General features: G+C 71.4%; 54 protein-coding genes (2 of these 54 running past the window's edge). 24 read left to right on the forward strand and 30 right to left on the reverse strand.

Annotation, left to right across the window (positions count from 1 at the left end):
* The 3 genes in view from Q5425_RS45175 to Q5425_RS45185 are tightly spaced (at most 60 nt apart) and all read right to left on the reverse strand, a layout consistent with a single transcriptional unit that may run on beyond the window.
* A protein-coding gene (locus Q5425_RS45175; protein WP_308678632.1) for an alpha/beta hydrolase fold domain-containing protein crosses the window boundary here: on the reverse strand, positions 1 to 141 show its 5' end (the start). 369 nt of this gene lie to the left of the window's left edge; the window shows 141 of its 510 coding nt (coding positions 1–141); the start codon lies at positions 139 to 141; the stop codon falls past the left edge of the window.
* Positions 141 to 1,901, reverse strand: a complete 1,761-nt coding sequence (locus tag Q5425_RS45180) for a glycoside hydrolase family 3 N-terminal domain-containing protein (RefSeq protein ID WP_308678633.1) — start codon at positions 1,899 to 1,901, stop codon at positions 141 to 143. Before Q5425_RS45180 ends, Q5425_RS45175 begins: the two co-directional genes overlap by 1 nt.
* A 60-nt stretch (positions 1,902 to 1,961) precedes the next feature.
* Positions 1,962 to 2,738 (reverse strand): IclR family transcriptional regulator, encoded by a 777-nt coding sequence (locus Q5425_RS45185; protein ID WP_308678634.1) that lies wholly within the window; start codon positions 2,736 to 2,738, stop codon positions 1,962 to 1,964.
* A 66-nt stretch (positions 2,739 to 2,804) separates the two neighbouring features.
* Between Q5425_RS45185 and Q5425_RS45190 the strand changes: the two genes are divergently transcribed.
* Complete coding sequence (locus tag Q5425_RS45190) at positions 2,805 to 4,070, forward strand: MFS transporter (protein WP_308678635.1); 1,266 nt, start codon at positions 2,805 to 2,807, stop codon at positions 4,068 to 4,070.
* A gap of 76 nt (positions 4,071 to 4,146) precedes the next feature.
* Here Q5425_RS45190 and Q5425_RS45195 read toward each other — a convergent pair whose 3' ends face one another.
* The 3 genes from Q5425_RS45195 to Q5425_RS45205 all read right to left on the reverse strand — a co-directional run bounded on the left by Q5425_RS45195 (position 4,147) and on the right by Q5425_RS45205 (position 6,715).
* A complete protein-coding gene (locus Q5425_RS45195) occupies positions 4,147 to 4,656 on the reverse strand; it encodes a 2'-5' RNA ligase family protein (RefSeq protein WP_308678636.1) in 510 nt (169 codons plus the stop codon).
* Positions 4,657 to 4,748: 92 nt separating this feature from the next.
* Positions 4,749 to 5,693 carry an NADP-dependent oxidoreductase gene (locus tag Q5425_RS45200; RefSeq protein ID WP_308678637.1) on the reverse strand — a complete coding sequence of 315 codons (945 nt, stop codon included), beginning with the start codon at positions 5,691 to 5,693 and terminating at the stop codon, positions 4,749 to 4,751.
* A gap of 170 nt (positions 5,694 to 5,863) precedes the next feature.
* Positions 5,864 to 6,715 carry a helix-turn-helix domain-containing protein gene (locus tag Q5425_RS45205; protein ID WP_308678638.1) on the reverse strand — a complete coding sequence of 284 codons (852 nt, stop codon included), beginning with the start codon at positions 6,713 to 6,715 and terminating at the stop codon, positions 5,864 to 5,866.
* Positions 6,716 to 6,790: 75 nt separating this feature from the next.
* Here Q5425_RS45205 and Q5425_RS45210 point away from each other — a divergent pair, with 75 nt between their 5' ends.
* Positions 6,791 to 7,294 carry a MarR family transcriptional regulator gene (locus tag Q5425_RS45210; RefSeq protein ID WP_308678639.1) on the forward strand — a complete coding sequence of 168 codons (504 nt, stop codon included), beginning with the start codon at positions 6,791 to 6,793 and terminating at the stop codon, positions 7,292 to 7,294.
* Positions 7,295 to 7,316: 22 nt separating this feature from the next.
* Here Q5425_RS45210 and Q5425_RS45215 read toward each other — a convergent pair whose 3' ends face one another.
* Positions 7,317 to 8,024, reverse strand: coding sequence for a helix-turn-helix domain-containing protein (locus Q5425_RS45215; protein WP_396135379.1), 708 nt, complete (start codon positions 8,022 to 8,024; stop codon positions 7,317 to 7,319).
* Positions 8,025 to 8,248: 224 nt separating this feature from the next.
* Between Q5425_RS45215 and Q5425_RS45225 the strand changes: the two genes are divergently transcribed.
* Positions 8,249 to 9,244 carry a hypothetical protein gene (locus Q5425_RS45225; RefSeq protein WP_308678640.1) on the forward strand — a complete coding sequence of 332 codons (996 nt, stop codon included), beginning with the start codon at positions 8,249 to 8,251 and terminating at the stop codon, positions 9,242 to 9,244.
* A 17-nt stretch (positions 9,245 to 9,261) separates the two neighbouring features.
* Here Q5425_RS45225 and Q5425_RS45230 read toward each other — a convergent pair whose 3' ends face one another.
* Positions 9,262 to 9,705, reverse strand: a complete 444-nt coding sequence (locus Q5425_RS45230) for a nuclear transport factor 2 family protein (RefSeq protein WP_308678641.1) — start codon at positions 9,703 to 9,705, stop codon at positions 9,262 to 9,264.
* Between the two features lie 107 nt (positions 9,706 to 9,812).
* Here Q5425_RS45230 and Q5425_RS45235 point away from each other — a divergent pair, with 107 nt between their 5' ends.
* Positions 9,813 to 10,349 (forward strand): GNAT family N-acetyltransferase, encoded by a 537-nt coding sequence (locus tag Q5425_RS45235; RefSeq protein WP_308678642.1) that lies wholly within the window; start codon positions 9,813 to 9,815, stop codon positions 10,347 to 10,349.
* A 100-nt stretch (positions 10,350 to 10,449) separates the two neighbouring features.
* Here the strand turns inward: Q5425_RS45235 and Q5425_RS45240 are convergent, their stop codons facing one another.
* Positions 10,450 to 10,902 carry a nuclear transport factor 2 family protein gene (locus Q5425_RS45240; RefSeq protein WP_308678643.1) on the reverse strand — a complete coding sequence of 151 codons (453 nt, stop codon included), beginning with the start codon at positions 10,900 to 10,902 and terminating at the stop codon, positions 10,450 to 10,452.
* Between the two features lie 110 nt (positions 10,903 to 11,012).
* On the opposite strand from Q5425_RS45240, the gene Q5425_RS45245 reads away from it, so the two are divergent.
* Positions 11,013 to 11,663, forward strand: a complete 651-nt coding sequence (locus tag Q5425_RS45245; RefSeq protein ID WP_308678644.1) for a TetR family transcriptional regulator — start codon at positions 11,013 to 11,015, stop codon at positions 11,661 to 11,663.
* 28 nt (positions 11,664 to 11,691) lie between these two features.
* On the opposite strand, the gene Q5425_RS45250 is transcribed toward Q5425_RS45245, so the two are convergent.
* The 4 genes from Q5425_RS45250 to Q5425_RS45265 form a co-directional block, all read right to left on the reverse strand.
* The gene (locus Q5425_RS45250; RefSeq protein ID WP_308678645.1) at positions 11,692 to 13,962 is read right to left on the reverse strand and encodes a CocE/NonD family hydrolase; all 2,271 of its coding nucleotides are present in this window, start codon (positions 13,960 to 13,962) and stop codon (positions 11,692 to 11,694) included.
* A gap of 139 nt (positions 13,963 to 14,101) precedes the next feature.
* Positions 14,102 to 15,400, reverse strand: coding sequence for an FAD-dependent oxidoreductase (locus Q5425_RS45255; protein ID WP_308678646.1), 1,299 nt, complete (start codon positions 15,398 to 15,400; stop codon positions 14,102 to 14,104).
* Entirely contained in the window at positions 15,390 to 16,244 is an 855-nt protein-coding gene (locus Q5425_RS45260; protein WP_308678647.1) for an alpha/beta hydrolase-fold protein, read from the reverse strand. Before Q5425_RS45260 ends, Q5425_RS45255 begins: the two co-directional genes overlap by 11 nt.
* Positions 16,241 to 17,467: an amidohydrolase family protein gene (locus tag Q5425_RS45265; protein WP_308678648.1), complete on the reverse strand. Its 1,227-nt coding sequence runs from the start codon at positions 17,465 to 17,467 to the stop codon at positions 16,241 to 16,243. The genes Q5425_RS45260 and Q5425_RS45265 overlap by 4 nt, the downstream gene beginning before the upstream one ends.
* A gap of 81 nt (positions 17,468 to 17,548) precedes the next feature.
* Between Q5425_RS45265 and Q5425_RS45270 the strand changes: the two genes are divergently transcribed.
* A complete protein-coding gene (locus Q5425_RS45270; protein ID WP_308678650.1) occupies positions 17,549 to 18,163 on the forward strand; it encodes a TetR/AcrR family transcriptional regulator in 615 nt (204 codons plus the stop codon).
* Between the two features lie 5 nt (positions 18,164 to 18,168).
* Here the strand turns inward: Q5425_RS45270 and Q5425_RS45275 are convergent, their stop codons facing one another.
* Positions 18,169 to 19,170, reverse strand: coding sequence for a YbhB/YbcL family Raf kinase inhibitor-like protein (locus Q5425_RS45275; RefSeq protein ID WP_308678651.1), 1,002 nt, complete (start codon positions 19,168 to 19,170; stop codon positions 18,169 to 18,171).
* Between the two features lie 120 nt (positions 19,171 to 19,290).
* On the opposite strand from Q5425_RS45275, the gene Q5425_RS45280 reads away from it, so the two are divergent.
* On the forward strand, positions 19,291 to 19,977 hold the full coding sequence (locus tag Q5425_RS45280; protein WP_308678740.1) for a GntR family transcriptional regulator: 687 nt from the start codon (positions 19,291 to 19,293) through the stop codon (positions 19,975 to 19,977).
* Here Q5425_RS45280 and Q5425_RS45285 read toward each other — a convergent pair.
* The gene (locus Q5425_RS45285) at positions 19,956 to 21,200 is read right to left on the reverse strand and encodes an MFS transporter (RefSeq protein ID WP_308678652.1); all 1,245 of its coding nucleotides are present in this window, start codon (positions 21,198 to 21,200) and stop codon (positions 19,956 to 19,958) included. The genes Q5425_RS45280 and Q5425_RS45285 overlap by 22 nt on opposite strands.
* A gap of 53 nt (positions 21,201 to 21,253) precedes the next feature.
* Here Q5425_RS45285 and Q5425_RS45290 point away from each other — a divergent pair, with 53 nt between their 5' ends.
* A complete protein-coding gene (locus Q5425_RS45290) occupies positions 21,254 to 22,006 on the forward strand; it encodes a helix-turn-helix transcriptional regulator (protein ID WP_308678653.1) in 753 nt (250 codons plus the stop codon).
* An 11-nt stretch (positions 22,007 to 22,017) separates the two neighbouring features.
* Here Q5425_RS45290 and Q5425_RS45295 read toward each other — a convergent pair whose 3' ends face one another.
* Positions 22,018 to 24,183 (reverse strand): NB-ARC domain-containing protein, encoded by a 2,166-nt coding sequence (locus Q5425_RS45295; protein WP_308678654.1) that lies wholly within the window; start codon positions 24,181 to 24,183, stop codon positions 22,018 to 22,020.
* A 121-nt stretch (positions 24,184 to 24,304) separates the two neighbouring features.
* Positions 24,305 to 25,507, reverse strand: a complete 1,203-nt coding sequence (locus Q5425_RS45300) for an IS110 family transposase (RefSeq protein ID WP_308678656.1) — start codon at positions 25,505 to 25,507, stop codon at positions 24,305 to 24,307.
* 240 nt (positions 25,508 to 25,747) lie between these two features.
* On the opposite strand from Q5425_RS45300, the gene Q5425_RS45305 reads away from it, so the two are divergent.
* The 6 genes from Q5425_RS45305 (at position 25,748) to Q5425_RS45330 (ending at position 32,264) form a co-directional block, all read left to right on the forward strand.
* The gene (locus Q5425_RS45305) at positions 25,748 to 28,429 is read left to right on the forward strand and encodes a tetratricopeptide repeat protein (protein ID WP_308678741.1); all 2,682 of its coding nucleotides are present in this window, start codon (positions 25,748 to 25,750) and stop codon (positions 28,427 to 28,429) included.
* 82 nt (positions 28,430 to 28,511) lie between these two features.
* The gene (locus tag Q5425_RS45310; RefSeq protein ID WP_308678657.1) at positions 28,512 to 28,886 is read left to right on the forward strand and encodes a YciI family protein; all 375 of its coding nucleotides are present in this window, start codon (positions 28,512 to 28,514) and stop codon (positions 28,884 to 28,886) included.
* On the forward strand, positions 28,883 to 30,106 hold the full coding sequence (locus tag Q5425_RS45315) for a DUF6596 domain-containing protein (RefSeq protein ID WP_308678658.1): 1,224 nt from the start codon (positions 28,883 to 28,885) through the stop codon (positions 30,104 to 30,106). The genes Q5425_RS45310 and Q5425_RS45315 overlap by 4 nt, the downstream gene beginning before the upstream one ends.
* Positions 30,103 to 30,972: a hypothetical protein gene (locus Q5425_RS45320; RefSeq protein ID WP_308678659.1), complete on the forward strand. Its 870-nt coding sequence runs from the start codon at positions 30,103 to 30,105 to the stop codon at positions 30,970 to 30,972. The genes Q5425_RS45315 and Q5425_RS45320 overlap by 4 nt, the downstream gene beginning before the upstream one ends.
* Positions 30,973 to 31,050: 78 nt before the next feature.
* Entirely contained in the window at positions 31,051 to 31,392 is a 342-nt protein-coding gene (locus tag Q5425_RS45325; RefSeq protein WP_308678660.1) for a VOC family protein, read from the forward strand.
* An 89-nt stretch (positions 31,393 to 31,481) separates the two neighbouring features.
* Positions 31,482 to 32,264, forward strand: coding sequence for a SigB/SigF/SigG family RNA polymerase sigma factor (locus tag Q5425_RS45330; RefSeq protein ID WP_308678661.1), 783 nt, complete (start codon positions 31,482 to 31,484; stop codon positions 32,262 to 32,264).
* Between the two features lie 15 nt (positions 32,265 to 32,279).
* Here the strand turns inward: Q5425_RS45330 and Q5425_RS45335 are convergent, their stop codons facing one another.
* Positions 32,280 to 32,555 carry a DUF1883 domain-containing protein gene (locus Q5425_RS45335; RefSeq protein WP_308678662.1) on the reverse strand — a complete coding sequence of 92 codons (276 nt, stop codon included), beginning with the start codon at positions 32,553 to 32,555 and terminating at the stop codon, positions 32,280 to 32,282.
* A gap of 229 nt (positions 32,556 to 32,784) precedes the next feature.
* Here Q5425_RS45335 and Q5425_RS45340 point away from each other — a divergent pair, with 229 nt between their 5' ends.
* The gene (locus tag Q5425_RS45340) at positions 32,785 to 33,213 is read left to right on the forward strand and encodes an ATP-binding protein (protein ID WP_308678663.1); all 429 of its coding nucleotides are present in this window, start codon (positions 32,785 to 32,787) and stop codon (positions 33,211 to 33,213) included.
* 27 nt (positions 33,214 to 33,240) lie between these two features.
* On the opposite strand, the gene Q5425_RS45345 is transcribed toward Q5425_RS45340, so the two are convergent.
* The 3 genes from Q5425_RS45345 to Q5425_RS45355 form a co-directional block, all read right to left on the reverse strand.
* Positions 33,241 to 35,991 carry an AAA family ATPase gene (locus Q5425_RS45345; protein ID WP_308678664.1) on the reverse strand — a complete coding sequence of 917 codons (2,751 nt, stop codon included), beginning with the start codon at positions 35,989 to 35,991 and terminating at the stop codon, positions 33,241 to 33,243.
* A 108-nt stretch (positions 35,992 to 36,099) separates the two neighbouring features.
* Positions 36,100 to 36,561: a hypothetical protein gene (locus tag Q5425_RS45350; protein ID WP_308678665.1), complete on the reverse strand. Its 462-nt coding sequence runs from the start codon at positions 36,559 to 36,561 to the stop codon at positions 36,100 to 36,102.
* A 28-nt stretch (positions 36,562 to 36,589) separates the two neighbouring features.
* Positions 36,590 to 37,162 (reverse strand): VOC family protein, encoded by a 573-nt coding sequence (locus tag Q5425_RS45355; protein WP_308678666.1) that lies wholly within the window; start codon positions 37,160 to 37,162, stop codon positions 36,590 to 36,592.
* Between the two features lie 346 nt (positions 37,163 to 37,508).
* Here Q5425_RS45355 and Q5425_RS45360 point away from each other — a divergent pair, with 346 nt between their 5' ends.
* The 5 genes from Q5425_RS45360 to Q5425_RS45380 all read left to right on the forward strand — a co-directional run bounded on the left by Q5425_RS45360 (position 37,509) and on the right by Q5425_RS45380 (position 42,884).
* Positions 37,509 to 39,149, forward strand: a complete 1,641-nt coding sequence (locus Q5425_RS45360; RefSeq protein ID WP_308678667.1) for a beta-1,3-glucanase family protein — start codon at positions 37,509 to 37,511, stop codon at positions 39,147 to 39,149.
* Between the two features lie 343 nt (positions 39,150 to 39,492).
* Positions 39,493 to 40,668 carry an alpha/beta hydrolase fold domain-containing protein gene (locus Q5425_RS45365; protein WP_308678668.1) on the forward strand — a complete coding sequence of 392 codons (1,176 nt, stop codon included), beginning with the start codon at positions 39,493 to 39,495 and terminating at the stop codon, positions 40,666 to 40,668.
* Complete coding sequence (locus Q5425_RS45370) at positions 40,665 to 41,276, forward strand: hypothetical protein (protein ID WP_308678669.1); 612 nt, start codon at positions 40,665 to 40,667, stop codon at positions 41,274 to 41,276. Before Q5425_RS45365 ends, Q5425_RS45370 begins: the two co-directional genes overlap by 4 nt.
* Positions 41,277 to 41,324: 48 nt before the next feature.
* Positions 41,325 to 41,798, forward strand: coding sequence for a MarR family winged helix-turn-helix transcriptional regulator (locus tag Q5425_RS45375; protein WP_308678670.1), 474 nt, complete (start codon positions 41,325 to 41,327; stop codon positions 41,796 to 41,798).
* Between the two features lie 123 nt (positions 41,799 to 41,921).
* Positions 41,922 to 42,884, forward strand: coding sequence for a helix-turn-helix domain-containing protein (locus Q5425_RS45380; protein ID WP_308678671.1), 963 nt, complete (start codon positions 41,922 to 41,924; stop codon positions 42,882 to 42,884).
* A gap of 66 nt (positions 42,885 to 42,950) precedes the next feature.
* Here the strand turns inward: Q5425_RS45380 and Q5425_RS45385 are convergent, their stop codons facing one another.
* From Q5425_RS45385 to Q5425_RS45400, 4 genes are all read right to left on the reverse strand, one after another.
* Positions 42,951 to 43,691, reverse strand: a complete 741-nt coding sequence (locus Q5425_RS45385) for a D-Ala-D-Ala carboxypeptidase family metallohydrolase (RefSeq protein WP_308678672.1) — start codon at positions 43,689 to 43,691, stop codon at positions 42,951 to 42,953.
* 27 nt (positions 43,692 to 43,718) lie between these two features.
* Positions 43,719 to 45,035, reverse strand: coding sequence for a GH25 family lysozyme (locus Q5425_RS45390; protein ID WP_308678673.1), 1,317 nt, complete (start codon positions 45,033 to 45,035; stop codon positions 43,719 to 43,721).
* Positions 45,036 to 45,174: 139 nt separating this feature from the next.
* A complete protein-coding gene (locus Q5425_RS45395; protein ID WP_308678674.1) occupies positions 45,175 to 46,839 on the reverse strand; it encodes a RecQ family ATP-dependent DNA helicase in 1,665 nt (554 codons plus the stop codon).
* Positions 46,840 to 46,901: 62 nt separating this feature from the next.
* Positions 46,902 to 47,423 (reverse strand): DivIVA domain-containing protein, encoded by a 522-nt coding sequence (locus Q5425_RS45400; RefSeq protein WP_308678675.1) that lies wholly within the window; start codon positions 47,421 to 47,423, stop codon positions 46,902 to 46,904.
* 269 nt (positions 47,424 to 47,692) lie between these two features.
* Between Q5425_RS45400 and Q5425_RS45405 the strand changes: the two genes are divergently transcribed.
* Positions 47,693 to 48,268 carry a hypothetical protein gene (locus tag Q5425_RS45405; RefSeq protein ID WP_308678676.1) on the forward strand — a complete coding sequence of 192 codons (576 nt, stop codon included), beginning with the start codon at positions 47,693 to 47,695 and terminating at the stop codon, positions 48,266 to 48,268.
* Between the two features lie 17 nt (positions 48,269 to 48,285).
* Here Q5425_RS45405 and Q5425_RS45410 read toward each other — a convergent pair whose 3' ends face one another.
* Positions 48,286 to 48,900, reverse strand: a complete 615-nt coding sequence (locus Q5425_RS45410) for a TetR/AcrR family transcriptional regulator (protein ID WP_308678677.1) — start codon at positions 48,898 to 48,900, stop codon at positions 48,286 to 48,288.
* Positions 48,901 to 49,016: 116 nt separating this feature from the next.
* Here Q5425_RS45410 and Q5425_RS45415 point away from each other — a divergent pair, with 116 nt between their 5' ends.
* Genes Q5425_RS45415 through Q5425_RS45425 form a run of 3 tightly spaced genes read left to right on the forward strand, consistent with a single transcriptional unit; the run spans position 49,017 to position 52,326 of the window.
* Positions 49,017 to 50,570 (forward strand): long-chain fatty acid--CoA ligase, encoded by a 1,554-nt coding sequence (locus Q5425_RS45415; RefSeq protein ID WP_308678678.1) that lies wholly within the window; start codon positions 49,017 to 49,019, stop codon positions 50,568 to 50,570.
* On the forward strand, positions 50,567 to 51,559 hold the full coding sequence (locus Q5425_RS45420) for an LLM class flavin-dependent oxidoreductase (RefSeq protein ID WP_308678679.1): 993 nt from the start codon (positions 50,567 to 50,569) through the stop codon (positions 51,557 to 51,559). The genes Q5425_RS45415 and Q5425_RS45420 overlap by 4 nt, the downstream gene beginning before the upstream one ends.
* An 11-nt stretch (positions 51,560 to 51,570) precedes the next feature.
* Positions 51,571 to 52,326, forward strand: a complete 756-nt coding sequence (locus tag Q5425_RS45425) for an SDR family oxidoreductase (RefSeq protein WP_308678680.1) — start codon at positions 51,571 to 51,573, stop codon at positions 52,324 to 52,326.
* Positions 52,327 to 52,329: 3 nt separating this feature from the next.
* Here Q5425_RS45425 and Q5425_RS45430 read toward each other — a convergent pair whose 3' ends face one another.
* The 4 genes from Q5425_RS45430 to Q5425_RS45445 form a co-directional block, all read right to left on the reverse strand.
* On the reverse strand, positions 52,330 to 52,878 hold the full coding sequence (locus Q5425_RS45430) for a DM13 domain-containing protein (RefSeq protein WP_308678681.1): 549 nt from the start codon (positions 52,876 to 52,878) through the stop codon (positions 52,330 to 52,332).
* Between the two features lie 170 nt (positions 52,879 to 53,048).
* A complete protein-coding gene (locus tag Q5425_RS45435; RefSeq protein ID WP_308678682.1) occupies positions 53,049 to 54,278 on the reverse strand; it encodes a DUF222 domain-containing protein in 1,230 nt (409 codons plus the stop codon).
* 233 nt (positions 54,279 to 54,511) lie between these two features.
* Positions 54,512 to 55,027, reverse strand: a complete 516-nt coding sequence (locus Q5425_RS45440) for a TetR family transcriptional regulator C-terminal domain-containing protein (protein WP_308678742.1) — start codon at positions 55,025 to 55,027, stop codon at positions 54,512 to 54,514.
* A protein-coding gene (locus Q5425_RS45445; RefSeq protein WP_308678683.1) for a GNAT family N-acetyltransferase crosses the window boundary here: on the reverse strand, positions 54,969 to 55,119 show its end. 404 nt of this gene lie beyond the right edge of the window; the window shows 151 of its 555 coding nt (coding positions 405–555); its start codon lies off the right edge, out of view — the gene reads right to left on this strand; its stop codon occupies positions 54,969 to 54,971. The genes Q5425_RS45440 and Q5425_RS45445 overlap by 59 nt, the downstream gene beginning before the upstream one ends.

The raw sequence follows: 55,119 nt of genomic DNA on the forward strand, positions 1-55,119 counted from the left end.
CCGGAACGCACCGCCGTGCAGCCACACCAGGCACGGGGAGCCGTCGTCCGGGCCGCGCGGCCCCGGCACCTGGACGTCCGTGGTAGACGGGAAACCGTCCAGCAGCGGGAACTTCGCGGCCAGCAGCGGGTGGACGGGCATCAGGCCTGCCTCTCGGAAACGCGGGCGGTGTGCCCGATCGGGAAGAGCGGGTCCGCGGTGCCGCCCGGCCGGTCCTCCGGGTGGGCTTCGACCGCGGCCATCGAGGACGGCAGCTCGATCGGCAGCCGCCCCTCGGCGGTGGCGTGGCCGAACACGACGTCGAGGACGGCGTCGTCGGCCGCACCGAAGTCGGCGAGCAGCGCGGTGGCGTGCGCGGCGAGTTCCGGGACGACGGCGGCCCGGTCGAGGAAGACGTCCACGACCGTGGGCACCGTGGCCGCCAGCGCAAGCAGGTGCTCGCGGAGCTCGTCCGGCAGGTCGAGCCGTCCTTGGTGGAAGAAGGCTTCGGGCAGGCGTGAGCGCGGCTCGTACGGCGCGGCGATCCGCACCAGCGCCGCGTCGGCCTGGTCGGCACTGTCCACTATGGAGGCATAGCGGCCGGCGACCTCGGGATCGATTCCTTCGACGTACAACCGGATGCCCGGTTCCAGCGGCAGCGTCCCGGCGAGCAGGACCATCGACCGGCGTTGGGCGTCGGCGCCGGCCGCGGCGAAGTCGGCCCGGCCGGCAGTGGTCACCGCGTGGTTCTCGTCGACGTACGGGTTCTCGAACAACCCGAGCCGGAACACCACGTCCAGCACGCGGCCGGCGGACTCGTCGATCCGGGCCTCCGCGACCCGGCCCGTCTCCACCAGCCGCACCACGACGTCCGGGCACCACTCGCCGCCGAACTGGTCGACGCCCGCGTCGAGCAGCCGCAGCACCCGCTCGGCGACGTCGAGGTGCTCGGCGCCCCAGGCGCGGGCGGGCCAGACGGAGCCGTCCGGCAGCCGCGCGTCGGTGAGCAGCCCGAAGTCGGTGCACACCAGGCCGTCGAAGCCCTCGTCGCGGCGCAGCTGCCCGGCGATCACCTCGCGGTCGAAGGCGAACCCGACCCCGGCGAGCCCCGGGACGCCGACCGGGCGGCCGTAGTACGGCATCACCGCGGCCGCACCGGCCCGCAACGCCGGGCGGAAGACGGCGCGGTGCTCCTCGTAGCGCCCGTCGGGGTAGACCTGGTCCTTTCCGGACGCGAAGTGGGCGTCCTCGCCCCCGGCCTGCGGCCCCGCGCCCGGCCAGTGCTTGACCATGGCCGCGACCGAATCCGCGCCCGAGCCGTTGCCCTGCAAGCCTTCGACGTACGCGGCCGCCAGCCGGGCCACCAGCGCCGGGTCGGCGCCGAACGTTCCCGAAGTGCGGCACCAGCGCGGCTCGCTGGCCAGGTCGGCCATCGGGTGCAGGGCCAGCCGGATCCCGACCGCCCTGTACTCGGCGCGCACCACTTCGGCGAACGCGCGGACGGCGTCTTCGTCGGCCAGCGCGCCGAAACCGAGGGGCTCGGGCCAGCGCGAACAGCCGCCCGAGGGCACCGACGTCAGCGGGTTCTCGTTCGCCGAGTGCCGCGGATCGGACGACACCAGCACCGGGATGCCCAGCCGGCTGCCGGCCGCGAGCCGCTGGACCTCGTTGTGCCAGCGCGCGAGCGGGCCCGCCGGGACCGGCGCCATCAGCGACAGGCAGCGGAGGTGCTTGTCCCGCACCACTTCCGTCGTCGGCGCGGTGGGCAGCGGGCCGGCCGGCTCCTCGGCGAAACCGCCGTCGGGCCGGACGGCGACCGGGGCGTGGAAGAGCAGCCCGGCCTTCTCCGGCAGCGTCATCCGGCCGAGCAGGTCGCGGACGCGCGCGGCGACCGGCTGCCCCGGGTCCTGGTAGGGGTCCATGCCGGCGAGCATGACCGGCGAGGCGGGGCGGAGCCCATCGACGTGCCGTTCAATGGCAAGTCAGCGAGCGCCCAGCTCCCGGGAGATGCCCCGCGCCGCCGTCTGGACGGCCAAGCCGAGGTGCCGCGGCCGGGCCACCTGCTTGGGCACGAGCACACCGAGGACGCCGGCGAGGACGTCGTCGCGCCCGAAGATCGGCGCGGCGACCGACACGATCGACTCCGTCTCGTCCTGGCGGCGGAAGATCGCCAGCCGTTCCCGCCGGACCTCGGCCAGCGTGCGGCGCAGCTTCTCGGGCGGGATCAGCTGGTTGTCCGGCTCGCTGTAGACCGGCTTCGCCAGCAGTTCCTCCTGGACCTCGCGCGGCGCGAACGCCAGCAGCGCCAGGCCGACGCCGGTGGAGTGCAGCGGCAGCCGCCCGCCGGTGCGGTAGTCGACCGGGGCGGCCTGGTGCCCGGACAGCCGCTCCACCAGCAGCGCCTGCATGCCGTCGCGGACGGCCAGCTGGACGTGCTGGTGGGTGACCTCGGCCAGGTCGTTCATGAACGGCAGCGCGACCTGCCGCAGGCCGTGCCCGCGCGGCGCGAGCGTGGCCACCTCGAGCAGCCGCAGGCCGACGCAGAACCGGCCGTCGTCGTCGCGCTCGAGGGCACCCCACTCCCGCAGCCGGTTCGCCAGCCGCAGCGCCGAGCTCGGCGGCATCTCGCAGCGCCTGCTCAGCTCGGCCAGCGACAGCGTGCGGTGCTCGGCGTCGAAGGCGGCCAGCAGCGCCAGCGCCCGGTCGACGACCGGCTCCCCGTGCGCCGGACGGCGGCCCCGGTTTCCATTGGTTGGCACAACCGGTGACCGTACCCGAAGCCGCTGGTCATCCTTCCGGGCAACCGTGGCGAAAGGTGCCCGACGATGAGTGCTTCCCTCGAAACCACCCCGGCCGGACCGGGCTCGGCGGTCCCCCGCCGGGGCTTCCTGTTCTTCCTCGGCCTCGCGGCGGTCGGCGCGGCGATGGCCAACCTGGTCCCGGCGGTGCTGACGCTGTCGCTCAAGGCCACCGAGCTCGACGCCGCCCGCGCGACCACCACCGTCTCCGTCGTCACCGGCGTCGGGGCGCTGGCGTCGCTGGTGGCGTTCCCGCTGCTCGGCCGCCTCAGCGACCGCACGACCGGCCGGCTGGGCCGCCGCCGGCCGTTCCTCCTGCTCGGTGCCGGGTTGTTCGCCGTCGGCGCGCTGGTGATGCTCGCCGCGGGCAGCACGCTGGTGCTGACGCTGTCCGCCGTCGCCACGTTCGCCGGGTTCAGCTCGGTGACGGTCGCGTGCACGGCGGTGCTGGCCGACCAGCTGGCGCCGCACCGGCGCGGCCCCGCGTCCGCCGTGCTCGGGCTGAGCCTGCCCCTCGGCGCGGTCATCGGCCTCTTCGGCGCGCAGCTGGTCGCACCGGACCTCGGCGCGATGATCCTGCTGCCCGCCGCCGCCGCGATCGCGGGGACCCTGCTGCTGTTCGGTTTCCTCATCGATCCGCCGATCGCGCAGCGCCCGCCGTTCGACGCGCGCGAGCTGCTGAAGACGTATTGGGTGAACCCGCGCCGCCGACCGGACTTCGCGTGGGCGTGGGCGAGCCGGCTGCTGGTCTTCCTCGGCGTGGCGGCGATCCAGGCGTACCAGACCTTCTACCTCATCCTGGTGCTGCGCTTCCCGCCGGACCGGGTCGCCGGCGCCGTCTTCCTGTCCACTTTGGTCTTGACGGCGGCGGCGGTGGTGTTCGCCCCGATCGCCGGCAAGCTGTCCGACCGGGTCCGCCGCCGCAAGCCGTTCGTGGTGGCCGCCGCGCTGATCTTCGCCGTGGGCCTGCTGCTGGCCGCGGTCGCGCACTCGTTCCCGGCGTTCCTGGTCGCGGTCGGCGTCGTCGGCCTCGGGCAGGGTGTGTACCTGAGCGTGGACATCGCGCTGGTGACGCAGCTCGTGCCGGACCCGGCCAACCCGGCGAAGGACCTGGGCCTGATGAACATCGCGAACACCCTGCCCAGCTCGCTGGTGCCCGCGATCGCGCCGGCGGTGCTCGCGATCGGCGCCACCGCGCAGGCGCCGCAGAACTTCGCGGCACTCTTCGTGTTCGGCGCCGGCGCCGGGCTGCTGGGCGCGGTGCTGGTCCTGCCGATCCGCCAGGTCGCCTGATGCTGTTTCCAGGCCGGGCCGGCGGGCAGGCCCGCTCTGAACCGGAGGCTCCCACGCCCGCCGTCTCCCGCCGCGGTCACCCGCGACCCGGTCGTCCACCCGGCACGGTGGCGAGGTGCTCCCACGGGCCGCCGCGGTAGCGCCAGACGTCCAGGCCGGTCGCGGTGGCCGTGCGGGGACCGGGGTCGCGGCGGACCGCTTCGAGCGCCGCGGCCACGACGTCCGGGCCGGCCTTGTTCTGGACGGTCACGTGCGGCTTGAACGGCTGCGCGTCCTGCCGGGTCAGCCACGGCGACCAGCGTTCCCGCAGTGCGGCGTGCAGCCGGAGCAGGTCCGCCGATTCGATGTCGAGCGCTACCCCGCGGCCGAGCGACCGGACGCGCGCGACCGTCATCCCGAACGGCTCGCCCGCCACCTCCGCGCAGTCGGCGAGCACCGTCGTCAGGTGCGCACCCGGGAGCGCGTGGAACAGGGTGAGATGGGCGTCGACGAGCAGCCGATCCGGCGGGAACCACCGGCGCCGCAGGACGTTCCACGCCGCCTGCGCGCGCTCGTCGACGGCGAGGGTCACGACCAGGGGCGGCACCGCGCCGAGGATACGCCGGCGCCGGCCACCGAGCGCCGGAATCCGAGCCGGCCGGGCAGGCGTTCGACCTGCCGCCCCGGATCGGGGCGGCGTCAGGCGGTGGCCGGGACGACGACGACCTTGCCGTGCACCCCACCTTCGGCGGCCCGGGTGTGCAGCGCCGTCAGTTCGGCCAGCGGCACCCGCTCGGCGATGTCGACGCGCAGCTCCCCGCGGTCGACCAGCTCCACCAGCCGCGCCAGCTGATCCGCGTCGCTGCGGACGAACAGGTCGATGCCCCGCACGCCACGCTCCTCGTCGGACGGCGCGGGCATCCACACCGTCGTGTTCACCACGACCCCGCCCGGCCGGACCAGGGTGACCAGCGCGGCCAGCTCGGCCGGAGCGACCGGGGCGAGGTTGAGCACGACGTCGACCGGCTCGGTCACCGCCGCCGGCACGCTCGTGGCGGTGTGGTCGACGACCTCGTCGGCACCGGCGGAGGTGACCGCGTCGCCGCTGCGCGGGCCGGCCGTGGCGATCACGTAAGCCCCGGCGCCCTTGGCCAGTTGCACCGCGTAGCCGCCGACCGCTCCCCCGGCGCCGTTGATCAGCACGCGCTGCCCGGCCGTCAGCTTGCCGTGGTCGAACAACGCTTGGTAGGCGGTGAGGCCCACCAGCGGCAGCGCGGCCGCATCGGCCAAGGGGACGCTTTTGGGCGCGCGGGTCAGCACCTCGGCCGGGACGAGGACGTACTCCGCGGCCGCGCCCGGCTTGTCCATCGGCAGGAAGCCGACGACCTCCTCACCGATCGCGAGACCGGTCACACCCTCGCCCAGCGCGTCGACCGTGCCGGCGACGTCGAGGCCGGGGGTGTGCGGCAGCTCCACCGGAATGGGGCCCCGCATGAAACCGCCGCGGATGTTGCCGTCGACGGGGTTGAACGACGTGCCGGCGACGCGGACCCGGACCTGCCCGGCACCGGGGGCGGGCTGCTCCACGTCCTCGTAGCGCAGGACACCGGGGTCGCCGTACTCGCGGAAACGCACTGCCTTCATCGGAGTCTCACCTTCACTGGTTTCGCTTCGAATTCGAAGCAACTACGAGCTACGGTACTGCTGCTTCGAATTCGAAGCAAGTGATACCGGTCACCGCGGCCGCGAACACGAGGGCGCGCCGAAGGTTCCCTTGATCCACATGGACCTCAGGATCGTGGGCGGGGGCTCGGTCAGCCTGGGCCGGTTTGGCCCACCCTGACCACGGCCGGTCCGCCGGCGGCGCGGACGACCTCGCCGAGCCGGGCCGCGTCGGCCGAGCCCGGCGCCGCGGTGAGGACCACCGCCATCAGGTCGTCGCCGGGCACCTCGAGCAGGGTGCCGTCGAGCGCGATGGCCGCACCGTCCGGATGCCGGAACACGGCCCGGTTTTCGTACGTGGAAACGGTTTTCGGCGTGCGCCACAACAGGTCGAACGAACGGCTGGCGCTCCGCAGCTCGTCCACGAGCTCGGCGAGCGACGCGTCGCCCGGGTAGCGCAGGTGGGCGTCACGCAGCCGGGCGGCGAGCACGGCCCGGAAACCGGCCTGGTGGTCGTCGGTGCGATCGATCTCCGGGCGTGCGTCGCAGAACGTGCGCCACGCGACGTTCCAGTCCCGCGCGGTCCCGGTCACCGCACCGCTGCCCAGTGCCAGCCACGCGCCGTTGACGGCGACGACGTTCCACGCCGCGTCGACCAGGAACGCGGGGGTGTCGTCGAACCGCTCCAGCAGCCGCATCGCCGCCGCGCCGGCTTCACGCGGCACGTGCCCGTCGACCGCGGCGTACCCGGCGAGGGCGCAGAGCCGCTCGTAGTCCGCCCGGCCGAGCCGCAGCGCGCGGGCGAGGGCGGTCACCACGCCGGCCGACGGGTGCCGCCGTCCCTGCTCCAGCCGCCGCAGGTAGTCCGCGGACACCCCGGCGAGCTCGGCGAGTTCTTCCCGCCGCAGCCCACGGACCCGCCGCCCGGCGGCGCGGGGCCCACCGGCGGGCTCGGTGTGTTCGCGCAGCCGGCGGACGGCGGCGCCGAACTCGGACAGGGACATGGCGCCAGTGTGCACCAGCGGAAGATGCCCGTTTTCGGCACGGCCCCTTCGAATTCGAAGCAGTAGACTCGCGGCATGTCTGACGCACCACCGTCGCTCGACCCCGTGCAGCTCGGCGCCTACTTCGACCTCATCGAAGTGACCAGCCTGCTCCGGCACGCGGTCGAGCAGCAGCTGCGCGAAGCCGGCGACCTCAGCTACGTGCAGTTCCAGCTGCTGGCCCGGCTCGGGGACTCCCCCTCGGGCAGCCACCGCATGACCGACTTGGCCGACGGCGTCGTCTACAGCCGCAGCGGCCTGACCTACCAGGCGGGGTTGCTCGAGAAGGCGGGCCTGGTCGTGCGCACCCCATCTCCGGACGACGAGCGGAGCATCACGGTCACCGTCACCGACGCCGGGCGCGAGCGGCTCGCCGAAGTCCTGCCCGGCCACGTCGAAGTGGTCAGCGGCCTGTTGTTCGAGCCGCTCTCCCGCGACGACGTCACGGCCCTCGCCGGCCTGCTGGCACCGGTGCGCGAGCACATGCGCTCGACGCCACCCCGATCGGCCACGCCCCGCCGTCGCACGAGGAAAGGGTGATTTCGCGCCGGAGCAAGGAGTTCTAGGTTCCTTCCGGGCCGGTACGTGCGTGTTTCTCGGCGGCGCGGAGGATGTCGTTGCCGATCTGCTCGAGGAATTGCCCGGCGGCGGCGAGCCGGGTTCCGACGGCGGTGTCGGCGCCGAAGATGTCGGCGCCACGCAGCGCGGTGGTGGCGAGTCGCTGGTTGGCGCGGACACCGGCCACCGCGGAGCGGACGCCCGCGTCCTCGTCGAGGAAGTACCGGTGGCGCCGGCTGTGGCCGTCGCGGCCGCGGCGGATCAGCCCCTGCCGGCGCAGCAGGGCGACCGCGTGCGAGATGGTCGCGGCGCTGACCCGCAGGTGCCGCGCCAGCTCGACGGCCGTGTGGCTGCCGGTCCCGGAGGTGAACAGGCAGGCCAGCACGCCGGCGGCGGTGCGCGGCAGGCCGGTCTCGACGAGGACCGCGGTGAGTTCGCCGGCGTACGCGGCGGCCGTACCGGGATCGGGGCCTGCGTGCGCACCGGTTTCCGGGTGGGCGGGCGGGCGCGGCCGTCGCCTGGCGCGGTGGGTGGTCGCGAGCTGCGCCAGTTCCGCGCGATAGCGGCCCGGCCCGCCGTTGCGCGCGACCTCGCGGCTCACCGTCGAGGTGGGACGGCCGAGGCCGCGGGCGATGTCGGCGTAATCCCGGCCCTGCGCCAGCCCCTCGGCGATCCGCTGCCGGTCCGCGCTGGTCAGCCTGCGTCCTGGCATCCGGCCGGCTCCTCCGTTCGGGGTGCGGGCGGCCAGTATGCCCGGCCGCACGTCGATCTTTGCAACAGGCCGCCGTCCGCGTGCATTAGGCGGCAACGTCATTGCAATGATCATCAGCGAGCCGAGCTGCACAAACAGCGTTGTTCAGAAAGTGATCTCGTTGACCGGACTTCACCTCATTCCTAACGTTCCGGGCCCAGGCCCAGCAACGTGTGAGGTATCCGGTGAGAGCTCGAGGCATCACGTACGACACCGGCTTCAGCCCCGGCGGGCGGAGTTCGCGCCCCGTTTTCGACGCCGAAGCGGTGCGCCGGGAGATCCGCGTCATCGCCGAGGACCTGCACTGCGACGCGGTGCGGATCACCGGCGGTGACCCCGAGCGGCTGGCCGTCGCGGCCCGGCACGCCGCCGACGCCGGGCTGGAGGTCTGGTTCTCCCCGTTCCCCTGCGAACTGCCGGCGGCAGAACTGGTGCCGTACTTCGCCGGCTGCGCGGACCGCGCCCGGGAGGCGGGGGCGGCGGTGTTCGTCACCGGCTGCGAGCTGAGCCTGTTCTCCCCCGGTTTTGTCCCGGGGCCCGACAGTCTCGCGAGGATCGACACGGTGATGGGCGGCACGCACGAAGGGCTGGCCGAGGTGTCCGCGAAGCTGGACCCCGTGCTGGCCGGCATCGTGGCCGCGGTGCGCGCCCGGTTCCGCGGCAAGGTCACCTACGCCTCCGGAACGTGGGAACAGATCGACTGGACGCCTTTCGACATCGTGAGCGCCGACGCCTACGGCGAGCCCGGCGACGCCCTCCGCCAGGGCGTGCGGGACTATCTCCGGCACGGAAAGCCCCTGGCGGCAACGGAATTCGGCTGCTGCACCTACCGCGGCGCCGCCGAACGCGGCGGCGTGGGCTGGCAGGGTGTCATCGACTACGACGCCGATCCCCCGCACGTCAACGGGAATTACGTCCGCGACGAGGAGGAGCAGGCCCGCCACCTGCGCGAGACGATCGCGGTCTTCGACGAGGAAGGGGTGGACACCGCCTTCTGGTTCACCTTCGCCGGCTACGAATACCCGCATCACACCGACCCCCGCTTCGACCTCGACGTGGCGTCCTACGGGGTGTGCAAGCTGATGCCCGACGGCAGTCTCGCCCCGAAACGGTCCTTCCACGCCATGGCCGAGGCCTACCGATCGAGCCGCACGGTGCCGGTGCCGGTGATCGGAACTTGACCGCCGATCCTCGACGGTCAAGCGGGCAGCACGAGTGGCTCGACCCCACCTCCGGGCTCGCGTCGAGGTGAAACTTTCCGACGCCTGATCCGCCAGCCCTGACTCGTGCGCACGAACTGATCCTCGTAGGTGAAACTGGCCACCGAACCATCTTGGTTCACGGTCATGCCCTTTGACCATGCCCGAGCGCCGTCGCCGTCTTCACCGACGATGATGTTCGTGACGTGCATGGCGAGCGCACTACCCGGGGCCCGTCGATGCGCGACAGCGATATACGCGTCCAGACGCGACTGGGATGCATCATCGGCCGGTACCGGCCGCAGACCAAGATCGCTGACGTCAACCTCGAGATCGGGGGTGAACACCTCGCCGAACCGGTCGTAGCTGCCGGCGTCACAGAGGTGACCGTGGAGCGCGATCACCTCGTGAATCTCCAGACGGTCGCCGACGCTCAAGCTCATTCCAACCCCCGTTGACTCGGTGACGCCTTGGCCGAGGCTAGCAGCGCGGCACGACAGGTCGCATTCCTCGGCAGGACAGGACGCTTGCCGGTGGGAGAGTTGTGGTCATGGCAGCTGAGCTGACGCCGGGGCGTGGGGTCGTGTTCGAGACGGATCGCCTGTTGCTCAGGCCTTGGCGGGTGGCCGAGGCTGTTGTCCAGCGTGAGCTGTGGACCGAACGTGATTCACGAGTGCCGCCGCACCGCCGGATCGACGCGGACGGGCGCCCCACGGTCGCGGAGCTCGAGGATGCGATCCGCGCCGGCCGGCCATCGTCGACCGGGTTGCTGGCGGTAGAGCGGAAGGCCGCTGGTGACGTCATCGGTTACTGCGGGCTGATCGACAGCGGTCGGGGGTTCGAGGGGGAACCGGAGCTGGCGTTCGAGCTGCTGCGCCGGGTCTGGGGTCGGGGATACGTGACTGAGGCCTCGAAGGCTGTCTTGGACTGGGCCAGATCGTCCGGGTACGTACGCCTGTGGGCCACGGTCTGGGAGTGGAACACCGCTTCTCGTCGTGTGCTGGCCAAGCTCGGGTTCACCGAGACCGGGCGGAAGGAAGTGGACGCGGTCCACGGGACCACCCTGTTCCTCGCAAAACGGCTCTGACGCAGCCGGCGTTGCCCCTTCTCCGGTGCGCTCTCCTCGGCATGAGCGGCGTCGCGACAGTTCGGGTCTGCAGTAGCGGCACCCTCGTCGGCGTGGGTGGTCAGCGTGCCCGTTCCCAGAGCGGCAGGCGGAAGGTCGCGTAGGTGAACTTGCCGGTAATCTTCCCGGCGGGGTCGAAGTGGAAGACGTCCAAGCCGTGCCACTGCATGCGGCCGCCGTAGCGGAGGCGGGCGAACCACCGCAGCGGGGGTATCGCGTGGCGGCCGTGCGCACCCGTCAGGTCCAGCCGGCACGCCCACCGGATTGTTGCCCGGCCGCGGGACTCGTCGATCACCTGGTCGTAGACGTCGAAGGTCATCGCGCCGTAGCGGCCGGCGAACTGCGGCGCGAACGCCGCCCGGATCGCCGGGAGGCCGCGCAGTTCGGGGCCGCGGCCGGGTAGGTAGCGGGCGTCCTCGGCGAAGAAGGACATGACCCGGTCGAGGTCGGGGTCGTTGAAGGAGGCCACGAAGGCGTCGATGGTCCGGCTGAGGTCGGTGCCGCTGGCGGTCATGTGCTTGCCGTTTCGGAGTGGGGAGCGGGTCGGGGCGAGGATATAAGAACAGCGTCTCTTTAACAAGAGAACATCGTTCTACTAAGTGCCGGGTTAGAGTGGTGGCTGCCATGGAAGCGTCGTTTCAGCGGGCCCGGCGTCCGGAACAGAAGAACCAGCGGCGCGAGATGATCCTCGCCGCCGCCGCCGAGCTCGCCCGGGCTTCGGGGGTGGCCCGGGTCAGCCTGGGTGACATCGGCGCGGCGGTCGGGCTGGCCAAGTCCAACGTCCTGCGCTACTTCGGCACGCGCGAGGAGATCTACCTGGAGCTGGCGATGCGGGAAGGCGCGGACTGGGCCGCCGCCGCCGGCGCCGCGCTGCACGGGGCGAGCGGGTTTTCCGCGGCGGCGGCCGCTCTCGCCGGCGCCTACGCCGACCGGCCGTTGTACTGCGACCTCACCACGCACGCCGAGACGATGCTGGAGCACAACGTGTCGGTCGCGGCCTTGGAGGTCTACAAGCGGTGGGCCATCGACACCTACTTCACCCTGGGTCGGCAGCTCACCACCGCCTGCCCCGAGCTGACCGGCACCGACGGGGCGTCCTTGGTCATGGCGGCCGGCGCGTTCGTTGCGAAGCTGTTCCCGTTGACCCGTCCCTCGGCCGCGCTGCGGGAGCTGTACGACCGCGAGCCGGAGATCGCCCGGGTGTTCCCCCCGTTCCGGCCGACGCTGCAGCGCATGATCGCCGCGACCGCGGCCGGCCTGCCGGCCACCCGCTGACGCGGCCGGCTTTGCCTCAACGAGCCGCTCAAACGCCGCCGTCGATGATCGGCAGCTGCAGATAACCCAGGCGTGTGGGGCCCGTGTGCACCGTGTTGGCAGCGCCGTCGTGGTAGGTGGGGTCGTAGGCGTGGTGCATGCCGTGGGCGACCCCGTCGTAGGGCTGCACGTCCACGCGGATCCGGTGCCCCTTCTTCAGCAAGCCGGTGCTCGGGATCAATTCGATCTCGACCTCGACCGCCTCGCCCGGGACGAGGGGCGCGTAGTCGGCTTTCCGGTGGGTGTGTTTGACCGTGTAGCCGGTGCTGCGTGCTTCGTCGATGCGGCGGTGTGACGCCTTCAGCCAGCCCAGCATCAGCGGGATGGGCCGGTCGCCGAAGCCACTCGTGGCGAATCCGGTGAAGTCGACTTCTTCGCCGCCGTCGTCGATGACCCGTACCGACACGTAGATGTCCATGTCGTGGCTGGTGGACGAGACCACCATGCCGGCCTTGCCGTAGCCGGCGAGGACCGCATCAGCCGTCAACGGAGCGCTCAGGAACGAGATTCCGGTCGCACCGGGGTCGGACCCGGCCGCCGTGGGATCGACGCGCAACGCCGCTCCGGCGGCGGGAGGGACGAGGGCGATCTCCGCCGGGTACGACTCCTCCGCCGTGGCGGTCGGCCGGGTGGTCGTGAGCCGGAGGAACCGTCGTTTCCCGGCCGGCTCGGGTGTCTGCGTGGTGGACGCGTCGAAGTACCAGCGGCGGTAGTCGGTGCGGGCGACGGGCCACTCGTTCTCGTGGCGGACGACCGCGGCACCGTGGCCGGACCGGATCTCGAGGCGGACGGGCGGGGCGGCCATGATGCCGTTGTCGGTTCCCTTGAGCCAGTGGTCGAAGAACGCTTTGTGCGCGGCGACGGTCTCGGCGGCGTAGGCCTTCTGGAACCAGTCGTCCCAGATGTCGAGCTTCTTGTCCGGAGCGGGCGTGGCCAGATAGGCGTTGCTGCCGCCGACCTGGTGGAAGTGGGCGGAGTGGGTGGCGGCGGCGACCGCCCAGAGCGGGACGGTGACGCCGGTCAGGTCGGGGCTCATGAAGACGTTCGCCCGCGGCCCGAAAACGGCGTCCGGATCGGTGTCGCGGAACGGGCTGTCCTGCAGGGTCCGGATGAAGTCGGCGACGTCGGGTTCCCCGACGATCGCGGGGTCGATCCCGGCGGCTTTCCAGACGGACCAGAACTGCTCGTTGAAGATCCCGCCGTTGTAGGCGACCTCTTCGTAGAGGTCCACGTCCGTGCCGATGGCGATCATCGCTTTGAGGTGTTCCGGGTGGAGGCTGGCGGCCTGGTGCTGGCTCATCGCGAGGTAGGACATGCCCCAGGTGCCGACGTTGCCGTTGGACCACGGTTGCCCGCCCGCCCACTCGATGCAGTCGCGCAGGGCTTCGGCCCCGGCGATACCCCAGGGGGCGAGCTGCCCGGGGCTGTTGCCGGCGCCGGGCATGTCCGTCCGCACGACCGCGTACCCGTCGGGAACCCAGGACGCGGTGTTGACCGTCTCGTGGTTCTCGAACGGCTGCCCGCCGGGGTTGCCGGAGAAGTAGTCGTCCTCCATCAGTTCGTGCTCTTCGAGGTCGCCGTCGGTCGCGATGGAGTGGTGGTTGAACGCCTTGCCGTAGGGACCCGAGCTGATGACGACCGGGTAGCTGCCCGGCTCGGCGGGCCGGAAGACGTCCGCGAGGACGTGCTCGCCGTTGCGCAACGGGATCTCGACGTCGCGGAAGCGCAGGATGCCCATGGCGTTGCGGCGGACTTCGTTGCGGGCGTTCGCCGGCGTGCACAAAGTCCGCGGCTCGGTGCCCGCGAAGACGCCGGCGTCGTTCAGGTCGCGCAGGAGCGCAACGACCACCGGGTCGTCGGCGAACGCCTGAAGTTTGTCGCCGGCGCCGGTGCCCGCAAAATCGGCGTCGTGCCGGAAGTCGATCCGCCGGTGACCGATGATGTCGTGGACCTCCGGCGCGATCTGCGTCCCGTGGTCCCGGAGGGCCTGCCGGCCGAGGCTGAACACGAACCGGGCCACGTTCGTCAGCCCCGGGTCGCGCAGTTTGGCGACGTCGCCGTCGACCCGGGCGACGATCTGCGCCAGGTTGACCCGCGGGCGGGCGGAAACGTTGCCGATGGGCGTCGCCCCCACGAGGAAGGCGACGCGCTCCCCCGCCTCGTACCGGAATTCACCCTGCTCGCCGGTAAGGCCCCGGTGCGTCGGGGTTTCGTACCTGAGGCCGCTGATCGGGCCGGCCAGCAGTCCTGTGTGGGTCATCGTCGCCTCCTCAGGATATCAACGTCCGTTGATATCCTGAGGTTCACCGTACGCTCTCCGCAGGACCGGGCACCCCGCCGGGCCGATGCCGCCACCGCGGCGTCCGCATCCGGACGCCACGCCTCGTCCGAATTCCGGCTCAGCCCAGCACCGTGCCCGAGTTCGCGGTGTTCCGGTTGCGCTTGCGGGAGAACGCACCCAGGTCGATCTCCAGGCCGGTGCGCGGAGCCCGGAACCGGACGGGCACGGCGTCGTGGTCGGCGCCGCTCTCCACCCGGTTGATCAGCTCCGTCATCAGCTGCCCCACGACCGGCGCGTTCTTGAACTGGTTGCCGCTCGTTCCGATCGCGAGGTAGAAACCCTCGAGCCCGGTGCGGTCGTAGATCGGTGTCCAATCGTCGGCGACGTCGTAAACGCCCACCACGCCGCGCGCCCGGTTGGGCACCGCCAGGTCGGGCAACCGCCGCGCGGCCCGTGTCACCTGAGCCTCGAAGACCGCGGCCGTCGGGTGAATGCCGACGGCGTCCGGGTCGTCGGTCCACTGCAGCGGATCGCACTCCGGTTCCGTGCCGCCGACGAGCAGGTCCCCGCCCGCTTCACCGCGGAAATAGGTGCCCAGATCCATGTCCGCCACCACCGGCCCGCCATAGCCCTCCCGGACCGGCACGTGCGCCACTTCCTGCCTCATCGGGCGCACCCCGACCGTGAAGCCGGCACCCACGCCGGCCAAGCGATTCACCGCGCCCGACCACGGACCGGCCGCGTTGACCACGACGGCACAGGGGATCCGGGTGCCGTCCGACAGCCGCACCGACGTCACGCGCCCGCCGGCCTGCTCCACCGCTGTCACCGTGCTGCGGAAGCGGAACTCCGCCCCGCACGCCGAGGCCGCGGCCGCGAGGTTCACGGCGGCGAGGCTCGGGTCCGAGACGTAACCGGCGTCCGGGGTGTACACGCCGCCGAGCGAGTGTTGTGCGTCCTCCCAGAATTCCTCGTCGTCGAGCCGCTTCGGCGGCCAATAGCGGCCGGTGTTGATACCGGGAACGCGCTCGGCCAAGGTCGTGCTGTCCCATTCCTCGTAGGGAACGCCGATCTCGTCGAACAGCGGAAGCCAGGACGTGCGCGGAGCCGCCTCGACGTCCAGCATGACCAGCCCGCTCCGGCGGAACACCGCGAGGTCGCCGACATCGTGCCCGAGGTGGCCGGCCCAGTCGAGCCAGCCGAAGTGCGCCTCCCACGCCGTCGCCACCCCGGCGGTGGTGGAGAAGTTGAACCGGACGATCGCACTCGACGCCGAGGTCGACCCCTGGCCGGCCCCGGCGGCCCGATCGAGCACGGCAACCCGGTGCCCCGCCCGGGCCAGCTCGAGGGCGATCGACGAACCGATCACCCCGGCCCCGATCACGACCACATCGGCACTCCGGCGCTCACCGGGCACGGCAGGTCCTGAGGTAGCTGAGGAACGAGGCCTGCAGGCCGGTCACGTGCGTTTCGCGCAGGACCGCGCTGGTGACGGCTCCGCCGCGGGCCGTCAGGCGGTGCAGGACGGTGGCCGCGTTCTTCGTGAGGTTCTGGTAGACGGGCAGGTCTCCGAGGAGCTCCCGGTCGTTGAGGGTCAGGTGGAGCTGAGCGGCGGGCAGGCTGTCGCCCATTTCTTCGAGCATCGCGAAGACCTGGCTGTCTTCACCGACGACACCGGGGCTGCCCGCGCCGATGCTCTCGAAGAGCGTGCTGCCGGTGAGCCAGGTGTAGAGGCTGAAGAGCCCGCCGTAGGAGTAGCCGAAAAGGCCGTGACCGCTCGCGGCGGTGCCGTAGTCGCGCGCGATCCGGGGGTGCAGTTCCGCGGTGAGGAAGGCCAGGAACGCATCGGCCCGGGTGTCCTTCAATTCGGCGAGGTAGGCGTCGGCTTCCTCGCGGGTCATCGAACCCGTCCGGATTCCCGTCTCCACGGCGTCGACGAACTCCTGGGCGATGGGCTCGCCGGGTGGTACGAGGTCCCTGTTGCGCAGCCGGGCCCAGTGCTGGGCGTCCTCGCCCGCGTAGCCGACGCTGACTTGGAGGTAGGGCCGGATCTGCTGCATGGGGTCTTTCTGGGTGACGATGAGCGGGGCCGTCATGCCCACGGCCCAGTTGCCGTCGAGCACGTACACGGCCGGCGCCGGCGTCGTGGCGGGGTCGTAGCCCGGTGGCGTGGTGACCCAGACGCCGTAGTCGTGCCCGCCGCTGGACCGCAGCTCGAAGTAGTCGGTGTCGGCGAGGCAGCCCTGCCACATGGTGCTCATCGGAGGTCCTTCACAATTCGGCCGGCCTGGAGAACGAGGACGGCGTTGGCGGGATCAGCGAACAGCTCCGGGTCTTCGACCGGGTTGCCGTTCCACAACACGAGGTCGGCCTGCGCGCCGGGAGCGATGACACCGACCTGGCCGGGCAGGCCGAGGATCTCGGCGTTGGTCTTGGTGGCCGCCACGAGGGCTTCCATCGGGGTTTCGAGCTTTGCGCGCAACTTGAGCTCTTCGCCACGGCGGTCCTGAGCCGGGCCGATGAGATCGGAGCCCAGCCCGATCCGCACTCCGGCCTCCTTGGCGACCGCGAGCGCCTCGGTCATCCGCTCACGAACACCCAGCACCCGATCGCGGGTCGATGCGTCGAGGCCCGCTCCGGCGGTGTCGTGCAGCAGTTGCTCGACGACGGCGAACGTGGGCACGAGGGCGACCCCGCGCGTGGCCATCAGGGTGGCCGTGGGTTCGTCGAGGTCGGTGCCGTGCTCGACGCAGCGCGCCCCGGCCTCGATCGCGTTCCGGATGCCGTCGTTGTTGTGGGCGTGCACCGTCACGTAGGTGCCCCGCGCCGCGGCTTCCTGGACGGCGACGGCGATCTCCTCGACGGTGAACTGGGTGTCGGTCAGCCGGTCGTGGGCGCCGACCACGCCGCCGGTCACGCAGAGCTTCAGGAAGGAGGCTCCGCGGCGGAAGGCCTCGCGCACGTTGCGCCGCAGCTCGTCGGCGTTGCCCGACATCATGGACAGGGCGCACAGGCCGGGCAGGTGGTGGCTGCTCCACAGCTCGGTGGGTTCCCAGTCGGCTCCGTAGTAGCCGTGCCCGCCGAGCTGGCACTGAACCGGCCCGCACGACAGGACGCGTGGCCCCCTGACCTTGCCCTTCGCGATCGTGGTGACGAGGCCGCCGTCGACCCCGCCGGTGTCCCGGACGGTGGTGAAGCCGGCGTCGAGCGCCGCGCCGGCCGTGGCGAAGATGTCCGCCGCGAGCTCGGCGGCGCTGATCCGGAACGAGAACTGCGGCTGGATCGGGCTCGACAGGCCCAAGTGGACGTGGGCGTCGATCAGGCCCGGCGTCATCGTCAGGCCTGCGGCGTCGAGGCGCTCGCCGCGTGCGCCGGCGGCACCGACCTGGGTGATCTGCCCGTCTTCGATGCCGACGTCGACGTGGACCGGGTCGCACCCCGATCCGTCGACGACCGTCGCGCCGACCACTTGACACCGTCCCACGAGTTCGTTCCCTCCACCGGCGCCGGCTGCGACCATGTGTGAGCCACACGGCGCTTCTTTTCCAATGGATAAACTGTGGGAGTGACCCTGTCAAGTACGGAACGCACCGGCGACGCACGCGAGCGGCTCCTGGCCCGGCTTCTCGACGCCTTCGAGCAGGGCCTTCCCGCCCCGGAGGTGTCGCTTCGCGAGATCGCCGCCAAGACCGAGACCAGCCACGCCCTCTTGCGCTACCACTTCGGGTCACTCCCGGGCGTCTTGGCGGCCATGCTGAAGGCCCAGCGATCCCGGGACAACGAGGCACTGCTCGAGACCGCCCGGCAGGGCACCTTCGACGACCTCGTCGTGGCGATCTGGCGGGCGTACACCCGCCCGGAGCAGCTGTCGCGCGTCCGCGGCTTCTTCCACGTCGTCGGACTGGCCGCGTACAGCCCGGAGGACTTCCGCGAGTTCGTCGCCTCGCTCGACGACCTGACCAGGATGCTGGCCTCGCTCGCGGAACGCGAAGGGCTCGACACCGGGGAAGCGCTGACTTTGGCCACCGTCACCATTGCCGCGATTCGTGGCCTGCTTTTGCAGGAAGTCCTGACTCCGGCCGCCCGCTCCGACGACGCGCTCGCCTTGATCCTGCGCATGAGCAAGGACCGATCCACATCGGACAGAGGTCGGTCCGGGGCGGCTCCTTCGGCGAGCTGAACCCTTCAGGCGGCCGCATTCCGGCGCACCGTGCGTTCCAAAATCCCCAGCGTCGCCTTGATGGCCGGCTCGGAGACCACCGGGAAGTCGACGCGCTTGCGCCACTCCTCGTCCACTTCCGACCAGTCGTAGTACGAAGTGACGCGCGTGCCGTCGCCGGCCCGCTCCAGCCGGTAGCCGAAGGTGTGGCGGGCGTGCGGCGGGACTCGGCCCTCCACCGTCCACGCGATCTCCTCGCCCGGGATGAGCTTGGTGATGACGACCTCGACGTCGTACCTCCCCAGCGGCACGTCGCCGAGGGCTTCCCGGTCCATGTGGACCACGAACCGGTCGCCGGGCCGGGTGACCGGGGCTCCTTCGGCGTCCATGAGCGTTCCCGACGCGTCGATGTCCACGTGGCCCTTCGGATCGGTCAACACCGCGAAGACGGCGTCGGCCGGTGCCGGGATGAGCCGGGAGGCTTCGATGCGTTCCGGACCCGGCGTTTCCGCCGTGGCCACCAGGACCGCGCGGGCGAGGGTGTGCGAGGTCATCGTGAAGCCGAGGACAGCCGGGGTGGCGTCGGCCGGGATGCCGATGGACTCGACGTCGAGAGCGTGCACCACGACGAAGTAGCGGTGCGGGCCGTGGCCGGCCGGCGGGGCGGCGCCGAGGAAACGGGCGACGCGGGCGTCGTTGGGTAGCTGGAACGCACCCTCCGGCAGGCCCGGCCCGGTGTCGTCGCCCGCGCCCTCGGGCAGCTCGGTGCAGGTGGCGGGGATGTCGGCGACCGCCCAGTGCCAGAACCCGGACCCGGTGGGGGCGTCCGGGTCGTAGACGGTCACCGCGTAGCTCTTGGTGCCTTCGGGCGCGCCGCTCCAGGACAGCTGCGGAGAGAGGTCCTTCCCGCCGGGAAGAGCGGCGGAGAGGTGTTCGGCGGGCCACGCCGCACCGTCGGTGACGGTGCGGCCGGCCACGGTGAAGGTGGCCACCTCGGGAAGCCGGGCGAACGGGTCGTTGACGGTCATCGTGTCGTTCCTTTCTGCTGCGCCGGGTCGCGCTTGATCGACCATAGCACCGATAATCGATTATCTTCTCCTTCATCTATACTTCAGGGCATGACGCGAACGAGTTCGCCGGACAAGCCGATGCTCTCCGAGCAGGTCTACGCGCACTTGCGGAGCGCGATCATGCACGGTGCCCATGCCCCCGGCGCCGCGCTGAAACCCCAGGACCTCGCCAAGGAGCAGGGGGTGAGCCTGGTGGTCGTGCGGGAGGCGCTCGTGCGCCTGGTCGGCGAGGGCCTCGCCGACCGCCTGCCCAACCGTGGCTTCGCCGTCCCGGCCTTCTCCGATCGCCGCTGGCAGGAGATCGCGGAGGCCCGGCGGGCCGTCGAGCCGGTGGTCCTGCGCATGTCCGTCGAGCGCGGCGACGTGGACTGGGAGGCCCGCGTGCGCGCCGCCCACCACCGTCTCGCCCGCACGCCGCCGTTCCTCCCCGCCGAAGGCGAGCACTACAGCGACGCCTGGGCCGAAGCGCACCGGATCTTCCACCGCACCCTGCTGGAGGGCTGCGGCAACACGATGCTCCTGGAGACCTTCGACCGGATGTGGACCGCGAGCGAACTCGCCCGCCGCTGGTCGGCCCACCGCACCCCCGGCCGGGACCACCTTGCTGAACACCGCCGGCTGGAGGAAGCCGCACTCGCGCGGGACGCCGACGCCGCCGCTGCCGCGCTGGCCCAGCACCTCACCCTGACCGCGGCCGGGCTGGCCGAAACCCCCGGCGCGAAGCCTGAGCACCGGCCGGGCCGTCAACGACCGGCAGGCGTGTAGCGCCAGAACGATTTCACCAGGACGGCGCCGGCCAGGACGAGCACCACGCACGCGAGCGCGGTTCCGGACCAGGCCACGACGAGCGGCAACGCCGAAGCCATGATCCCGGCGCGGAGGTCGCCGAGGCGGGGACCGCCGGCGACGACGACCGTGTACACCCCCTGCAACCGGCCGCGCATCCGGTCGGGGACGGCGGTCTGCAGGATCGTCTGCCGGTACACCGCGCTGACGAGGTCGGCCGCGCCGGCGACGACGAGCAGCGCCGCCGCGAGCCACAGGCTCGGAGCGAGCCCCGCCAGCGCGACGGCGCCCGCCCAGACCGCCACCGCCGCGGCGAGGGCGACGCCTTGGCGCCGCACCCGGCCGATCCAGCCGCCGGACAGCCCGGCGAGGACCGAGCCGATCGCGATCGAGGAGTACAGCAGGCCGGCTCCCCCGTGCCACCGCGTCTCGGCGGCTTCGGGGAACAGGGCGGTCGGCATGGCCAGCACCATCGCGGCGACGTCGAGCAGGAACGACATCAGCAGGACCCGGCGGCCGGCGAGGAAGCGCAGGCCGTCGAGGACCGACCGCAGCCCGGGACGGCCGATCGGGTCCGCCGAGGGCAGGGCGGGGAGCCGGAAGGTGGCGTAGAGCGCGGCGGTGAACAACACCGCGTCCGCGCCGTAGGCGTAGCAGAACCCGTTCGGGAGTCCGATGAGGACACCGGCGACGAGTGGACCCACCACCTGCCCGACCGTCGAGGCGGTGTAGCTCAGCGAGTTCGCCGCGGGCACCAGTTCCGGCGGGACGAGGGCGGGGACGATGGCGCCGCGGACCGCGGACGACACGGCGAAGCCGCCGGACTGCACGGCGACGAGCGCGAGGATCAGCGGCACCGACCGGAGCCCGGCCACCGCCTGGGCGAGCAACGCGAGCGTGACCGTCCAGGTGAGCGCCGAGGAGAGCAGGTACAGGCGCCGCCGGTCCACGGCGTCGGCGATGGCGCCGCCGTAGAGCCCGAACACCAGGATCGGGAGGAGCCCGGCCAGCCCGGCGAGACCGACGTCGAACGACGAGTGCGAGAGGTCGTAGAGCTGCACCGGCACGGCGACTTCGGTAACCATCGTCCCGACCACGGCGGCGCCTTGACCGAGGAAAGTCCGGCGGAACACGGGATCCGCCAGCGGACGGGTGTCCACGGCGATCCGGCGGAGCCGGTTCTTCGGCGCGCTGGTCGTCATGCGCTCACGTTCGCAGCCGCCGCGGGGCGGCACTTCCGATAATCTGTCGAGTTGTGTCGGAAAACCGCCACCGGCACGCGGCCGGGCAGGTCATCGAACGGCACCGGCACGACGAACACCAGCTCGTGTACGTCATCCGGGGCGTGCTGGCGGTCCGGACCGACCGCGGCGCGTGGGTCGCCTGCGCCGACCGCGCCGTCTGGATGCCCGCCGGTACCTGGCACGAACACCGCGTCTACGGCGCCACCGAGGTCCTCACCCTGATGTTCCCCGTCCACGACGAGCCGCTGGACGGCACCGCACCGACCGTCGTCGCGGTCAGCGCGCTGCTGCGCGAACTGCTCATCGCCGCCACCGAACCCGGCCTCGGCACCGACGAGGCCGGCCGGCTCCACGCGGTGCTGCGCGACCGGCTCCGCCGCGCCCACGACCAGCCGCTGACCCTGCCCGAGGCCCGCGACCCCCGCCTGGCCCACGCTTGCCGCCTCGTCACCGACGACCTCAGCCGCCCCCGCACGACGGCGTGGCTGGCCCGCCGCACGGGCACGAGCGAGCGCACGCTGTCCCGGCTGTTCCGCCTCGAGTTCGGCACCACCTACCCGCAGTGGCGCACCACGACCCGCGTGTTCCACGCGATGATCCAGCTCGCCGAGGGCGCCGGCGTCACCCAGACCGCACACCGCTGCGGCTGGTCCACGCCGAGCGCGTTCGTGGAGACGTTCACCCGCACCATGGGCCAGACCCCGGGCAGCTACCGAGCCGCGCGACCTCGGCGTCAGCCGCGGAAGTCCGGCCGGCTGCCGTAGGTGGGCCTGGGTCATTCTCCTCGCAGCTGCGCACGAACTTCGGCGGCACGGGGAAGGTCGAACACTTCGTAGACCGCCAGAGCTTCCTCCCAGCAAGCCGTCGCGCGTCGGTGATCACCCAGCACGACGAGTGAACCCGCCATGACGTCGAGGAGCCTGCCGGCACTCCTGGGATGGTCCCGGTGCTTCCGGAGTCGAGCGAGCGCGTCATCGCAGATTCGCACGGCTTCGGCGTGCCGGCCGTGGCTCTGGTACGCCAGTGCGAAGTGAAAGGGAGAGGCGAACTCGAGGCCTTCGACGTCACCGGCTCGCCGGCGCAGCACCCGCTCCCGTTCGGCGTGGTCGATGGCCTGTTCGTGGTTGCCCAGGTGGGTATGGGCTTCACTGAGGTTGCCTTCGATGACACCCTCCATGCGCCCATTCTGATATCCGTCACTCAACGGGAGCGCTCGCTGCAGGTGGCGGACGGCGTCGGCGTATCGACGCTGGGCGAGGCTGATCAAGGCCAAGGTGTTGAGCGCCCAGCACATGATCGACGGCCGGCCGAGGCGTTCCGCCAGTGCCAGGCCCTGTTCAGCCACTTCGATGGCCCGGACGGCGTTGCGCTCGGGCATGTCCCAGAGGAATTCGGCCAGCTGACAGAGCAGGTGAGCTTCGATGACCTGGTCGCCACTGCGTTGTGCCGCCGCCACGGTCGACTCGAGGACGTCGACGACGTCGGTCCACCGTCCTCGGCGGGTGAAGGTCCCTGCCGCCCCGTACAGCAACATCACAGTCAGCTTGAAGAGCGCCGTGTTCGTGGAACTCCAGCGCAGGATTGCGGAAACGTTGGTGGCTTCGTCGTCCCACCAAGCGGTGGCGTCGTCGATCGAGGACAGCTCCAGTAGCGGCAGGTCCTCCGCGATCGGCTCCCGGAAGGGGTCGGCCGAGGACGGTGGATGGGTGATCAGTTTCGCCGCTGCCACCTGCTGGGCGTACCACTCGACCAACCGGCGCTGTGCCTGCTCGCGCTCGACCCGTGTGTTCTCGAGGCCGGCTCGTTCGGCGGCATAGCTGTGCAGCAGATCGTGGATGCGATACCGGTGCCGTCCGGCCGGTTCGATGAGGTGAGCGGTGGCCAGCTTGCTCAGCAGCCGCCGGATAGCCGGCAGATCGAGTCCGGCGAGAGCCGCGGCGGCGTGGGTGCCGATGTCCGGCCCCGGGATCAGGCCCAGCAGCCGAAACACCCGTGACGTGGCGGGGTCGAGCGTGCGGTAGGAGCCTTCGAACACCGCGCGGACCGTCGCTTCTTCGTCATCGGACATGCTCAGCGTGTCCAAGCGAGCTCGTTCGTCGGTGAGTTCCGCGACGAGGTCGGCGATGGTGAGGTCGCCCTCGGCAACGCGAGCGGCCGCGATGCGCAAGGCCAGGGGCAATCTCGCGCAAAGCTTGATCAGTTCGTCCACTCGGCCCGGGCTCGCTGCGGAGACATCGGCGCCGATGAAGGTCCGCAGCATGCTTCTGGCCTCGTCCGGATCCATGAGGTCCAGGGCCATCCGGCGAGCCGAGGTGGTGACGACCAGCCCGGTCAGGGAGGCCCGGCTGGTCACCAGGACCAAGCAGCCGGAATTACCCGGGAGCAGCGGCCGGACCTGGCCGGCGGTGTTCGCGTTGTCCAGGACGATCAGCATCCGCTTGCCCGCGAGCAGCGACCGGTACAGGCCGGCTCGGCTCTCGGTCCGGGGAGGAATCATCTCGCCCGGCACGCCGAGGGCCTGCAAGAATCCCTCCAATGCCTCCCCTGCGGACAGTGGGTCGCCGGGCCCGTAACCGCGGAGGTTGACGAAGAGGCTCCCGTCGGGGAACAGCGGCTCGACCTGGTGCGCCCAGTGCAGCGCCAGCGTTGTCTTGCCGACGCCGCCGGTTCCGTCGACCGCTGTGATCACGACGGCCTCCGGGTGGTTGTCCCGGTCCTCTGCCGGCAGTTGCGCGTCCAGGAATCGCAATTGCTCCTGCCGGCCTGTGAAACCGGGCATGGTCTGCGGGAGCTGCCGGGGTACGGCGAGAGCCGGCCACCATCGGTTCGTTCCCGTGACGGAGACGTGCTGAATCGTCCCGGCTTGCACCACCGAGCCGACATCGTGGACGTCGGCGAAGTTTCCGGTCCGGGCACTTGTCGGATCCATGGCCGTGGTCATGCCTTTCTGAGCGATGCGTCGATACGGCCCGCAACACCGGGGAGGGCACGGCCCTCCCCAGGGTAAGCTCACGGCTCCCAGTCGGAATCGTGCAAAGGACTTCCCCATGGGGATTGTCAAGTCACGCAGCCGCCGGGATCGGGGGTGAAGCGTGATAGTCAGCGTGGTCGCGGAGCATGGCCCACAACACGTTGAGGCGGCGGCGGGCAAGGCAGAGCAGTGCCTGCTCGTGCCGCTTTCCCTCGGCCCGTTTGCGCTGGTAGTAAGCCTTGGAGGTCGGGCAGGCCGGCAGACTGGCCATGGCGGCAAGGTAACAGGCACGCAGCAGACCGCGGTGATAGCGGCGTGGTCGTCGCAGATTGCCGTGGATGCGGCCGGAGTCGCGGGGCACGGGCGCGAGACCGGCGTAGCCGGCGAGACGGTCGACCGAGCCAAACGCGGTCATCTCACCACCGGTCGCGGCGAGGAACTCCGCGGCGAGAGTCGGCCCGAAGCCGGGCAGAGTAAGCATCACCTCGGCGTGACGGTGCCGGCGAAACCGTTCCTCGATCATCGCGTCGATCTCCGCGATTTCGGTGTTGAGGGCAATCACCCCCTTGGCCAGCCGCTCGACCATCGCCGCGGCGAGCTGCTGCCCCGGCAGCGTGGTGTGCTGCGCCGCAGCGGCTTCGATCGCTGCGTGGGCAACCGTGTCGGCGTTGCGGGCCTTGCGGTGCCGCAGCCACTGGGCCAGGCGCTGCTCGCCCAGCCTGCGGATCGCGTCGGGGGTCTGGTAGCCGGTGAGCAGCAGCAGGTGTCCTTTGCGGGACAGGTCGAGGCTGCGTTCCAGCGCGGGGAAGTACTCCAGCAACTGGTGGCGGATCCGGTTGATCGCCCGGGTACGGTCGCAGATCAGGTCGGTGCGCCGGTTGGTCAGGGTCCGCAGGTCGACGGCGATCTCGTCTCCGGCCCGCAGCGGCCCGAGATCACGGCGGACCCGGGCCTGATCAGCGATGACGAACGCGTCCTTGGCGTCGGTTTTGCCTTCACCACGGTAGGTTCCGGCGGCGCGGTGGACTTTCAGCCCGGTGATGTAGACCAGCTGCTGGTCGTGGTTGACCAACAACCCGATCAGCAGCGCCGCACCACCACAGTTCATATCAATCGCCCACAGTGCGTCGGCGTCGATCGCGAGAACGTCGGCCATCAGGGCCAGCAGCTCTGTTTCGTCGTTGCGGACTCGCCGCGACAGCAGCCGCTCGCCGTTGTCGTTGATCACCACGCAGTGATGGTGTTCCTTGCCGATGTCCACGCCGGCCCAGATCCGGGGCACGACCACCTCCATCGCTCGAGCTCACCACGTCACCCACAGACGACCACGCCGACACTGTCCTACACAGCGATCACATCGCATATCCCCATCAGCGGTCGTGCCGTCACGGGAGCCCAGGCGGCCAAGTCCTTTCAGCCTTCACCACCGGCGTGACCATGCAAGCCATACCTGAGCCCCAGGGCCCACCGATCCTACGAATGACCAGTTCAGACCCAACGAGAAAGGTAGGACAGCACCATGCCCGTGGTGGAGATGTTCATCTCCGGCCTGGTGGGCTGGCTGATCCAGGAAGCGGGCGGTTCCGGGGTGCGACGGTGGGGCGATCCCGTCCACCGAGCTCTCGACCAGGCAATTCGAGAAGCGGTGCCGCGCGCCGTCGACCAGGTGTATTCGATGGCCGAGCAACGGGCTCACACCGTCGCGCTGCTGCTGGAATATCCGCCGCGGACGATTCCCGAGGCCGGCGGTGTTCCGTTGTCGCGGCTGGCCGACGCTGTCCGGCTTTGGGTTGCCGCTACCGAGTACCCCATCGGTGCCGATGGGCGACCGGAGCACGTCGACGACGATCACCCCTTGATCGAACCCTTGTGCACGCAGATCCTGGCAGCGATCAGGAAAGAGTCGACGTTCGGCCGGCAGACACTGAGTCCCCTCTGGAACGAGTACCTCCACGCCTCCACCCAGGACGAGATCGACCGCCAGGTCCAGGGCCTGCACGCGGATCTGCGGGGGGTCGCACAGATCTCGGGCCTCGCGGCGGTACGGCCGGAACGGATCGAATACTGGCACACCCCGGTCGTCCACCCGGCCGGTTTTGTCGGGCGGGGTGCGGAACTGGCGCTGCTGGCCGGGACCGGCCCCGTGCACCTGGTCCACGGCATCGGTGGCGTCGGAAAGACGGCGCTGGTCCTCGAGCACGCGCGCCGGATCGCCGATCAGTACCCGGACGGCCAGGTGTTCATCGACTTCCGAAGCTGTTCGGGACGCCGGGCGAGATCGGCTGACGAGGTGCTGGCCGACCTGCTGCCGCACTGCGGAGTGGACGGGCGCCACATCGCCGAAATGAGCCTCGAGCAACGGGAGACGGCTTGGAAGCGGGCAATCGCCGGCCGCCGGATGTTGTTCGTTTGGGACAACGTCGGCGACGTCGAGCAGGTCCGGCCACTGCTGAGCGGACAGCCCGGCTGTCTCACCTTGCTCACCAGCCGGACCGAACTCGACCTGGCCGGGGCGTCAACGCTGCCGTTGGCTCCGCTCGATGAGGCCGACGCCGTCAAGCTGTTCCGGGCCATCGCCGCCGGGGAGGGCAGCACGGACCTGGAGTCGGAGGCCGTGCGGCTGTGCGCGTGGATGCCGCTGCAGATCGGCGTGCACGCCGCCAGCGTGCGGCGCAAGCGCACGTTGGCCGAGCTCGTGACCGAGCTTCGCGCACTGCCGTCGGACCAGCGCCTGGCCACCTTGTTCGCCAGCTTCGACCTCACCTACCGCAGCCTGTCCGAAGACGAGCGACGCGCACTGCGGGTGCTGGGCACGAATCCCGGGCCGCACCTGACCGCCGGTACGGCAGCGGCCATGATGAACTGCTCGGCCACCGATGCGGTGCGACTGCTCGACGAGCTGGTGGACGCGAACTTCGTCGCCCGGTATCGAGACCGCTTCGACCGGCATTCCGGTGGCGTCGAAATCCCGCCCGCGCCCGCCTTCTACGCCTATGTGATGCACGACGTGCTCCGGGACTACGCCCACCACAAGGCGACCGGACTCGAGGCCGAGTTCCGGGACACCGTGGCCCGGCTGCTGGACCACTACCGGGAGTGGAGCTACTCGAGCAGCGAACTGGTGCCCGCGTGGATTCAAGCGGAGCGAGCCTGCCTGCTCGCCGCGCTCCGGCTGCCGGTGCCGCCCGACACGATCAAGAACATGGCTCTGGACATCGGTGCGCGCCTGTCCAAGCTCGGCTGGTACTCCGACGGTGAGACGGCGTACTGCGTCGGGCTGGGTCAATCGTGGAAGCTGGGTGACCGTCCCGGCGAGGCCGAGGCGTTGCTGGGCCTGGCCGACTGCGCGTTGCTACGCGCCCAATACGACACGGCGCGAGTGCTGAGCCACCGGGCATTGGCCATCCAGCGAGAGCTGGGCGACCAACGCGCTCAAGCCCAGGCGCACTCACGCCTGTCCTCTGCCATGAGCTTTCTGCGCGACACCGACGCCGCCGAAAGCCATCTTCGCGAAGCATTGGCGATCTACCGGCAGCTCGGCGACCGACGTGCCGAGGCGGAGACGCTCCTCGGCTTGGCGCGGATGGATCTGTCCGACCGAATGGATGATCCGACCGTCCGGAAGCGGTTGGCGCGGCTGTCCCGGCTGGGCAGCGAGCTCGGCGATCGGCGGATGCAGGCGGATGCCCTGCTGCTTCTGGGATTTTCGGCTCTGCTGCGCGGCTCGGCCCAACGTGCCGCGGACAGCTTCCGAACGGCCTACCGGCTGTTCACCCAGGAGCACCACCGGCACGGGCAGGCCAATGCGTTGCACGGTCTCGGCCAATGCGAACTGGCCAGAGACGATCATGGTGGAGCAGGCGGCCATTTCGCCGAGGCGATCGCCCTGTACCGGGAGATCGGCGACGTGCTCGGCGAGATCAAGTCCCTGATCAGTATCGGTCAGCTGGCGTTGGAAACCGCGGACCTCCCGCACGCCGAGGGGCGCTTCCGGGAGGCGTACGAACTCTCCCGGAGGACCGACACCCCGCAGTTCCAGGCCAAGTGCCTGGAGGGACTCGCACTCGTCGCGAGGGCTACCGGGGATCATGCGACCGCGTGCTCCCGGTTGCGCACCGCGCTGCGGACACTCCCGCCCGAAGGGGCCGGGATCGAAGCTGCGCAGGCATCCCGGATCCTGATGTTGCTGGCCGAGCTCGGCTGCTCGAACGGATAACGCCGGCGCGCGCCTGTCGAGTTACGGTCGAGCTGTTCGTCATCCTCTCCGACGGAGCACCGCCGCCCCAGCTGGAGGACCTGTGCACTACATGCTGCTGATCTACAACTGCGACCGCCCGGAACCCGGCGATCCGCGCTTCCCCGACGCGCTGGCCAGGGTGAACGCCTTTGCCGACGAGTGCCGGCGGCGTGGAGTGTTCGTCGCCGCGCATCCGCTGCAGGGCGAGCACACCGCCACCACCGTCGCCGTCCGGGGCGGCAAGACGCTGATCACCGATGGGCCCTTCCTCGAGACCCACGAGCACCTCGGTGGCGCCTACGTCCTCGACTGCCGTGATCTCGACGAAGCCCTGGAACTGGCCGCGCTGTGCCCGATGGCCGCGGACGGCACCGTCGAGGTCCGGCCGCTCGCCGGGGTGCCGGGCCTGAACCACCGGACCGCGACCGGCGCATGACCGCGGCACCCGTCCTGCAGACGGCCTACCGGGAACACCGGACCCGGATGCTCGCCGCGCTGGTCCGCGTCCTGGGCGACTTCCAGCTCGCCGAGGATGCGCTGCAAGACGCCTGTGCGCTCGCCCTGCGCAAGTGGGACGGCGCCGTCCCGGACGATCCCGTCGCCTGGCTGCTGACCGCCGCCCGCAACAGCGCCGTCGACCGGCTTCGGCGGGCCCGCCGGGGCCGGGAAAAGCTCGCCGAGCTCGGACCGCCGCCGGAGGTGACCACGATGGACGTCGGCGAGGACCGCCTGCCCGGCCTCGGTGACGAGCGGCTCAGCCTCATCTTCACCTGCTGCCACCCCGCGCTGGCCGAAGACGCCCGCGTCGCGCTGACGCTGCAAGCCGTCGCCGGGCTGACCGCCGCGCAGATCGCCCGGACCTTCCTCGTCGGCGAGACGACCCTGGCCCAGCGGCTGGTCCGGGCCAAGCGCAAGATCCGCGACGCCGGCATCGGCTTCGCCGTCCCCGCCGACCACCTCCTGCCCGAGCGGCTCTCCGGCGTCCTCACGGTGGTCTACCTGATCTTCACCCAGGGCTACACCGCCGACGGTGACCGGCCCGAGTACCGGCTGCTGCAGCAGGAGGCGATCCGGCTCGCCAAGCTCGTCGCCACCCTCATGCCCGACGAGCCCGAAGCTCTCGGCCTGGCCGCCCTGCTGCTCCTGCAGGACTCGCGGTCCTCCGCTCGCTACACCGACGGCGGTGACGTCGTCCTGCTCGAAGACCAGGACCGCACGCGGTGGGACCGCGCCGGGATCGCCGAAGCGGTCGGGCTGCTGGACCGGGCGTTGCGCCTCGGCGCGCCCGGGCCGTACCAGCTGCAGGCCACCATCGCCGTGCTGCACACCCAGTCCCCGACGGACTGGGCGGGCATCGCCGGGCTGTACGACCGGCTGCTGGAGCTGACCCCTTCCCCGGTGGTCGCGCTGAACCACGCCGTGGCCGTCGCCATGGCCACCACCCCGGCCGACGGGCTCGCGCTCGTCGACCGGATCGACGGCCTCGACCGCTACCACCTGTTCCACGCCGCCCGCGCCGACCTCCTGCGCCGCCTCGGCCGCACCACCGAAGCCGCGGCGGCGTACCGGCGCGCCCACGACCTCGCCACCAAACCCGCCGACCGGCGTTATCTCACCGGCCGGTTGCAGGCCCTCGACACCGCGGAGTCCCGATGAGACTGTCCGTCCTCGACCACGGCCACCGCCGCCGCGCCCGGCTGTTCCTCGCCCTGACCTCGAAGAGGTCCGGGGTGGCCGGTCCCGACATCGTCAAGATGCTGCTGTACCGGCCCGGCTTCCTCAGCCGGCCGCTGCTCGAACTCACCGCGGACGCGATGCGCGGGCCGTCGTACTGGACCGCCGGCGAGCGCGAATACCTCGCCATGACCACCGCGCAGGTGCACGAGTGCCCGTTCTGCGCCGTCACGCACGCCGAGCTCACCCGGCTCGCCGGCACCGGCGAGATCGACCCCGGCGACCCCGCCTCGGCACGCCCCGAACTGAAGGCCGTCCGGGCCTTCCTCGAGACGGTCAGCGCAGCTCCCGGGCGGATCGACGCCACCGCCGTGGCCGGCCTGCCCCAGCAGGCGGTCCTGGAGGCGCTGCGCGTGAACCTCGTCTGGAACATCGTCAACCGCCTCGCCAACGCGTTCGGCTTCGTCCTGCGAGACGGCCAGCTCGAGACCGGAACCCGCGCGCTGCACCGGTTCGGCTACCGCTTCCCCGGGTTCCTGCTCGCCGACGGCCACCCGTCCGGCCACGGCGACGTCACGCGGAAACTGCGCCATTCGGTCCTGGAGGCGGACGCCCGTGCGGACCGCCGTCTCCGCGCAGCGGCCGCGGCCGGCGAGGAGCTGCCCGAACCGTTGCAGTCCTACGCCAGGACGGTCCGCGACAGGTCCGCCAAGATCACCGACACCGACGTCGGCGCCCTCAAGACGGCCGGGTACAGCGAAGACGAGATCTTCGAACTCACCGTCGCGGCCGCGGTCGGCGCGGCGCTGCGCAGCTACGACGCCGGCCGCGAGGCCGTCGGGAACTGACCTCCGCGCGCGGTCGAGACGAGCCGGTGCCGTTCGTCCTCTGGTGAGTCAACCGACGCACCACCGGAAGGACCGATCATGCCCGGACAGGTCAACTGGGTCGAGATCCCCGCCGCCGACACCGCCAAGGCCCGCACGTTCTACGGCGGCCTGTTCGGCTGGGGCACCAGCGAGTTCGGCGCCGACTACCACGTGATCGGCAACGGCCCGGCCGGCGCCATCACGGCCGCCGAGGACGGCTTCACCCACCCCAGGGTCTACTTCGCCACCGGCGACATCGACGCCTCGGTCGAGCGGCTGCACGAGCTCGGCGGCCGCAGCGAGGGCGTCCAGGAGGTGCCGGGCGTCGGCCGGATCGCCCACTGCCACGACGACCAGGCAACACCGTTCAGCCTCTACGAACCCGCCCCGCAGGGCTGACGGCGGCAGGACGCCTGTGTATTTCACCCGATTGTGGGTATCCGGTCTCTGTGACTGCCGAAGCCCTTCCCAGAACACCGTCAGAAGACATGCTGACCGTGCCGGTGCCGCGGCGGTCGGACCAGTACGCCCACTGCGCTCCCCTCTTCGCCGAACGCAGCCGGCTCGAGCCCGAGGACCCCCGGCGGGCCACCCTGCGCGATCGGCTGATCACCGAGTACCTCCCGCTCGCCGAGAACATCGCGCGGCGCTTCAGCGGCCGTGGCGAGCCCTTCGACGACCTGCTCCAGGTGGCGCGGACCGGGCTGATCCACGCCGTCGACCGGTACGAGCCCGGCCGGGGGAGCAATTTCCTGTCCTTCGCCGTCCCGACCATCATGGGCGAGGTCCGGCGGCACTTCCGGGACGCCGGCTGGTCGATGCGGGTCCCGCGCACCCTCAAGGAGCTGAAGCAGAAGCTCAACCAGGCGAGCGACACCCTGAGCCGCGAGCTGGGCCGGGCGCCCACCCCCAGCGAACTCGCCGCCCACCTGGGGATCGACGTCGAGACCGTCCGGGAAGGCCTGCTGGCCGCCGAGGCCTACCGCGCCGGCTCGATCGACACCCCCGTGCGCGGCGCCGAGGCCGGCCTCACCGTTTCCGACCAGCTCGCCGAGGACGACACCGGCTTCGAACGGTTCGAGAACCACATCGCGCTCAGAGCGGCGATGGCCACCCTGGGACCGCGTGAACGGACCATCGTCAAGCTGCGGTTCGTCGACGAGCTGCCCCAGAGCCGGATCGCCCAGCAGGTCGGTGTGTCGCAAATGCACGTCTCGCGCCTGCTGGCCAAAGCGCTGGGACAGCTGCGGCAGCACATCGACGCCGAATGACCGCCGGAAAACGAATTACGAAACGACGGTGACGTCCACCTGGAATTTTCCGGCCGCCAATCCTTCGTTGTCGACGGCGACGTACCAATGCCCGTCGAAGGGGACCCGGATGTCCAGCCGCTGCGCCGTCGCGACGCCTCCGATCATCCGGTAAGCGCTTCTCCGCCGATAGGAATCGACGTTTTCCGCGCTCAGCAAGCGGACGTTCACCACGGCGTCGAGGCGCACGCGTACGATGACGGCCCGGTGGAGCCAACCCAGGTCCAAAACGACCGGTTCCCAGAGCACCATGAATCCTCACTGCGATGGTCGATCCCGCACCTGAACGCATTCGGGAAAAGACCCCCGAAGCCCTTTTATGCTGGGTCGCGGTCGAATCTCGCAGTGTTACAAGAAGTTTGCAGGAAGTGATAACGGACGCCTCCGGGGGACGTCGGTTCAGCGCCCCGGGGACTGGGTAACCACCTCCGACATCGGCTCCTCGACCGGGAGCCGCGGAGCAGGAAGGGGTCGGACCCCGATGCCGATCGAACAGCAGACGACGGAGCTGGACGACTCGTTGCGCGTGATCGCGCTCGAGCTCGCCGACGACCTCGCCGAGCTGGCCAGGGTGCGTTCCTGGGCCGACCGGCTGCTGCAGGACCTGCCCGAGGGCCAGCGGGTCGACGCGCTCATGGTGGTCGACGAGCTGGCCTCGAACGCCCTCCGGCACGGGAAGCCGCCCCGTCAGGTCCGCTTGCTGCGCAAACGCGACTGGCTCTCCGTGGAGGTCGACGACACCTGCATCGACCCCGCCTGCCCACGCCCGCCCTCCTCCGACGGCGGGCACGGGCTCAAGCTGGTCGCCGCCACGAGCGTGGCGTGGGGCCAGTGGCAACGTCCCACCGGGAAGACCGTCTGGGCCGAGATCCACCTGACCCGCGCGCCCGAACCCGGTCACCCGCGCTGAGTTCCGGCCGGTGCAGCCCGGCTACCCTCACGCGCCGGCGAGGGCGGCGTCGCGCAGCTGACGGCGTGAGCTGATCCCGAGCTTGGTGAAGATCTTGCGCAGGTGCCATTCGACCGTGCGCGGGCTGAGGAACAGCCGGGTGCCGATCTCGGGGTTCGAGTAGCCTTCGGCCGCCAGCCGGGCTATCTGGAACTCCTGGGCGGTGAGCTCACCGGTCGGCTCCGCCGTGCGTTTCCGCGCGGTCTCCCCCGTGGCCTGCAGCTCTCGCCGCGCCCGGTCGGCGAAGGCCTCGAGCCCCATGGCGGACAGCTGCTCGTGGGCCGTGTGCAGGTGCGCGCGAGCGTCCACGCGGCGGCCCTCGCGGCGCAGCCACTCGCCGTACAGCAGGTGGCTGCGGGCCAGGTCCACGCGGAGCGTGGTCGGTTCGAGGCACGCGATCGATTCGAGGTAGAGGGCGTCGGCGTCGGCGGTGCCCAGCGCGCGCACGCGGGCGTCGATTCCCCGCGCTTCCGCCGTCCCGGACGCCGCGGCGCGCTCGGCCGACCGGGCCGCCGCCGCCCGTAGCCGGGCCTCGTCGCCGGTTCGGGAGGCCGCTTCGGCCAGTTCGGCGGTGGCGAGGCCCTGGAACCCCACCACGTCGTGGTCGAACACCCGGCGGGCGGCGTCCAGCGCGGCGTCGTGGCGGCCGAGGCCGTTGTACAGCACCGCCCGCCCGTAGTCGGCGAAGGTCACCAGCCGCAGCTGGCCGCGTGCCGACGCCTGGCGCGCGGTGTCCTCGAACAGCTCCGCCGCCCGCGCCTCCCGGCCGCGGAACGCCTCGAGAAGCATCGTCGCGTAGCCGACCGGCGCGTTGCCGGTGACGTCGGCGATCACGCGGTCTTCCTCGGCCGACGCCGCCGCCGCGGTGAGCTCCCCCGCGAGCAGCTCGTTGACGGCGAGGAAGTTGAGCGCGAACTGCAGCTGCACGAGGGCGCCGGCGTCGCGGGCGAGCTGGACCTGCCGCACGGCGAACGAGCGTGCCGCGGCGAAGTCCGCCGCTTCGGTGGCGATCAGGCCGCCGGCCCGGTTGCCCAGGAGCCAGAGCACCCGCCCGGTGTCCTCGGCGCCGACGTCCAGGCTGCGGACCGCCACCACCGCCGCGGACAGCAGGGGCGCCGCGGCCGGGTAGCCGTCGGTGAACCGGGTGACCAGGGCGTCCAGCACGAGGTCGACGGCGCGGGGCGGCCCGGGGGCCGGCGGCGCGGCCCGGGTGGCCTCGGCCACCGCGACGAGACCGGCGGAGTCCGCCCCGGCCCACAGGGCCGCCGCCAGCGCTTCCAGGTACGTCTCCCGCGCCCGGTTCGCGTCGAGCGGGCCGAGCTGCCCGGCCGCGCGCAGCAGGAGCCGGGCCGCTTCACCACCGCGCCGCCGGTCGAACGCGATCTGCCCGCGCAGCCGCTCGACCTCGGCGGCGCGCCGGGCGTCCGGTGGTCCGGCCGCCGCCGCGTCGAGGAGCCCGAGTGCCCCTTCGAGCGCGCCGGCGTCGCGTTTCACCGCGGCCGCCGCGAGTTCGCGGTGCGCGCGCCGGGCGGGTTCGGGGGTCAGGAGCGCCGCCTGCTCGAAGAACGCGGCCGCCGCGACCAGGCCGCCGCGGGCCCGGGCCCGGCCGGCCGAGCGTTCGAGGTCGGCCGCGACGTCCTCGTCCGGGGTGACGGTCGCCTGCGCGCGGTGCCAGGCCCGGCGGTCGGGATCGCGATCGGGGTCGGTCACCTCGGCCAGGGCCCGGTGCACGTCTTGGCGGTCCCGGGCCGGCGCCGACCGGTAGACCGCCGATCGCACCAGCGGGTGGCGGAACCGGATCCGGCGGCCGAACTCGATCAGCCCGGTCGCCTCGGCCGCGGCGGCCGGGTCGGCGCCGAGCCCCAGCCTGCCGGCCGCGCCCCAGAGCAGGGTGGCGTCGCCGAGCGGCTCGGCGGCGGCGATGAGCAGGAGCCGCCGGGTGTCGGCGGGCAGCGGCTCCAGCTGCTTGACGAAGCAGTGTTCGATGCGCCCGGCGAGCGGCACCGCCCCGGGCGGCCCGAAGCCGTCGACCAGCTCGGCGGCCGTCCACGCGCGGGGCAGTTCCAGCAGCGCCAGCGGGTTGCCGTGGGTTTCGGCGATGATCCGGTCACGGACGCGGCCGTCCACCGGCCCCTTGAGCACCGAGGCCAGCAGTGCGTCCGACTCGGCCTCCCCCAAGCCGGCGACCGCGAGCTCCGGCAACCCGGCCAGGTCGGGCTCGGGGCCGGGCTCCCGCACCGCGAAGACGACGGCGATCCGCTCGGCGAGCAGCCGGCGGGCGACGAAGGCCAGGACCACCGCGGACATCCGGTCGAGCCACTGCGCGTCGTCGACCAGGCAGAGCAGCGGCTGGTCCTCGGCCACGTCGGCGAGCAGGGTCAGCACCGCCAGCCCGACCAGGAACCGGGTCGGCCGGGCACCGGAGCTGAGCCCGAACGCCGTGCCGAGCGCGTCGCGCTGGGGTTCGGGGAGGCGGTCGAGCCGGTCCAGGAACGGCGCGCACAGCTGGTGCAGCCCGGCGTAGGCCATCACCTGTTCCGATTCGACGCCGGCGGCGCGCGCGACGCGGAATCCCCGCGCCTGCTCGTGCACGTACTCCAGGAGCGCGGTCTTGCCGATCCCGGCTTCGCCGCGCAGGACGAGCACCCGGCCCCGCTCCGACCGGGCGTCGGCCAGGAGGCGGTCGAGCGCGGCGCATTCGCTGTGCCGTCCGATCAGCGCCGGTCCACGCCCCGGCATGCGAAACCTCCCACGGCCGACCGGCGGCGGCGGGACGACCGTGCCGGGCGAGGCGAACGATAGCGCAGCGCGCGCCGGGCACCGGCCGTCGGACGTCGGGCCGGGCGATCACGCGTCGCCGCGGGCCTCCGCGTTCCGCGCCTCGACGGCCCGGGCGGTCTTCGCCAGCTCACCGCCGAGGACGCGCTTGCCCAGGAGCCCGAGCAGGCCCCCGAGCAGCCGGCCCTTGAGGTTCTTCCCCTCCCGCACCACCACGGCGTCGATCTGCGTCGACCCGTCCGCCAGCCGGGTGAAGGTGTAGGTGTGCCCGGAGGCGCCGCCCCACGTGTTGGAGTCGGTGGTCCGCAGCACGACCCGGGCCGGATCGGACCAGTCGTAATGCAGCCGCTCCCAGACGCCACCCGACCCTTCGGTGACGTCGGCGTGGCCGGGCCCCTGCTCGTGCACGCGCAGGTATTCGCCCGCGCTGCGGCCGAAGAGCCGGGCGCGCTCCGGACCGAAGTCGGTCAGCCCGGCGAGGAACTGCTCCGGTGACGCGGTGGTCACCTGGCGCAGGTGGATCGTGGACATTTTGTCTCCTCGTGCTGCTTCGGGCGGTTCAGGCGTCCTGGTGCTCGGCCATGTACCGGGCGTACCAGGACGGCCACTCCTCGTCGTACTGCCCGGTTTCCTTCTCGTGCTCGCCGTGCGCGGCCGCCGCCCGCCGCAGGGCCTGCTCCAGCTCCTCGGCGGAGCCGTAGGTCACCCCGGAGGTGCGTCCGGGGAACCGGGTGGTGATCTCCTGGAGCAGCCAGGTGTTGCCGTCGGGGTCGCTGAAGGACGCGAACGACGAGTAGGTGCCGTGGTCGGGGTGCACGCCCGGGGCGAACGCGCCGGTCTCGTCGCGGTGGAACACCTCGCTGACGGCGACGCCGTGCCCGGCCAGCTCGGCCCTGGCCGCCTCGATGTCGGCCACGACCAGGTAGCTGCCGCGCACCGAGCCGGGGGCGGCGTCGGTGATGCCGGTGCCGAAGTGGACCGACGCCGGCGACCCCGGCGGGGTCAGCTGGACCACCCGCGAAGTCCCGAAGACGATGTCGGCGTCTTCGCGCCAGCCCAGTGTCTTGTAGAAGTGCTTGCTCCGGTCGACGTCGGCGACGGGCAGAACGACGACTTCGAGTTTCATGTCCATGATCGGCAACTCCTCGGTGTCCCGAGCGGCGGGGTTCGCCGCTCGGGATTCAGCGTGGCCCCCGGCGGGGCCCGTTCGCCCCAGGGAGACACCCTGGTCGGTCCCCGGGCCCCGGGCCCGGGCCCGGGGCCCCGAGCGGCGGAGAACCCGGTCTCGCTCGCCGTGGCAGATGAGGAACGGCACGGTGATCCGCTCGACGACGGCAGTTGCTCCGAAAGGGCACACTCGCGGGACTTTCGTACCTCACCCGCCGCGGCGCGTCTTGACCGCGCGGGTGGGCGGACCTACCGTTCGGCCACCCACCCGGCGGATTGGTCCATACCACCGCCTTCCCCGAGGAGGTGCCATGCTGTCGAGGCGTACCTTCGTCACCGCGGGCCTGGTCGCCGCGGCCGGCGCGCCGCTGTGGTCCGCCCTGGCCGCGCCGCGCGCCCGTGCCGCCGCGGCGTTGCCGTTGACCCTGAAGAACAACTCCGGTTCCGGCACCGTCTACGCCTACATCAGCGGCGCGGACAGCTCCGGGTGGCCCGGCTTCGTCACCGCCGACGGGCGGTTCCAGCGGCTGCCCAACCCGTCGTCGCCGGTGACGCCGGTCCCGGACTACGCCATCCCGCTGACCGGCTCGGGGGCCCAGGTCACGGTGACGCTGACCGACTACGTCATCGGCGGCCGCGTGTGGTTCTCGGTGGACCGGAAGCTCCAGTTCTTCGTCAACCCGGGTCCCGGGCTGGTGCAGCCCGGCCTCACCGCGGCCGACCCCAACTGGCAGACGAACTGGACGTTCTGCGAGTTCACCTACAACAGCGCCAACCTCTACGCGAACATCAGCTACGTCGACATGGTGGCACTGCCGGTGTCGATGGCCACCACGGGCGCGGCGGGGGCACAGGCGGTCAGCCCCCTGCCGGACGGCGCCCTCGGGAACATCGCGGACGGCCTGCGCGCGCAGCACAACGCGGACGGCGCGCCGTGGGACCGGCTGGTCGTCACCGACGCCTCCGGCAAGGTCGTGCGGGTGCTCGCACCCGGCCACTCCCCCGTCGACTTCGGTGGCTACTGGACGAACTACCTCAACGCCGTCTGGGACCACTACCGCACCACGCCGCTGACCATCAACGGGCAAGGCGCGATCGGTTCCTACACCGGCACGGTCAACGGCGACGCGATCGTGTTCGCTGGGCTGAACACGAACGGCGTGCCGTTCACCAAGCCGAGCGCGGCCGACATCTTCGGCTGCGCGAGCGGCCCGCTGTACAACTCCGGCGGCGACGCACGGGGCGCGGTGGCCGCCCGCCTGGCCGCCGCGCTGAACCGCAGCAGCCTGCTGGTGGCCGGCGGCGGCAACCAGCCCGACGGCGTCGCGCCGGCGCAGTACTACAGGGACGCCACGACCAACCACTACGCGCGCTTGGTGCACCAGCACGCCTCCATCGGTTACGCCTTCCCCTACGACGACGTCGGCCCGACCGGCGCCCAGCCCGTCGACGGCCACCTCCAGGACCCGGCGCCGACGTCGTGGACGGTGTCGCTGGGCCCGGGCGCGGGCGGCGGCACGACCCCGCCCGGCTCCGGCGGCACGAGTGCGTACTCGACCATCCAGGCGGAGGCGTACAACGCCCAGAGCGGCACCCAGAACGAGTCGTGCGGCGACACGGGCGGCGGGGTGGACGTCGGCTGGATCGCCAACGGCGACTGGCTGAAGTACGCCCGCGTCGACTTCGGGCCGAGTTCGCCGCGCCAGTTCGCCGCCCGCCTCGCCTCGGGTGCGGCCGCCGGGGTCAGCGGCGCGCTCCTGGTGCGCTTGGACAGCGTGTCGGGACCGGTCATCGCCGAAATCGACTTCGCGAACAACGGCGGCTGGCAGCAGTGGCAGACGGTCCCGGCCAACATCGTCGGCCCGGCGACCGGCGTGCACGACGTCTACCTGACGTTCTCGGGCAGCTCGGCCGACTTCGTCAACGTCAACTGGTTCACCTTCACCCGCTGACGCCGTGCCCGGACCACCGCGGGCGGGCGATTCGCGGCGGGCTCTGGTCTGAACCGGGCCGCGAACCTGGGCCACCAGCGCTCAGGCCGCAGCCCGATCCCCGTGACTTGCCGCCAGTCTCCTACGGCGGAAGTCCTCGCCGCCAGGGCCGGAAGCCGTCGCCCTGCGCTCATTCGGGTGAAGCGGCCAGCCCCGATCGCCTGACACGCGGACACCGTCCGGCGCGCTCCCTGCTGACCTGCCTCCTATTCGCCACCGCCACTCGCCACACCTCGAAAATAGTCCAGATTTATGACTATCATGAGTTTGGACTACTGCTGCACCCGAGAACGAGGAGTGGACGATGTCGGTCATCGAGCTGACCACCTTCACCGTGGCCCCGGAGAACACGGCGGCGATGCTGGCCGCGCGCCCGGGCATGGTGGCGGCCTTCCGGGAGGACCGGCGCGGCTTCCTCGCCGCCCGCCTGGTCCGCCTCGACGAGCGGACGTGGCTGGACTTCGTCGAGTGGACCGACGACGCCGCCTGGGACGAGTCGAAGGCCAAGGGCGCCAACCTGCCCGCGATCGGGGCCTTCTTCGCCACGATCGGCTCACTGGTGGGTGCCGAGCGCGGCGTGCGTTACGACGACGCCGAGGAGGGCGCCCGGCGGGTCCGCACCGTCGCCTACGGTCCCGGGCCCTCGCAGGTCGGCGAGCTGTACCTGCCGGAAGGCGACGGGCCGTTCCCCGTCGTGGTGCTCGTCCACGGCGGCTATTGGACGGCGATGTGGGACCGCCGCCAGCTCACCGACGTCGCCGACGACCTCGTCGCCCGGGGCCACGCGGTGTGGAACGTCGAGTACCGCCGGATCGGCGAGCCGGGCGGCGGCTGGCCCGGCACGTTCCTCGACGTCGCCGCGGCGATCGACGCCCTCGACGGCATGGACCCCGCGCTCGACACCGGCCGGGTGGTGCTGCTCGGCCACTCCGCGGGTGCGCACCTGGCCACGTGGGCCGCACACCGCGGGGCGCTGCCCCCGGAAGCGCCGGGCGCCCACCCGAAGATCACCCCGATCGGCCTGGTCGAGCTGGCCGGCGCGCTCGACCTGCAGGCGGCCGACGCGGCGGGCTTCGGCAAGGTCCTCGCCGACCCCGCCGCCGAGCCGCCGAAGGGCGCGCCCGAGCCCGCCCGGCCGGAAGTGTGGCCCGCGGTCGCGAAAGCCGTCGGCGACGGGATCCTGCCGCTGCTGGTGGGCGGGCACGTCGCCGACCGGCCCGGGCACTACGCCTGGACGTCGCCGCTGGAGCTGGCCGGCGCCGGCGTCCCGGTGCTGGCCGTGCACGGCACCGCCGACGAAGCCGTTCCGGCCGAATGGAGCCGCCGGTACACCGAGAAGGTCACCGCCGAGGGCGGCACCGCCCGCTACGTCGAGGTCGAGGGCGGCACCCACTTCGACGTCGTGTCGCCGGGCCACCCCGTCTGGCGGGAAGTCACCGGCTGGATCCGCGAAGCCGTCACCGGGCGGGAGCAGGCGTGAACCACGAAGCGATCTTCGAGCAGGCGTGGGCGGCGCCCGGCACGACGGCGCTGGAGCTCCCGCCGGTGCCGGTCAACGAAGTCCTGCACGACCGCTACGACGTCCGGCCGCCGTTCGCCTACACCGGCGCCCGGCTGTGGGACATGGAGGTGCGCAAGGCCGCGGCACCGGACAAGTACATCCCGACGGTCGTGCGGGCGGGCAGCGCCGAGAAGTTCCCAAGCGTGCGCCACGGCCGCTTCGAGGACTTCACCCGCGTGTCCGACCAGCGGCTGTGGGCCGACCCCGAGCGGTTCGCGACGATCATCGAGCACGTGCGCCTCGACCACGAGCACCGGCGCGCGTTCTTCATCGGCGCCGGACGCTTCGAGGCACCGGACGGCCGCGTCTTCACCGCCGGCGCCGGCCAGCCGCTCTTCCACGTCGAGCACTCCGTGGCCGGCCCGGAGGGTGCCCCGCTCAACCTCTGGCGCATCGTGCACCTGACCGCCGAACCGGATCGGTCCCTGGTGGACGCGTTCGACGCACTGGCGAACGACCCCTACCTGCGGGTGTTCGTCGAAGTCCACCTGCGCGAGGACTTGGGGCGTGACCTCGGGCGCCGCTGACGCCGATCGTTAAGGTGAGGCCGGCGGGCGAGGAACGAGGAGCGGCGGATGGTCACCCGGGCGGAGCGCAACGCGACGGATCCCGACCTGGGTGTGCTCGCGGGCCGGCTGTTGTTCGCCGTGCAGCGGGAGCTGTTTTCGACGCTCGCCGAGCGGGGCTTCGGCGACCTGAAGCCCCGCCACGGCGCCGTGCTCGCCTACCTCGACCCGGACGGGGTGCGGGCGACCGACCTTTCGAAGCTTTCCGGCCAGTACAAGCAGAACGTCGGGATCCTGATCGACGAGCTGGAATCGCTCGGGTACGTCCGGCGCCGCCCCGATCCGCGCGACCGCCGGGCGAAGCTCGTCTGCCCCACCGAACGCGGGCTCGCCCAGATGCGGGCGGCGGACGCGATCATGGCGGACATCCAGCGGCGGCACGCCGAACGCCTGGGCGACGACGAGTACGAGCGGTTCAAGCACCGGCTCGTCGACATCACCGAGCACCAGCGGGCCCACCTCGGCGCGGCCGGCGACGACTGAGCACCCGTGCGCAGGACCGTGCTCGGCCGAGTGGCGCAATCCGTCAGTTTCCGCCCGGAGTGCGGCGGGACGGTGTTAGTTTCCGTCCGTCATCCGCTGCCGAGCGAGGTGTTCGGAGTCACTTTGGCACTGCACACGGACAAGTTCGCCGCTTACCTGCGCATGTTGAAGGACCGCAGCGGACAGGGCTACGAACGGCTCGGCAAGCAGGCCGGGGCCAGCGGTTCCAGCCTGCACCGGTACTGCTCGGGCAAGAGCGTGCCCGCCGACTACCGCGTGGTCCACTCCTTCGCCAAGGTCTGCGGCGCCTCCACGGAAGAACTGCGCGAACTGCACCAGCTGTGGGCCCTGGCCGACGCCGGCCGGGTTGACGAAGCGGAGCAGCCCGCGGCCGCGACCGGTGCGGACGGGGCGCCGTCACCACGCCGGCGCGGGTACCTGGCGGTCGCCGTCGCGGTCGTGCTCCTGGTGACGGGCGGGCTGGTCTGGCTCACCGCCGACGGGTCCGTGCCCGCCACCGGCCGGTACGCCGACCGGATGCTGTTCTCCCCCGCCTGCGAGCCGCCGGTGAGCATGGGCCAGCACGACGAGTGCGTCACCGAGGTGCAGAACCTGCTGGTCGCGGCCGAGGGGCGGCTGTCGGTCGACGGTTCGTTCGGCCCGGAGACGCTGCGCCGGGTCACCGCGTTCCAGGTGCTGGCCGGCCTGCCCGCGCGCGGTGTGGTCGACGAGGCCACCAAGAACGCGCTGTACGACCACCGGACCAGCATGGCGACCTGGTCGGCGGCCGTGGTGGAGCAGCGGATCCGGGCCGTGTTCACCGAAGCGCCGGACACCGCGGTCGCGATCGCCCGCTGCGCCTCGTTCCTCGATCCGCTGTGGGTGCTGCCGAACACGAACGGCAGCCGCAACTGGGGCGTCTTCCAGATCTCCGACGCCCGCCTGCTGGACCTGGGCGGCACGCCGCGGCGGGCGTTCGACCCGGTCTGGAACATCGACGCGGCACACCGCCTGTGGAGCGTGCACCACGACTTCCACGACTGGCCGGCCTGCTCGGCGGCCCTGGAGACCCCGCAGCCGCACTGACGCCGGAACCCCGGGGCATCCCTGGGTTTCCCCGGGGTTTCCGGCGTCAGGCCCCCAGCTCGCCGGTCAGACCGTTCCGTTCTCCCACCACCACGCGCGGCCGAGGTCGGCCCGGCTGTCCACGTGCTGGTGGTCGGTGTTGTAGGTCTCCAGGCCGGAGAACCCGCACGTCTCGGCCTTCTGGTAGACGGTCTTGTTGGCCACGCCCGGCACGTCCAGGTCGGCCGCGGTGCCGTACAGGTGCATGCTGTCGCTGGCGCCGCCGATCTCGGCGTTGTGCGCGATGCTGCGGAACCCGGAGTTCACCGTGATCGCCTTGTTCCCGAGCTTCTTGCGCAGCGCCTCCAGCTTGTACATGCAGCGGCGGGCGTTCTCCCGGGCCGTGGCCGCGCTGACCTTGCCACCGTTGAAGGTGCCGCTCACCCGGTCGGTGAACTCGCTGAAGTTGAAGTGCGCGGTGGACCCGTCGCTCTGCTCCAGCGCGTTGAGCGCGGCCTGGGTGGCCGGGCCGGCCTGGCCGTCCACGCCCAGGCCGTAGGCCGCCTGGAACCGGCGGACCGCCGCCGCCGTGCCGGGGCCGAACTCGCCGTCGATCGAAACCCGGCTGTGACTGGCCGAGTCGGCCGCCCAGCCCGCGACGCGGATCTGGAGTTCGGTGACGTCGGCGCCCGTGCTGCCCTGCGTCAGGGTGCGGGACCACGGGTACGCCTGGGCGGTGCCGGACAGCAGCAGCGGGGCGGCCGCCGCGGTCGCGCCGAGCACCACCGCGCCGCGCAGCACCGTGCGACGGCTCATGGGGAGTTTCATTCTCGTCCTTTCCTGGCAGGGGATCTTTCAGCGGTTGGCGAGCCGGTCGAGGTCGGCTTGGGTGCCGTTGAAGACGTCGCCGGTCGCCGGCGCGGGGATGCCGTCGGGGATGGCCGCGTCGGTGTACTGCCACATCAGCCAGGTCTTCGACCCGGCGGGCAGCGCCGGCTGCGTGACGGATTGCCGGTAGTCGGCGAGCTGCATCGGATAGGCGGACAGTGCCGTGGTGCCGCCCAGGCACGCGTCCAGGAACGACTTCTGGGTGTAGATGATCGGGGTCCGGCCGAACGCCGCCTGGACCTTGTCCAGCCACGCCTTGGCGTCGGCGACGGTGACGTACGGCGGGCAGCCGCCGGAGCCGTCGTCCTTCCACTCCAGGTCGAACACGGGCGGCAGGTCACCGGCGCGTTTGCCGGTGTAGCCGGTGGCCCGCACCGCGGCGATGAACCGGTCCGCCTGCGCGCCGCCGGTGCCGGCCGCCGTGCCCGTGTAGAAGTGGTACGGCCCCACGGCCAGGCCGGCGTTGCGGGCCGCGGGCAGGTCCGTGGCCAGGTAGTCGTCGGTGGTGTTCAGGCCGCGGGTCGCCTTGACGGTCGCGAACTCGACACCGGACGCCTTCACCGCGCCCCAGTTGATCGGCGCGCCGCCGGGGTGCTGGTACTTCGCCGTGTCCACGCCGTCGATCGGGTGCCCGGCGGGCTTCGGCGGCGTGCAGTAGGTGTTGCGGCCGGACCAGTCGGCGACCTTCGCCCACGTCGTGGGCCCGGCGACCCCGTCGGCACTGGCGTTGACGCAGTGCTGGAACTGGATCACCCGGTTGCGGGTGCCGTCGCCGAAGTCGCCGTCCACCGTCAGCGGCGGGTAGTGCCCCGGCTCCATGGCGAGGTTCAGCCGGCACTGGAGCTCTTCGACGTCCGTGCCGGTGGCCCCGCGCTGCAGGGTCGGGCGGGCCGTGGACAGGCCGCAGACCGCGGCCTGCGCGGTGTCCGCCGTGCCCTGGGTGGCGCACTTGCGCGGCCGCGCGGCCCACGAGTTCAACGCGGCCCAGGTGTTCGGCCCGATCCGGCCGTCCACGCTCACCGCGGCGCACCGCTGGAACACGCGCACCCGGGCGTCGGTCGCCGCGCCGAAGGAGCCGTCCGCGCCGATCGGGGTGTACCGGCTGGCCTTGGTCGCCAGGTTCAGTTCGCACTGGGCCTCGGCGACCGCGGTGCCGGTCGCTCCTTGGGCCAGGGTGGGCTGGGCGGTGGTGTGCCCGCACACCGCAACGGGTTCGGCCGCGTGCGCGGCTGCGGCGGTGGGGAACACCAGCAGCACCGCGACGGCCAGAGCGAGTCTTTGCATGGCGAGAAGGCTGGCAGCGGCCCCTCCCGCCGGTCGCCCTTCGGGGTCCGACTCGGGACGCCGGGACGGTTCCACCCCCTCGGACCAGCGAGAACTTCACCACCGTGGGACACCGCCGGGACGCCCGCGCGGGCTCGGGTCAGTTCCGTCGCCTGTCGGTGCCGTCGACGGCGGTGAGCAGGCCGTGTTCGCCGAGCGCGGGCACCGACAGCGTCTTGTAGCCGTGGTCGTCGAACACGGCGACCACCGTCTCGTCGTCCGCGGACATCACAACGCCGTGGCCCCACTCCGCGTGTTCGACGGCGCTGTTGACGGAAAACGCCGCGCCGTCGGACGACTGCGCCCCGGCCGTGCCGGCGATGCAGGTGTCGCAGTTGCCGCAGGGCTGCTCGAGCTGTTCGCCGAAGTAGCCGAGGAGGAACCGGCGGCGGCAGCCGGTGGTCTCGGCGTAGCCGCGCATCATCTCGATCCGGGACCGGATCAGCCGCTGGTGGGCCTCGGCCGCCTCGACGCCCTGCTCGACGGCCTGGCCGGGGTCGACTTCGGGATCCCGGTATTCGAGGCGGCCGTCGGCGGTGACGCCGACCGAACCCGTCTGCTCCAGCAGGTTGACCGCCCTGGTGCGCTGGGCCGCCGAGACGGTCACCTCCTTGCCGAGCTCGGCGGGTTTCAGCGGTGTGTCGCGCCCGGCGAGGATGGTGGCCACCTCCGCCAGCGCCTGTTCGGGCGCCTTCGCCGCGGTGAGGAACTTCTGCAGCCCCAGGTCCCGGGGCCGGTGGTACAGCGTGATTTCCGCCGGTTCGCCGTCGCGGCCGGCGCGGCCGATCTGCTGGTAGTACGTGTCGAGCGAGTCCGGCGCCGACGCGTGCAGGACGAACCGCAGGTCGGCCTTGTCGATCCCCATGCCGAACGCCGAGGTCGCCACCACCGCGTCGAGGTCGCCGCGCAGGAACTCCTCGTGCACCCGTTCGCGGTCGGCCGCCTTCATCCCGGCGTGGTAGGCCGCCGCGCGGACGCCCTCCGCGGCGAGCTCCCCGGCGTAGGTTTCGGCGTCCTTGCGGCTGGTGACGTAGACCAGCCCGGGGCGGGTGGCGGGGTCCGCGGTCAGCGCGCGCGTCCGCGTGATGACGGCCTGGTGCCGGTCGTCGTCGTTCGGCAGCGGGTCGACGCCGAGGCGCAGGTTGGGCCGGTCGAAGCCGGCCAGGACCTCCCGGTGGTCGCGCAGCCCCAGCCGGGTCACGATGTCGGCTCGCACGGGCAGCGCCGCGGTGGCCGTCAGCGCGATCACCCGCGGGTGCCCGAGCCGCTCGATCACCGGCGCCAGGCGCAGGTAGTCCGGGCGGAAGTCGTGCCCCCACCCCGAAACGCAGTGCGCTTCGTCCACCACGAACAGCGAGACGCCGAGCTCCGCGACCGCGCCGAGCACTTCGTCGGAGGCCAGCTGTTCCGGGGACAGGAACAGGTACTCGGCCTCGCCCCGGCGCAACGCCTCCCACGCGTGCTTGCGCTCGGCGGCGCGTTGCGCGGAGTTGAGGGCGACGGCCGCCGGGGCCCGGCTCTCCTCGATGCCCTCGATCTGGTCGTTCTGCAGGGCGATCAGCGGCGACACGACCAGCGTCGGGCCGTCCAGCAGCAGGGCAGGCACCTGGTAGATCGCCGACTTGCCGGCCCCGGTGGGCAGCACGGCGAGGACGTCGTGCCCGCCCATCACCTGCTCCATCGCCGCCAGCTGCTCGTCGGTCAGCTGTGACCAGCCGAAGGTCTCCGCCGCGATCCGCTGGAGTTCGTCGCGTCTTCTCGCCACCCGCCGCAGGTACCCGCGCGCCGGCGGCGGAAACCACGCCGGCGCCCGAGGAGGTGCACCGATCAGGTGAGCGAGGGCACGGCGTCCGCGGCCTTCGGCTCGGCCGGGCGCTCCTCCTCGGCCCGGCTCTCCGGCTCGGCCGGGCTCTCCGCTTCGGCCTCGACGCCGATCCGGTCACGCAGCTCGTTGACGGCGTCGACGATCTGGCTCAGCTGGGTCAGCACCGTCTGGTGGGTGGCCCGGATGGCGGCGGCTTCCTCGTCCGCGCGGGCGACGATGACCCGCGCGTCCTGCTGCGCGGTCTCTTTGATTTCCGCGGCCTCGGACTTCGCGACCTGGAGGATCTTTTCGATCCGCCTGCCCAGCCCGGCGGCTTCGTCCGGTTCGGCGGCCCGGGGCGCGGGGACCTGGGCTTTGGCCAGCCGGCGCTCCGCGACCCGCCGCGCCTTTTCGTGCCGGTCCACTCGCTTCTCCGCGACCCGCACGTATTCGTCCACCTGACGGCGGTCGTACCCCCGCAGGACGATCGGGAACCGGACGTCGGACTCCGGTTCTGTTTCGGGTTCGGAAACCGTGTTCTCCATGCCCCGAGTGTCGGCAAGATCGCGACGCCCGGCAATCCGAAATCACTCGTCCACACCCACCGAGCGCACTTTCGGTGGAATTCTCCGCGATTCAGGTTTCTGCGGGCCCGGCGCTTTCCGGCGCGCCCGGTGGACGGGCGAGCCTCACCTGTCTCGACGGCCGTGTCGTCACAAATGCCGTGAAACCCCCGCGCGCACCGGTGATAGACCACGGATCACCGCGTCGCCCGGTTTCCGCCGGCGGCGCCCTACCGGTGAAGGAGTTCAGCATGTTCATGCGTCGCTGCCTCGGGGTGCTCGGCGCCCTCGCCGTCGCCGTCGGCTCGGCCGTGGCCGGTCCCACCGTCGCGGAGGCCGCCGATACCTGCACCGCCAACACCAACCGGGCCGTCCTCGGCGGCTACGAACAGTCCCTGAGCTGCTACGGCAGCTACTACCGCGTCGTGTACGGCCTCGGCACCACGCTCAGCGACGCCTTCGCCGAAGCCACCGCGCTGGTCCAGGACCCCGCCATCGCCGGGCTGAGGTGCACCTCCGACAACGCCGGCGACACCGAGCTCGGCGGCTTCAGCGTGCGCCTCCGGTGCAACCCCCCGGCCGGCCTCGTCGTCATCGAGGGCATGGGGACCACGCTCACCGACGCCGCCCACGAAGCCCACACCCTGGCGCACGTCTACGCGGCGAGCAACCAGCTGTGCACCGACTCCATGACGAGCCCGGTCACCGGGGGCTTCAGCGTGACGGTCCAGTGCATCACCCCGGCCGGCATGTACTTCGTCACCGGCACCGGCACGAAGCTCACCGCCGCCGCCGCGGCGGCCCGCGGGCTGATCCACACCGCCTGAGGCGGGCTCCGGGCCCGTCAGCCGACCAGCCGGGGGAACAGCTCCCGGACGCCGCGCCGGAGATCGCCGAGTGCGTCTTCCGCGCCGGCGAGGTGGCGCAGCAGCGCCTGCTGGAACAGGCCGTCGAACAGGGCGTAGGCCTCGGGCGCCGAGCACGTCGGCTCGGCGCCCGCGAGGCCGGCGTAGGCGCTGACGTTGCGCCAGATCATGTCCTGGAGGCTGTCGTCGATCTCGGCGACGTCCTCGCGGAAAGCCGGCTCGAACAGCGACTGCGTCCGCAGGTCGTACCACATCCGGTGCATGAGCGGGGCTTCGCCGAGCGCCTCCGCCAGCCCGTCCGCGCAGGCCGCCGCCAGCTCGTCCGGCGTGGCCGCCTCGCCCACGCCGCCTTCGTAGCGCTTCACGCAAGCGGCCTTGTACCGTCGCACGCAGTAGGTGATCAGCTCGACCTTGTCGGCGAAGTAGTAGTGCAGCAGGCCGTGCGAGAACTTGGTGTGCTCGGCGATCGTGCGCAGGCTCGTCCGGGCGTAGCCGAGGTCGGCCAAGGCCAGTAGCGCCGCGTCGGCGAGTTCGCGGCGGCGGTCCTCGAACTTGTCGGCCGGGGTCCGGCGCCTCACGGCTGCGCTGGTCACGTGACCGAAGATACCACCGAGCCATTCTCTGACCAATCGTCCAAGAAATTCTTGACAACCGTCCAAATCGGGGTCAAGGTCGTCACCAGCCGCCGGCGCCGTCGGAAGGGACGACGATGTCTCTGTTCTTCTACCTGCACAAAGGTGCCTCCCTGGACCCGGGAGCGCCCTGCCTGACCCTCGACGGGACCTCGTGGTCCTACGGCGAGGTCGTCGAGCTCGCCGAGGCCGTCGCCCGCGCCCTGCGGCGTTCCGGTGTCACCCCCGGCGACAAGGTCGGCATCCTCTCGGCCAACGACCCGACCGCGTTTTCCTGCGTCTTCGGCATCTCCCGGGCGGGTGCGGTGTGGTGCCCGATCAACCCGCGCAACGCGGCCGCCGAGAACGCGGAACTCCTGGACTTGTTCGACTGCACCACGCTGATCTTCCAGCCGGCCTTCGAAGAGCTGGTTCGCAAGATCGCCCCGCAGCTGCCGAAGCTGACGACGCTGGTGCGGCTCGGCGACGGCGACGAGGTCGCCCCCGGCTTCGACGCCTGGCTCGACGCCGCCCGCGACGACGCGTCAGCCGAAGCCGCCCAGCCCGACGACGTCGTCGCCCTGGTCGGCACCGGCGGCACCACCGGACGTCCCAGGGGCGTCCTGCTCACCGACCGCAACCTCGAGGTCATGTCGGCGATCACGCTGATGAGCTACCCGTTCGAGGGCCGCCCGGTGTACCTCGCCCTGGCCCCGCTGACCCACGCGGCCGGCGTCCTGTGCTTCCCGGTCCTCGCCCGCGGCGGCGAGGTCGTGATCATGGCCGAGCCCGACGTCGGGCGGTTCCTGGAGCTGATCGAACGCCACCGGGTGACCCACACGTTCCTGCCCCCGACGCTGATCTACCTGGTGCTCGGCCATCCGGCGCTCGGGTCGACGGACCTGTCGTCCCTGCAGTGCTTCTGGTACGGCGCGGCCCCGATGTCGACCGCGCGGCTGACCGAAGCCCTCGACCGGATCGGGCCGATGGCGCAGCTGTTCGGCCAGTCCGAGGCCCCGATGATGATCTCGACGATGTCCCCCGCCGAGCACCGCCGTCCCGACGGCACCGTCCACACCGGACGGTTGTCGTCGGCCGGCCGGCCCTCGCCGCTGGTCACGGTGGCGATCCTCGCCCCGGACGGGCAGCCGGTGCCGCGCGGGGAACGCGGCGAGATCTGCGTGCGCGGATCGCTGGTGATGGCCGGCTACCACCGCGACCCCGAGGCGACCGCCGAAGCGTCCGCGCACGGCTGGCACCACACCGGCGACATCGGCTTCCTCGACGACGAGGGTTTCCTCCACATCGTCGACCGCGCCAAGGACATGGTCATCACCGGCGGGTTCAACGTCTACTCCGCCGAAGTCGAGCAGGCGGTCATGGCCCACGCCGCGATCCGCGACTGCGCGGTGATCGGCCTGCCCGACGACAAGTGGGGCGAACGCGTCACCGCCGTCGTCGAGCTCCGGCCGGGCGCGGTGCTGGACACCGGCGAGCTGCTCGCGTTCGTCAAGGACCGCATCGGCAGCGTCAAGGCGCCCAAGCAGCTCGAAATCTGGCCGGAGCTGCCCCGCTCGGCCGTCGGCAAGGTCCTCAAGGCCGACATCCGCTCGACCTTCACCGAACGCAGCAAGGAGGCTGTCCGACCATGAAACTCGCGCTCTACCTGCCGAACTTCCGCGACAAGGTGACCGTGGCCGAACTCGGGGACCTCACCGCCCTCGCCGAGGACCTCGACTTCGACTCCGTCTGGACGCTCGACCGGATCATCGTCCCGGAAACTTCGGACACCCAGCAGATGCAGCACTCCTTCGGCATGATCGAGGGGTTTCCCAAGGGCCTCCCGGTCACCTCGCGCGGCGAATTCCTCCAGGGCATGCCACTCCTCCCCTGGCTCGCCGCGAAGACGTCGAAGGTGCGCATCGGGATGAGCATCATCGACACGCCCTACCGCTCCCCCGGTGTCCTCGCGGCGGAGCTCGCGACCATCGACCACCTCTCGGGCGGCCGGCTCAACGTTGCCGTCGGCTCGGGCTGGATGCCCGAGGAGTTCGCGGCCGCGAGCGCGTCGCACATCTTTCCCAAGCGGCACCGGCACGTCCGCGAAACCCTGGAGATCATGCAGGGCATCTGGACCAACGACCTGTTCGAGTACCACGGCGAGTTCGCCGACTTCCAGCGCAGCGGGTTCGGCGCGAAGCCGGTGCAGAAGCCGCACCCGCCGATCTTCTTCAGCGGGCTCAAGGACGCCAAGCGGTCCGCGAGCCGCATCGCGAAGTACGGCCTGTCGGGCTGGATCGGCATCCAGGACTCCCCCGACGACATCCGGCGCTGGCGCACCGAGATCCAGCGCGAGCTCGAAACCCTCGACACGCCGCGTTCGGTCGACGACCTCGAGATCGCCAGCATGATCTGGTTCGTCATCACCGACCAGGACCTGGACCAGTCCCCGATGGGCAAGGGCACCAACCTGCTCGCCGGCTCGGCGGCCCAGATCACCGACCAGCTCAAGCGCTACCAGGACGCCGGGCTGACCATGCCGTTCCTGTGGCCGCCGTTCCAGGACGTACCGGTGGCGAAGACCCTCGACGACATGAAGCGCCTGAAGGAAGAAATCCTGCCCAAGATCGACGCGATGTGAAAGGGACCGGCATGTCCGAACTCCAGGGAAAGCGCGTTTTTGTCACCGGCTCCGGTGCCGGCATCGGCAAGGCGATCGCGGCACTGTTCATCGAACGCGGCGCGCAGGTCGTGGTCAGCGACCTCAACGCCGATTCGGCCAAGCAGGCGGCCGACGAAATCGGCGCCACCGGCGTCGCCAACTGCGACGTCACGGAAGAAGCCCAGGTCCAGGCGGCCGTGCAGCAGGCGGCCGATCTGCTCGGCGGCCTCGACGTCCTGGTGAACAACGCGGGGATCGAGGTTTCGTCGCCGCTGCTGCAGCAGTCCACGGAGAGCTTCGACAAGATCTTCGCGGTCAACGTCCGCGGCACGTTCGTGACGATGAAGGCCGCGATCCCGCACCTGCTGGAGTCGAAGGGCAACATCGTCAACATAGCCTCGATCGCGGGCATCGGCGGCAGCCCGCTCCTGGGCTCGTACTGCGCAACGAAGGCGGCGGTCATCCAGCTGACCCGCGTCGCGGCGGTGGAGATGCGCCCGGCGGGGGTGCGGGTCAACGCGGTCTGCCCGGGTTTCGCGGACACGGCCATGGTGGAGCGCCTGGTCCCGGACTTCGAAGCGGCAACGCAGGTGCCGTTCGCCGACCTGGTCGCGGCCAAGCAGGGCCGGCTCGGAACACCGCAGGACATCGCCGAGGTGGCAGCGTTCCTGGCGTCCGACCGGGCCACGTGGATCACCGGCAGCCACTACGTCCTCGACGGCGGTTTGACTGCATCCCTGGTGTGAGGGTCAGGTGGACAGCTGCGCGGCGCCGAAGGAGACGTCGAAGCGATCGCACCAGAGACTCACGCTGGTGTAGCCGGTCAGGTCGGTGCCTGGGGGAAGCGGGTAGTTCTGGTTTCCCTTGTTGCCTTTCAGTTTGCCGGCATCGAGGTACTTGCCGTCGTCGAAGAGGCCCCAGCCGTCCTTGCCCGGTTTCACCGGGGCGTCGGTGAGCCAGACGTGCACGTCCGGGCCGCTGCTGGTTTGGAGGTTTTCCAGGCGGAGGACGAGTGACCCGTCGGCGGCGCGGATGATGCGGACGGTGCCGGCGGTGCGGTGTTCGTGGCTGATGAGGGTTCCGGTCGCGAGATCGGCGGGCTCCGGGGGTGGCTTCGGTGCTTGCTTCGGTGCTTGTGTCGGCTCCGGTGCTTGCGGTGGCAGGGCTTCCTGCACAGTCTCGTCGACCAGCAGCTGCCACGGCTGGAACCAGTACAGGCCCGCGGTGACCGCCACGAGCCCCGCCACGAGAACGCCGACGACCCAGGGGCGGCGAAGCACCGGCCGGGTGCGGTTCATGGTATTTCCTCCGAGTTTGTCCGTTGGCGTCTTATTCAACCCGGGCAGGTCGACCGGTGGGGTTCGGTAGCGGTTACCGATCTCTTACGGAGGGGCCGGGCTGGGCCAAGTCAATTTTTGTGCTCGTGGGTTTGGGCCCGTAGCCGTGTGGCTGCGGGCCTTTCCCGTGTTCAGGCTGCGAATGGGAGGGGTTCGTGGAGGCTGTTGCGTCTCGGTTTTCGGCGTTTGTCGATGAAGGTTGGTGGGAGGAACTCGGGGAGGCCGTCGGGGGCGATGCGGACTTCCCAGCCGGAGCGGTGCATCAGCCGGTGGTGGTGGGCGCACAGCAGGACCAGGTTGTTCAGGTCGGTGGGGCCGCCGTCGGCCCAATGCCGGATGTGGTGACCCTGGCAATGCCGAGGCGGGCGATGGCAGCCGGGGAAAGCACAGCCACGGTCACGTAAGAAGAGGGCCCGGCGCAGACCGGCGGAAATCAGGCGGCGGAGGCGGCCGAGGTTGAGGGGTTCGCTCTTCTCACCCAACACCGCTGGGATGATCATGCTGTCGCAGGCATGCACCCGAGCCTCCGCGGCCGTCATCTCCCCGGTGTCGCCGAGGGTCGCGCGACCGACACCGCTCTTCAGGTCCTCCAACGACACCGCGACCATGACATGGGCGCGTTCACCGGCCTGCATCGGCAGGTCCGGAGAGTTCAGCGCCAGGTCGAGAGCATCGGAGAAGGCATCCCCGTAACGCTGGGGCAGCGTACGGAAGTCGGGGCCCTCGTCGGTGGTGCGGCGCTCGGCGAGGGCGTCGAGCAGAGCGCTGGCGCGGGTACCGGTTTCGTCGTCGAACGTCCCGTTCAACTCCCACATACCGGTTCTCTTACGGCGCAGAAACAGCTCACGAGCCGGAACGACCGGTTCGGCGGCGTCGGGTTCCCGACCATCGGGATCCAGGTGAGCCAGGATCCGGGCACCGAGGGCCGCGACCTGCTTGTGCCCGGCCTCCTCGGCAAAGGTCAGCAAGTTCTCCTCGGCACTGTCGCGGTGTTCGACGGGAACGTGGGTCAGGACATCAACGATCGTGTCGATCATCGGATTGCTCAACCGGCCCGCACGGGCGGCAACACCGGTGGCGGGAGCCACGGCAGGAATGGGACTGCCATCAAGGGTCCGACCGGCATTGAGGGCCCGGGCACGTTTCACCGTACGTTCGGCAGCCTGTCTCGGCACATCGGCGAGGTGCTCCAGCAAGCGAGCGACCGACCGGTAGCCGAAGAGTTCCATGACACCCCGCTGCTCGATCTCCACCAGCAGAGCACCCAGCGACGCCTCAGCCGACCGCATACACGCAAGCAGCTCACCGGCACGGTCGGCCAAGGCCACCGCATCGGGGTGCTGGATCGCGTCGCTGGACATAAATCAAGAATATCAACAAACAAGAAGAACCGAATCACACGATCAGGCAGTAAGTGTCCGCACCCCAGAACAGCCACAACAAAAACCCCGGCAGAGGAACCGAAGCGTGGGGAATCGGCGCTACCGACCAAGACGCAAAGCAACCACAAACAAGCGCCGATTTCCCACGCCCCGGCGAAGCCGTCATCTTTAAAAGATGACCAGAAACAAGCCGAAAGCACCCGAGGCGGCCGCTAGTCCAGAGCGCGACGGCGGCGGCGATCCACGGCGCCGTCGAGGAGGGGCTGCAGCTCAGCGACCACCGTGTCGAGCGGTGCGACGTCTTGGTGCGCCCGGGCCAGGACGATCGCACCCTCCAGCGCGCTGAGCATCAGCACGGCCAGCGACGCGCTGCGGGCCGGGGGCACGCCCAGCTGCTCGAGGGTGGCGGCGACCGGCCGTTGCCACCCCTCGAACGCCTTGCCGACCGCTTCGCGCAGGCTGTCGCTGGTGGCGGCGGTGTCGGCCACCGTTGCGACCAGCGGGCAGCCGGCGTCGAAGCCCGCCGTCGTGAACTCGTCGCGCCACTGGGCGGCCATGGCCGCGAACAGCTTCCCGGGCGTCGGGTCTTCGAGCTTGGCCGCGACGCGGGCCACGCGCCGGGCGGCGTAGTCGCCCGCCCAGGCGACGGCTTCGGCGATGAGCTGGTCCTTACCGCCGGGGAAGTAGTGCTGCAGGGATCCCCGCGGTGCTTCGGCGTGGGCGACCACGTCCCGCATGCCGGTCGCCCCGACACCGTGGATCCGCACCAGCTGCGCGGCGCTGAGCACCATCCGCTCGCGCGGTGTCCTCGTCATCGGCT

It is taken from the genome of Amycolatopsis sp. A133 (genome assembly GCF_031082405.1).
In the GTDB taxonomy this organism is placed as follows: domain Bacteria; phylum Actinomycetota; class Actinomycetes; order Mycobacteriales; family Pseudonocardiaceae; genus Amycolatopsis.

Coding starts and splice junctions, on each gene's coding strand:
- Q5425_RS45180 (WP_308678633.1), bottom strand. CDS start 1,901: ATGGACCCCTACCAGGACCCGGGGCAGCCGGTCGCCGCGCGCGTCCGC.
- Q5425_RS45190 (WP_308678635.1), top strand. CDS start 2,805: ATGAGTGCTTCCCTCGAAACCACCCCGGCCGGACCGGGCTCGGCGGTC.
- Q5425_RS45200 (WP_308678637.1), bottom strand. CDS start 5,693: ATGAAGGCAGTGCGTTTCCGCGAGTACGGCGACCCCGGTGTCCTGCGC.
- Q5425_RS45205 (WP_308678638.1), bottom strand. CDS start 6,715: ATGTCCCTGTCCGAGTTCGGCGCCGCCGTCCGCCGGCTGCGCGAACAC.
- Q5425_RS45210 (WP_308678639.1), top strand. CDS start 6,791: ATGTCTGACGCACCACCGTCGCTCGACCCCGTGCAGCTCGGCGCCTAC.
- Q5425_RS45215 (WP_396135379.1), bottom strand. CDS start 8,024: ATGCCAGGACGCAGGCTGACCAGCGCGGACCGGCAGCGGATCGCCGAG.
- Q5425_RS45230 (WP_308678641.1), bottom strand. CDS start 9,705: ATGAGCTTGAGCGTCGGCGACCGTCTGGAGATTCACGAGGTGATCGCG.
- Q5425_RS45235 (WP_308678642.1), top strand. CDS start 9,813: ATGGCAGCTGAGCTGACGCCGGGGCGTGGGGTCGTGTTCGAGACGGAT.
- Q5425_RS45240 (WP_308678643.1), bottom strand. CDS start 10,902: ATGACCGCCAGCGGCACCGACCTCAGCCGGACCATCGACGCCTTCGTG.
- Q5425_RS45245 (WP_308678644.1), top strand. CDS start 11,013: ATGGAAGCGTCGTTTCAGCGGGCCCGGCGTCCGGAACAGAAGAACCAG.
- Q5425_RS45250 (WP_308678645.1), bottom strand. CDS start 13,962: ATGACCCACACAGGACTGCTGGCCGGCCCGATCAGCGGCCTCAGGTAC.
- Q5425_RS45260 (WP_308678647.1), bottom strand. CDS start 16,244: ATGAGCACCATGTGGCAGGGCTGCCTCGCCGACACCGACTACTTCGAG.
- Q5425_RS45275 (WP_308678651.1), bottom strand. CDS start 19,170: ATGACCGTCAACGACCCGTTCGCCCGGCTTCCCGAGGTGGCCACCTTC.
- Q5425_RS45280 (WP_308678740.1), top strand. CDS start 19,291: ATGCTCTCCGAGCAGGTCTACGCGCACTTGCGGAGCGCGATCATGCAC.
- Q5425_RS45285 (WP_308678652.1), bottom strand. CDS start 21,200: ATGACGACCAGCGCGCCGAAGAACCGGCTCCGCCGGATCGCCGTGGAC.
- Q5425_RS45295 (WP_308678654.1), bottom strand. CDS start 24,183: ATGACCACGGCCATGGATCCGACAAGTGCCCGGACCGGAAACTTCGCC.
- Q5425_RS45300 (WP_308678656.1), bottom strand. CDS start 25,507: ATGGAGGTGGTCGTGCCCCGGATCTGGGCCGGCGTGGACATCGGCAAG.
- Q5425_RS45305 (WP_308678741.1), top strand. CDS start 25,748: ATGTTCATCTCCGGCCTGGTGGGCTGGCTGATCCAGGAAGCGGGCGGT.
- Q5425_RS45315 (WP_308678658.1), top strand. CDS start 28,883: ATGACCGCGGCACCCGTCCTGCAGACGGCCTACCGGGAACACCGGACC.
- Q5425_RS45320 (WP_308678659.1), top strand. CDS start 30,103: ATGAGACTGTCCGTCCTCGACCACGGCCACCGCCGCCGCGCCCGGCTG.
- Q5425_RS45325 (WP_308678660.1), top strand. CDS start 31,051: ATGCCCGGACAGGTCAACTGGGTCGAGATCCCCGCCGCCGACACCGCC.
- Q5425_RS45330 (WP_308678661.1), top strand. CDS start 31,482: ATGCTGACCGTGCCGGTGCCGCGGCGGTCGGACCAGTACGCCCACTGC.
- Q5425_RS45335 (WP_308678662.1), bottom strand. CDS start 32,555: ATGGTGCTCTGGGAACCGGTCGTTTTGGACCTGGGTTGGCTCCACCGG.
- Q5425_RS45340 (WP_308678663.1), top strand. CDS start 32,785: ATGCCGATCGAACAGCAGACGACGGAGCTGGACGACTCGTTGCGCGTG.
- Q5425_RS45345 (WP_308678664.1), bottom strand. CDS start 35,991: ATGCCGGGGCGTGGACCGGCGCTGATCGGACGGCACAGCGAATGCGCC.
- Q5425_RS45350 (WP_308678665.1), bottom strand. CDS start 36,561: ATGTCCACGATCCACCTGCGCCAGGTGACCACCGCGTCACCGGAGCAG.
- Q5425_RS45355 (WP_308678666.1), bottom strand. CDS start 37,162: ATGGACATGAAACTCGAAGTCGTCGTTCTGCCCGTCGCCGACGTCGAC.
- Q5425_RS45360 (WP_308678667.1), top strand. CDS start 37,509: ATGCTGTCGAGGCGTACCTTCGTCACCGCGGGCCTGGTCGCCGCGGCC.
- Q5425_RS45365 (WP_308678668.1), top strand. CDS start 39,493: ATGTCGGTCATCGAGCTGACCACCTTCACCGTGGCCCCGGAGAACACG.
- Q5425_RS45375 (WP_308678670.1), top strand. CDS start 41,325: ATGGTCACCCGGGCGGAGCGCAACGCGACGGATCCCGACCTGGGTGTG.
- Q5425_RS45385 (WP_308678672.1), bottom strand. CDS start 43,691: ATGAAACTCCCCATGAGCCGTCGCACGGTGCTGCGCGGCGCGGTGGTG.
- Q5425_RS45390 (WP_308678673.1), bottom strand. CDS start 45,035: ATGCAAAGACTCGCTCTGGCCGTCGCGGTGCTGCTGGTGTTCCCCACC.
- Q5425_RS45400 (WP_308678675.1), bottom strand. CDS start 47,423: ATGGAGAACACGGTTTCCGAACCCGAAACAGAACCGGAGTCCGACGTC.
- Q5425_RS45405 (WP_308678676.1), top strand. CDS start 47,693: ATGTTCATGCGTCGCTGCCTCGGGGTGCTCGGCGCCCTCGCCGTCGCC.
- Q5425_RS45415 (WP_308678678.1), top strand. CDS start 49,017: ATGTCTCTGTTCTTCTACCTGCACAAAGGTGCCTCCCTGGACCCGGGA.
- Q5425_RS45420 (WP_308678679.1), top strand. CDS start 50,567: ATGAAACTCGCGCTCTACCTGCCGAACTTCCGCGACAAGGTGACCGTG.
- Q5425_RS45425 (WP_308678680.1), top strand. CDS start 51,571: ATGTCCGAACTCCAGGGAAAGCGCGTTTTTGTCACCGGCTCCGGTGCC.
- Q5425_RS45430 (WP_308678681.1), bottom strand. CDS start 52,878: ATGAACCGCACCCGGCCGGTGCTTCGCCGCCCCTGGGTCGTCGGCGTT.
- Q5425_RS45435 (WP_308678682.1), bottom strand. CDS start 54,278: ATGTCCAGCGACGCGATCCAGCACCCCGATGCGGTGGCCTTGGCCGAC.